The sequence below is a fragment of the Streptomyces sennicomposti genome (assembly GCF_019890635.1).
In the GTDB taxonomy this organism is placed as follows: Bacteria; Actinomycetota; Actinomycetes; order Streptomycetales; family Streptomycetaceae; genus Streptomyces; species Streptomyces sennicomposti.
In genome coordinates, this window is record NZ_JAIOAB010000004.1 from 166,716 (window position 1) to 222,022 (window position 55,307).

The following is a 55,307-nucleotide window of genomic DNA, read 5'->3' on the forward strand; positions in this document are numbered from 1 at the left end:
CGGCGGAACGGGAGTCGACCACGACGAACCCGGGGTCGCCGCCGGCCGCGAGGGCGGCGGCGACGTCCGACACGTCGGTGTGGAAGGCGAGGCTCGCCCGGAAGTGGGCGGCGGCCTCGGCCGGGGCCGCGGGGGCGACGCGCAGCACGGGGCTGACGGCGGCCGGGGAGGCCTCGGGGGTCGCCGACGGGGCCGGGGCGGCGGAGAGGGGCATCGGGGGTCCTTCCGTGGATCGTTTCGTCGCGGATCGTTCGACGGCCCGAAATCTACGGTCGGCGATCGCCGCCCTGAAGGGGCGATCCACGGCACACCTCTTGATCCGCCGGGGATTCTCCTGCTATTCCTCGCCCATGACCGCGTTTTCCCCGGACGCCACCGACTGGCGCATTCTCGACGTCCTCCAGCGGGAGGGCCGGGCCACTTTCGCCGAGCTGGCGCGGGCCGTGTCGATGTCGCCGAGCGCGGTGACCGAGCGGGTGCGCCGGCTGGAGGAGGCGGGCGTCATCCAGGGCTACGCCGCGGTGGTCGATCCGGACCGGCTGGGGCTGCCGATCCTCGCCTTCGTGCGGCTGCGGTATCCCAACGGCAACTACAAGCCGTTCCACGATCTGGTCGACGCCACGCCGGAGATCCTGGAGGCGCACCATGTGACGGGCGACGACTGCTTCGTCATCAAGGTCGCCGCGCGCTCCATGCGGCACCTGGAGGAGGTGTCGGGCAGGATCGGCGCGCTGGGGTCGGTGACGACGAGCGTCGTCTACTCCTCTCCCCTGCCCCGCCGTCCCCTCGGCCGCTGACGGCCCGGGGACGCCCTCGTCGTACGGCCTGCGTCCGTACGGCCTGCGTCGTACGGCCTGCGTCGTACGGCCGCCGTCGGTCAGGCCGGGCCCCGCTGCCGCACCGTGGAACCCGACCGCCCCTTCACGATCTCCAGTTGGGCGTGGACGCGCCGCCGCAGGTCGGCGACGTGGCTGACGATGCCCACGCTGCGGTCGCGTTCGCGCAGCGAGTCCAGCACGTCCAGGACCTCGTCGAGGGTCTGGTCGTCCAGGCTGCCGAAGCCCTCGTCGATGAAGAGGGTGTCCAGCCGGACCCCGCCGGCCTCGTCGGTGACCACGTCCGCGAGGCCGAGGGCGAGGGCGAGCGAGGCGAAGAACGTCTCGCCGCCGGACAGGGTCGCCGTGTCCCGTTCCCGGCCGGTCCAGGCGTCGACCACGTGCAGTCCGAGGCCGCTGCGGCCGCGGCCGGACCGGTCGTCGGAGTGGACGAGGGTGTAGCGGCCGGACGACATGCGCCGCAGCCGGGCGGTGGCGGCGGCCGCCACCTGTTCCAGGCGGGCCGCGAGGACGTAGGACTCCAGGCGCATCTTGCGCTCGTTGTCGGCGGAGGTGCCCGCGGCGAGGGTGGCCAGGCGGGCCACCCGGTCGTACTCCTCGCGCAGCGGCGCCAGGCGCCGTACGCCGGTGGCCGCGCGGGCGGAGAGCCGGTCGAGTTCCTCGCAGCGGCGGGCTGCGGCGTCCCGCGCGGAGGCGGCCTCGCGCAGCCGCCGGCCCGCGTCCGCGGCGGCGGCCTCCGCCGCGGCGACGTCGGCGGGGGGCCGCCGGGCGGCGGCGACGGTGTCGGCCTCGGCCAGCACCGCCCGCACGGCCGCCTCCTCCGCCTGCCAGGCGTCCAGGCGGCGTTGCAGCTCGCGGTGGGCGGTGTCGTCCAGGAGCGCGGCGGCCGCGTCCCGCGGGGTGTCGAAGCCGGCCCGGAAGGCGGCCTCGGCGAGCCGTCCGTCGGCGTCCTTGAGCCGCTCGGCGCTCTCCTCCACGGCGCGCGCCGCGTCGGCGGCGGCGGTGAGCAGGGCCGCCCGGCGCTCCAGCTGGGCGGCCCGGGCCGCGACGCTGGGGGCGGCGCCGCGGGCCTCGGCGATCTCCGCCTCCAGGGCGGTCCGCTCGCGCTCCAGGTTCTCGCGACGGGTCAGCCGGGAGGCCGCGCGCAGCTCGGCCCGCCTGCGGTCGGCGAGGCGGCGCTCGCGTTCCTGTTCGGCGGCGCGCAGCTCGACCTGGGCCGGGTGCAGCGCGGCGGCGTCCCGGCGGGCCTGCGCGAGCCGCCGGTCCAGTTCCTCGGCCTCGGCGGCGAGTCGTCCGGCGGGGGCGTCGCCCGCCTCGGCGGTGGCGGCGGACAGCTCCGCGCTCAGGGCGGCGAGGCGGCGCTCGTCCTCGGCGTGCCGCCTCTCGGCCGCCTGGTGGTCGGCGAGGGCGCGCTCCTCGGTCTCGCGGTCGACGTGTCCGGCGACCTTGCGGGCGGGCGCGGGGTGCGCGGTGGCGCCGCAGACGGCGCAGGGTTCGCCGTCGGCGAGGTTCGCGGCCAGTTCGGCGGCGATGCCGGTCAGCCGCTGCTCCTTGAGCCGGAGCCAGTGCTCCTTGAGCCTCAGGGACTCCTCGCCGGAGGCGAGGGCGCGGTGCCGGGCCCGTTCGGTCTCCTCGGTCAGCCGGTCGCGCTCGCGGGCGGCCCGGAGCCGCGCCTGGGCGGGTTCGCGCCGTACGGCGAGCTGTTCGGCCCGGCCGGCCGCCTCCTGTGCGGCCTCGACACGGCTCCGCAACGCCTCGCGGGTCGTCTCCCAGCCGGCGAGCCAGCTCTCGGCCTCCTGCAGCGCGTCCGCGTCGGCGCGCTCCTCCTGGTCCGCCTCGTCGCGTTCGGCGAGCAGGCCGGCCAGGCGGCGTTCGGCGCGGCGGGCCGACTCCAGCGAGCCGAGTTCCTCGGCGGCCCGGCGGGCGGCGGCGGCGAGTCCGGCCGCGCCGGCGTCGTGGAAGCGCTCGGGGAGCCGGGCGCGTGCGGAGGCGTCGGCGGCGGCCGCGCGCCGGTGTTCGGCGTCGGCGGCGTCCCTGAGTTCCAGTGCGGGCGCGACGGTCTCGGCCTTGCGGCCCCGTTCCATCCGCGCCCGGGTCTCCTCGTGGGCGCCGGCCCGCTGTGCGAGCCGTTCTGCACGGTCGCGTGCCTCCGCGAACCGCTGTTGCAGCCTGGCCAGTTCGCGTACGTCGTCCAGGGCGCGTCCGGCGGCGAGCCGGTCGGCCTCGGCGGCGGTGAGGCGGCAGTGGGCGGCGGTGAGCTGCTCGCGGGCGGTGCTGCGGGCGACGGCCGCCGCGGTGAGCACCGCTTCGGCCAGGCCAGGGTCGCCGGGGGCGAGGTCGGGCAGCTCCATGGCGTCGCCGGCCGCCTGCTGCATCCGGTGCGCGTCGGCGAGCAGCGCGGCGTCGCCCTCGCGCACCTGGGCCTCGGTGGCGCGCCGGCGTTCGGCGAGGCGGCGTTCGACCTCGGCGAAGCGACGGGTGTCGAACAGGCGGCCGAGCAGCTTGCCGCGGGCCTCGGCGTCGGCGCGCAGGAAGCGGGCGAAGTCGCCCTGGGGCAGCAGCACCACCTGGCAGAACTGCTCCCGGCTCATGCCGAGCAGCTGGGTGATCTCCTCGCCGATCTCCTGGTGGGAGCCGCTGAGGTCCTTCCAGGCGCCCGCTGTCGCGTCGTACTCGCGCAGCCAGGTCTGCGCCTTGTCCATGGTGGTGCCCTTGCCGCGCCGCTTGGGGCGCTCCCAGGGCGGCTGCCGGGTGATCTCCAGCCTGCGGCCGGCCACGGTCAGGTCGAGGGTGACCTCGGTGCGGGTGCCGGCGTCGGCGTGGTCGCTGCGCAGGGTGGCGCCCTGGCCGCTCTGCCGGGCGCCGGGCACGGAGCCGTACAGGGCGTAGCAGACGGCGTCCAGCACGGAGGTCTTGCCGGCGCCGGTCGGGCCGTGCAGCAGGAACAGCCCGGCGGCCGACAGCGCGTCGAAGTCGACGCACTGGCGGCTTCCGAAGGGCCCGAAGGCGGTGATCTCCAGCCGGTGCAGCCTCACTGCGCCTCTCCCTCGTGGTGCGTCCGCGCCGGGTGCGGCTGTGCGGCGCCGTCGCCGGCCGGGGCGTGCGGCCGTGCGCTCACCGCGTCACCTCGTGCTCCGGGTCGTCCAGGCGGACCGCGTCGAACGCCTCGCGCAGCACGGCCTGTTCGTCGGCGTCGGGTCCGGCGCCGCGCACATGGGCGACGAAGTCCTCGGCGATCTGCTGGTCGCTGCGGCCGGCGAGCCGGCGGGCGTAGGACACGTCGGGGTCGTCGGGGGCGCGCTCGGGATCGAAGACCAGGCTGAGGGTGTGCGGGAAGCGCTCGGTGAGGCGGGCCATCGGGTCGGCGGGGCGGACCGGGTCGGTGAGGGTGGCCTCGACCCAGGACTCCTCGTGGGGGGCGAGCGCGGGGTCGGCGAGCAGGTCCTCCAGCGGGCCGCGGAGCCGGGCCAGCGGGCGCGGCACCGGGCAGTCGACGCGTTCGGCGGTGACCGAGCCGTCGGCGTCCAGGTCGACGATCCACACGCTCTTGCGGTGCGCGGCCTCGGAGAAGGAGTACGGCAGCGGGGAGCCGGAGTAGCGCACGCGCCCGGTGATGGTCTGGCAGCCGTGCAGATGGCCGAGAGCGGCGTAGTCGACGCCGTCGAAGACGCCCGCGGGGACGGCGGCCACTCCTCCGACGGTGATGTCCCGCTCGCTGTCGCTGGCCTCGCCGCCGGTGACGAAGGCGTGGGCGAGGACGACCGAGCGGGTGCCGTGCGGGCGGGCGGCGAGGTCGGCGCGCACCCGGTCCATGGCGGCGGCGAGCACCGCCTCGTGGCCCGCCTTCTCGACCCCGAACGCGTCTTTCACCAGGGCGGGTTCGAGGTAGGGCAGCCCGTAGAAGGCGACGTCGCCGTGCGCGTCGGCCAGCACCACGGGAGTCGCGCAGGCCGCCGGTTCGGTGCGCAGGTGGATGCCCGCGCGGCCGATCAGCCCGGCGCCGACGCCGAGCCGGCGGGCGGAGTCGTGGTTGCCGGAGATCATCACGGTGGGCACGCCGAGGGCGGCGAGGCGGTGCAGGGCGTCGTCGAACAGTTCGACGGCGGCCAGCGGGGGCACGGCGCGGTCGTACACGTCTCCCGACACGACCACGGCCTCGACGCCCCGCTCCCGCACGGTCGCCACGAGGTGACCGATGAACGCGGCCTGAGCGTCGAGCATGCTCACCCGGTGGAACGACCGGCCCAGATGCCAGTCGGAAGTGTGCAGCAGCCTCATGATTTTCGAAGACTAACGGCCGGGTCCGACATCACGGGCGGTTGCTCGCGCATCCCCCGCCCCGAAGGGAGCGGATTACCCCGCTTGTTACGTTAATGTCCGTTCCGTCGCGTGAGTTTTCACGCGTCGCCGTACGCCTCGCCGCCCAGTTCGAGGACGGCGGTCCCGGCGGTGGCGTCCGCCAGCCAGGCGCGGAAGGCGTCGACGTCGGCGTCCGGCAGGGCGACCTCGATGGTGACGGCCTCGCCGTAGCGGACGTCGCGCACCTCCCGGCCGGTGGACCTGAGATCGTTCTGCACCTTGCCGGCCCGCTGGTGGTCGACGGTCACCGTGGCGAGGCGGAACCGGCGGCGGGTGCGGGCGCCGACCGCGTCCAGGGCCTCGCCGACCGCGCCGCCGTAGGCCCGGATGAGACCGCCCGCGCCGAGCTTGACCCCGCCGTAGTAGCGGGTGACGACGGCGACGACGTACCGCATGTCGCGGCGCAGCAGCATCTGGAGCATGGGCACGCCGGCGGTGCCGCCGGGTTCGCCGTCGTCGCTGGCCTTCTGGACGCCCGCGTCGGCGCCGATGACGTAGGCCCAGCAGTTGTGCGTGGCGTCGGCGTGCTCCTTGCGGACGGCCGCGATGAACTCCTGGGCCTCCTGCTCGGTGGCCGCCGGGGCGAGGGCGCACAGGAAGCGGGAACGGTTGATCTCGGTCTCGTGCACGCCCGCGCGGGCGACTGTGCGGTACTCGTCCTGCATCCGGCCAGCCTATGCGGAGGGCTCGGTGGCGTCGGCCGCAGGTGCGCGGGGAGGTGATCGGCCGTGCGGCGCGGGCCGTGCGAGCCGTGCGGGCCGGGGAATCGACCGGCCGGGGGCGCTGTTGATCAGGGGGTGAGGGCCGGGTGACGAGCCCGCCCGAGACGCGAGGAGAGACCTGTGGGGTACGGCGACGCGGCGACGGTCCGGAAGATCCTGACCGAACTCGGTGACACCTGGGCCGTGGTGGGCCTCTCGTCCAACCGGAACCGCGCCGCCTACGGCGTGGCCGAGGTGCTGCAGCGGTTCGGCAAGCGGATCGTGCCGGTGCACCCGAAGGCGGAGACGGTGCACGGCGAGCAGGGCTACGCCTCGCTCGCGGACATCCCGTTCGACGTGGACGTGGTGGACGTCTTCGTCAACAGCGAGCTGGCCGGAGCGGTCGCCGACGAGGCGGTCGCCAAGGGCGCCGGGGCGGTGTGGTTCCAGCTCGGCGTGATCGACGAGGCCGCCTACGAGCGGACCCGGGCGGCCGGGCTCGACATGGTCATGGACCGCTGCCCGGCCATCGAGATCCCCCGGCTGGGGTAGATCCCCCGGCCGAGGCAGATCCTCCGGCCGGGGCCGGTCCTCCGGCTGGGGGTAGATTCCCGGGCTCGGACAGATCCCCGGCTGAGGGTGGAACCCCGACTGGGGCGGACCCGCCCGCCGGCTGGTCCCCGCCGCCCTGCCGACCGCCCGGGATCAGACGCCGAGCCCGTCCACCACCACGGCACCCGGCAGTTCCGCGAACGCCTTGCCCGGGACCAGGAGCTTGCCGCGGCGCCGGCCGCTGCCGACCAGCACGTACGGCAGATCGACCACGGCGGAGTCCACCAGGACGGGCCAGCTCTCGGGCAGGCCGATCGGCGTGATGCCGCCGTACTCCATGCCGGTCTCCCCCGTGGCCACGTCCATCGGCGCGAACGAGGCCTTGCGGGCGTCGAGCCGGCGGCGGACCACGCCGTTGACGTCGACGCGGGTGGTGGAGAGCACCAGACAGGCGGCCAGCCGGGACTCGCCGCCGCGCTTGCCCGCCACCACCACGCAGTTCGCGGACTGCTCCAGCAGCTCACGGCCGTAGTGCTCGACGAAGGTCGCGGTATCCGCCCACTGCGGGTCGGTGTCGACGTAGACGATCTGCTCGGCGGGGACGCTGCCGCGCCAGTGGCGTACGGCCTCGGCGACCGGGCGGACCAGTTCGTCGAGGCAGTCGGGGGCGGCAACGGCCTGCGGGAAGTCTCCGATGGGTGCGCGCATGCGGGCACGCTAACAGCAGCGCGGCGGGCTCCGGCCGGGCGTCTCAGTGCACGGGCGGGACCGAGACCGCCATGATCATCTCCATCGGCGTCTTCCCCGTATTGGCGTAGGCGTGCGGGGCGTTGGCCTCGAAGGACGCGCTCGCGCCCTCGGGCACGCGGTAGTCGACGCCGTCGACCGTGAGCGTCAGCTCGCCCGCCGTGACGTGCACGAGTTCGACCGTGCCGCCCGGGTGCGGATCGGAGGGGCTGCCCTCGCCCGGCATCAGCCGCCACTCCCACATCTCCAGCGGGCCCGGCGCCTCGGCGCCCGCGAGGAGCCGGTTGTAGCTGCCCGCGTCGGTGTGCCAGAGCCGTACGGCCTGGTCGGCGGGGACGACCCGGACGCGCGGCCCCTGCTCGTAGTCGAGCAGGGTGGTGATGCTGACGCCGAGCGCGTCACCGATCTTGACCACGGTGCCGAGGCTGGGGTTGGTGCGGGCCTGCTCGATCTGGATGAGCATGCCGCGGCTGACTCCCGCGCGGGCGGCGAGCGTGTCGAGGGTGAAGCCGCGCTCGGTGCGCCAGCGTTTGACGTTGCGCGCCAGGGACTGGGTCAGCAGGTCGAGGTCCGACACATTCCGTCCAATATTCTGGATGACAGAGTTCACTTGGCTGAACTACGGTGGGTTGCACCCGATCGTTCACCGAACTGTACTGCGAGGCGTCCCGTGACAGCATTCTTCGCCCTGGCCACCAGCCTCCTGTGGGGCCTGGCCGACTTCGGCGGCGGACTGCTCACCCGGCGCAGCCCGGCCCTGACGGTGGTCGTGGTCTCGCAGTCGATCGCGGCGCTGGTGCTGGGCGTGATCGTGGTGGCCACGGGCGGCTGGAGCGAGGCCGGCCCGCAGCTGTGGTTCGCGGTCGCGGCGGGACTGGTCGGGCCGGTGGCGCTGCTCTCCTTCTACAAGGCGCTCGCGCTCGGCCCGATGGGAGTGGTGTCGCCGCTGGCCACGCTGAGCGTGGCGGTGCCGATCGGAGTCGGCCTGGTGCTCGGGGAACGGCCGGGACTGCTCCAGGTCGCGGGCATCGCGGTCGCCGTCGGCGGGGTCGTGCTCGCGGGCGGACCGCAGCTCGGGGGCGCCGCCGTGCAGCGGCGGACGATCGGGCTGACGCTCGTCGCCGCGCTCGGGTTCGGCACGGTGTTCGCGCTGATCGCCGAGGCGTCGACCACGGTCACGGGGCTCTTCCTCGCGCTGTTCGTGCAGCGGGTGACCAATGTGGCGGCGGGCGGGGCGGCGCTGTACGCGTCGGCGCGGCGGGGCGGCGCGGTGCTGCCGGCGGGCGGTTTCCCGTGGGCCGCGCTGCCGGCGCTGGCCTTCGTCGGCCTCGCCGATGTCGCGGCCAACGGCACGTACTCGGTCGCCGCCCAGCACGGTCCGGTCACCGTCGCCGCCGTGCTGGCCTCGCTCTACCCGGTGGTGACCGCGCTGGCCGCCCGCGGCTTCCTGCGCGAACGGCTCCGCGCGGTCCAGGCGGCCGGGGCGGGGCTGGCGCTGCTGGGGACGCTGCTGCTGGCTACCGGGTAGGCGACGGGCCGGGCCGATCCGAGCCGTCGCGGGCCGGTCGGGGACGACGGTCCGCGGCCGGGGTCAGGAGGCCGCCGACCGGGAGGCGTTCTCGTCGTCCAGGTCCGCCAGGCGGGCCACGGTCTCCTCGTCCAGCCCGGCCACCGCCACCAGCTGTTCCGACGTGACCCCGTCCGGTATCGGCACCGGGGCCGGGGTCCGCAGCGGCGGCTGCCAGCCCTCGGCGGGCGTCCAGCGGCGTACGACCCGGGCGGGCGCGCCCGCGACGACGGCGTGGTCGGGCACCTCGCCGCGCACCACCGCGCCGGCGGCGACCACGACGTTCCGCCCGATCCGCGCACCGGGCAGGATCACCGCACCGGTGCCGATCCAGCAGCCGGGTCCGATCTCCACCGGCTCCATCCGCGGCCACTGCCTGCCGATGGGCTGGTGCGGGTCGTCGTAGGAGTGGTTGGTGGAGGTGACGTAGACGTACGGCCCGAAGTAGCAGTCGCTGCCGATGGTGACCGACGTGTCGGCGATGACGTGGCTGCCGCGGCCGAGGACGACGCCGTCGCCGATGCGCAGGATGGGGTCCGGGCCGAGGTCCAGGTCGGGCATCAGACCGGCGGTCAGCGTGACCTGCTCGGCGATGATGCAGTACGCGCCGAGGTGGATCCACGGCTCGCCGAAGACGGTGCCGAGCGGGAAGGCGAGCCTGGTTCCCTCGCCGAGGGCGCCGAAGCGGAGCCGTCCGGGGCGCTCGGCCGTGACCGAGCCCGTGCGCTGCGCCCAGGCCCAAGCCGTGTGGACGGCGCGCTGCGCGAGGCGGCGCCGCCAGGACGAGAACGTGTTCTTGGGCTTGGGCACCCGCTCACGGTACTCAGCCTCGCCCGCGCCCGAGCGTGCGGACACCTGTGATCTTCACCCCACCGGATGACGTACGGTTCCCGGAGACCGCGGCCTTCGACGGCAGGGAAAGGCAGGACGAGCATGACGCACGAGGCGCTGATCGTGGGGATGGGCGGCCGGGAGCCGCAGGTGGACGAGGGGGCGTTCGTTGCGCCCGGGGCCACGGTGATCGGCGATGTGACGCTGGGTGCGGGCGCGAGCGTCTGGTACGGCGCGGTGGTGCGCGGTGACGTCGAGCGGATCTCGGTCGGCGCGGACAGCAACGTGCAGGACAACTGCACGCTGCACGCCGACCCCGGGTTCCCGGTCAGTGTGGGCGAGCGGGTCTCCATCGGGCACAACGCGGTGGTGCACGGCGCGACGGTCGAGGACGACTGCCTGATCGGGATGGGCGCGACGGTGCTGAACGGTGCGGTGATCGGCGCGGGGTCGCTGGTGGCGGCGCAGGCCCTGGTGCCGCAGGGGATGCGGGTGCCGCCGGGCTCGCTGGTGGCCGGGGTGCCGGCCAAGGTCCGGCGGGAGCTGACGGAGGAGGAGCGTCAGGGGGTCACGCTCAACGGCACGATGTACGCGGAGCTGGCGACGGCGCACCGCGAGGTGCACGAGAAGTAGGGGCCGGCACCGGCAGAGACCGGGGCGCCGCGGCGTCCCGGACCGAGTGGGCGCTGGAGGCCGGGGGGCCGCAGGAGGCCGGGGGGCCTGTTCCGCGCATCGGGAACGATCGTTCCCGGATCCGCCGGAAAGGCCCCCGGCGCTCGGTCACTCGCCCGCGGGCACCGGCTCCGGTTTTTCGGTCTCCTGGTGCGCGGCCTGCGCCTTCTTCGCCTTGCGCTTGATCACCAGCATCGAGACGAGGCCGATCAGCACGGCCGCGACCAGGCCGAGGTAGGAGAACTTCTTCAGCCAGGACTCGGCGACGACGCCGACGTAGTAGATGACGGCCGTGGTGCCGCCCGCCCAGCAGATGCCGCCGAGGACGTTGGCGGTCAGGAACTTCCAGTACGGCATGTGCAGCACGCCCGCGAGCGGCCCCGCGAAGATGCGCAGCAGGGCGACGAAGCGGCCGAAGAACACCGCCCACATGCCCCACTTCTCGAAGGACCGTTCGGCGGTGGCGACATGGCCCTCGCTGAAGTGCCTCGGGAACTTCTTCCCGAGCCAGGCGAGCAGCGGTCTGCCGCCCTTGCGTCCGATGGCGTAGCCGATCGAGTCGCCGACCACCGCGCCGACGACGGCGCAGGCGCCGAGGACGACGGGGTTGATCTCCGAGTTCTGGGAGGACATCAGCGCGGCGGAGACCAGGATGATCTCGCCGGGCAGCGGGATGCCCAGGCTCTCCAGGCCGATGACCAGGGCCACCACGCCGTAGACGGCGGCCGCGGGCACCGTGTCGAGCCACTCCTGGACGTGCACGCCGGTTCCTCCCCGTTTCGCGTCCGTGCGCTGCCGGGCGCGGAGGCGCCCTCCCGGGAAGCCTACCCGCTCCGGTCCCCCGGTCCGTCGGCCGCCGGACCGGCCTCCCGGGGCCCCGCGCCCACTGTCCGACGGCTCACGCCGGACCGTGACTCACCGCACGTCCACCGCCGCGGGACCGACCGCCGGACCGGACCGATCACCGGACGCGTGTCGCCGGACCGAGGCCCGTGCCGAGCCGCGGCTCACCGCCGTACCGAATCCCGGTCCGGACGGGCCGCACCGACGGGCGCGACGGACGACCCGGCGGAGGGTGCCGTGGACGGGAACGGGGTGGCGGACGGCGCGGACCGGGCTGGGGACGGCGTTCCCGCCCGGTCCAGGCCGACGCCGACGCCGCCGCCGCCACCGCCACCGCCACCGCCACCGCCACCGGGCACGCTCCAGGCCGCGCGGGAAACGGGCACGGACCGGTCCTCCGCGCACCCCCCGCCGCCCGGGACACCGGCGATCAGGACCAAGGACGCCAGCCCCGCGCCCACCGCGACGGCCGTCCGGTGCCTGCGCCACTGCTCAGCGGCTCCCTGCCTGTCAACCCCTTGACCGTCGGACTCGGCGCCTCCCTCGCGGCCGACGTCGCCGGTCGCACCGCCGTGGGAGCCAGGGCCGCCCGCCGTGCCGTCCGGGCCGGCGGCGTACGGACCGTCCCCGCCGCCGAGGGCGTTCCGCGCCGCCCGGGAGTCCAGATACCGGCGCGCACCCCAGCCGAGGACGGCCTCGGCGAGCAGGACGTCGAGGCCGCCCTCGAAGTGGCCGAGTTGTTCCGCCGCGTAGGCGCAGTGGCGGCACTCCCGCAGGTGCCGGCGCGCACCGGGCGGCGGCGGTCCGCTGCCGAACGCGGAGGCGTCGAGGAGGAGGGGGCCGAGGACACGGCATCGCGCGGTCGGCGCGAGTTCCCGGTGGACGCGCACGCAGCCCGCCCGGAATTGCTCGCGCGCGTGTGCGCGCAGGCCCGCCGCGGTTTCCGGAGTCATGGCCAGCAGACCGGCCGGTACGGTTATGGGTTCGGCCTCGACCTCGGTGTGCCACAACAGGCATCGGAGGGCGTCGGGAAGATCGTGGAACGCCCGCTCGGCCAGCCGTCGCTTTTCGGGTGTGAAGGAGCGCACGGCGCGCAGTCCGCGGCCACCGGACGGCCTGCGCAGTTCCGGCAGTACGGCGCAGGCGGTCTCGTCGGCGGCCCACTGCCGTACGGTCTCCCGCGCGGCGACGAGGAGCCGCGGGCGCAGAGCGCGGCCGCCCGGACCGTCGGCCGGGCCGCCGGCCGGCCGGCGCAGCACCCGGCGGAAGGCGGCCGTGGCCACCGCCGCGGCCGAGTCGCCCGGCGCGGCCAGGCAGACGACGGCGTAGTCGTAGGTGGCCCGCCAGTGCCGGGCGAGCAGGAGCGCGACGGCGTGGTGCCCGCCGTCGGGGTCGCGCAGCCGGGCGATGAGCCGGTCGTCGGACTCGGCGGGCGGGCCGCCGGGCCGGGGCGGATACGGAGGGGGTGGGGGGTGAGGTGATCGCACAGGAGCATTTCCTTCCAGGCCGCAGGACGGCGCTCGGAATGCGTCCTCGGGAAAGCGGTGCCGCGAGGAGCGCGCACCCGGCCGGGAAAGGGAGGCCGGCCGTCGCCTCTCCCGCGGGGTGGCTCACTTTCGCACACGTTACTCAGCGGAAACAAGGAGTTCGAAAAGCTCGTACGTCAATGCGGGGAATCGGTCCGGGAGTTACCGCGAGTATCCACACCCGATTCCGGAGAACCCCGTCACGCGGCGCCCAACTCGTGTGCGCGGAAAGGGTGTAGGCCGCACGGGAAGGGCGCGGACCGCACGGAATCCGCCGGTTTCCCGCACACAGCGCGCTCCCATCTCCCTCCGGGCTCGCTCTCATCCCCGTGGGCCAGCATGACCGCATGATCGACTCCGCGCCCGCCGCCACCCCGAGTCCCGCGTCCACCTCGCACCCGGCCTCCGCACCGGCCCGTACAGCCCGTACGGCCCGCACCGCCGGCCCCGTCCGCAAGGCGGTGGTCCCGGCGGCCGGGCTCGGCACCCGGTTCCTGCCCGCGACGAAGGCGACGCCGAAGGAGATGCTGCCGGTGGTCGACAAACCGGCCATCCAGTACGTCGTCGAGGAGGCGGCGGCGGCCGGGCTCGACGACATCCTGATGGTCACCGGGCGGCACAAGCGGGCCATCGAGGACCACTTCGACCAGGCCTTCGAACTGGAACAGGCGCTGGCGGCGAAGGGCGACAGCGTGCGGCTGGACGCCGTGCGCGATCCCGCGCGCCTCGCCGCGATCCACCACATCCGCCAGCGCGATCCGCTCGGCCTCGGCCACGCCGTCCGGTGCGCCCGCCACCATGTGGGCGACGAGCCGTTCGCGGTGCTGCTCGGCGACGACCTCATCGATCCGCGCGAGAGTCTGCTGAGCCGCATGCTGGAGGTCCGCGAGCGCTGCGCGGGCAGTGTCGTCGCCCTGATGGAGGTCGACCCGGCGCAGATCCATCTCTACGGCTGCGCGGCCGTCCGGCCGGCCGGCGAGGAAGGGCTCGTACGCGTCACCGGCCTGGTGGAGAAGCCGGCGCCCGAGGAGGCGCCGAGCGCGTACGCCGTGATCGGCCGTTACGTCCTCGACCCCGAGGTGTTCGGCGTCCTGGAGCGCACGCCGCCGGGCCGGGGCGGCGAGATCCAGCTGACCGACGCCCTCCAGGAACTCGCCGCGGGCGGCACGGTGCACGGCGTCGTCTTCGACGGCCTGCGCTACGACACCGGCGACAAGGCGGACTACCTCCGCACGGTCGTCCGCCTGGCCTGCGCCCGCCCGGACCTGGGACCCGAATTCCTGTCCTGGCTCAAGGAGTTCGTCGCGACGGCGGAGACCGCCGGGCGGGGTCCGGACCGGCGCGCCGCCGCCTGACATCGCCCGCCGGGCGGGCGGGCGCCCCGGTGCACGACAGCCGGGGCCGCCGCCCTGAGGGGCCGCCCCGGCTCAGTGGTCCGCGGCCCTCAGCCGTTGGGCCGCAGCGTCCACACCACCGTCATCTCGCTCGTCACCGCGCCGTCCCCGCGCTGGATGCTCACGGTGACCGGGAACTCGGGGCGGCGGCCCTCGTCGAGTTCGGCGACGACCTCGGCGATGGGGCGGTCGAGGGTCGCGGTGGCCTTGACCGGACCGAGGGCGACCTTCTTGAAGGCGATCCGGGCGTCCACCGGCAGCGGCACCGCCCGCGAGAGCTGGTCGCCGAAGGCGGCGAGGACGACCGCACCGCTGGCCGACTCGCCGAGCGTGAACATCGCCCCGGCGTGCGGCCCGCCCACGTGGTTGCGGTACTCCTCCTGGTCCGGCAGGGACAGCACCGCCCGCTCCGGAGTGGTCTCCAGGTACTCCAGCTTCAGGGTGCGGACCATGGGCACCGTGGCGGCGAGCATCTCGCCGATCGACATCTGTTCTGCGCTCATGGCCAGATGTTACTCACGAGTAGATCGAGCTGGCCAGAGAGGTCCCCGTACCGGCGCCACCTTTCTGGTACGTCCCTGACAAGGACCGGTGACCGAATCGTGCCCCCGCGCCACTAGGGTTACTGCCCATGTGGCCAGGACAGCAGCCGCCCGGGGGCGAGCAGAACCCGCAGAACAACCCGTACCAGCAGCCGGGATACCAACAGCCGAATCCCTATCAGCAGCCCGGCTACCAGCAGCAGCCCGGCCCCTACGGCCAGCAGCCGCCCACACCGCAGTGGGGCACCCCGGCGCCCGTGGGCGCACCGCAGCCGCCGGCCGGCGGCGGGGGCGGGGCCGGAGGCGGCGGCAAGAACCGGACGAAGCTCGTCGCGATCGTCGCCGCGGCGGCCGTGGTCGTGGCCGCGGGCGTGACCGGATTCCTGGTGCTCGGCGGCAAGAAGGACGACAAGGCCGACGACGGCAAGAACGACCCGGCGGTGAGCCAGTCCGCCACGGCGTCGGCGTCGGCCTCCGACAGCCCGACCCCGACCTCCTCCGCGTCGGAGGACAACCCGCGCGGCAACGAGACCGAGAAGCCGACGGTCCCCGGCTGGAAGGTGGTCGTCAATCCCAAGCACGGCACGGCGTTCGACGTGCCGGCCGACTGGGAGGTGGCCTCCCCCGGCTGGTCCACGTTCTTCGAGGACAAGAAGACCGGCGACCCGTACATCGGCTTCTCCGCGCCGGCCTATCTGCAGAAGAACTGGTGCACGTCGGACGACGACAAGGACGGGCGGGTGGACTCCACGTCGCTGGCGGCCACGGGCACCAAGGGCGAGAACGGCGGCAAGGACACCGCGAGCATCGCGCGCGGGGACGCCGCCGCCTTCGCCTTCGGCGGATACACCGACCAGACCGACGCGTCGAAGAAGTACCTGACGGTCGGCAAGGCCCAGCCGTTCACCACCAAGTCCGGGGTGCAGGGCAGCGTCGCGACCTCCTACACGACCGGTGTGCCGAAGAAGCACAAGTGCGACAGCGACGGCAAGGCGACCACCTTCGCCTTCAAGAACTCGAAGGGCGACTTCGTCTCCTGGACCCTCTTCGCGGCGAAGGGTGTCAAGAACGAGATCCCCGCGGCGACCATCATGAAGATCCTCAGCACGGTCCGGGTGCACGGCGACCCGACCAGCTGACGGTCCCGCGCCGGGCCGAGGCCGACGCCGGGGCGGACGGGGTCAGCCGATCCCGAACGCCCCGCCCGGCGGCTCCGGCGACGCCACCGCGTCCGCGTCCCGCACCGGGGCGGCGGCGCCGGTGAACTCCCGGAGCGCGGCGCCGTGTTCGACGCGGGCGGGGAAGGCGTCGGCGGCGGTGAGCCGGGCCAGCGCGGCCGTGTCGACGGGCCGGTGCGCGGCGATCAGCACCGCGTTGCCGAACCGGCGCCCGCGCAGCACGCCCGGCTCCGCGATCAGCGCCAGCTCGCCGAAGACCTCGGCGAACGTGGCGAGTTGGGAGCGCAGGAAGGCGAAGGGCGCGGCGTCGGCGAGGTTGGCGAGGTAGACGCCGTCGGGGCGCAGCACGCGCTCCGCCGCGCGGGCGTAGGCCAGGGTCGTCAGATGGGCCGGGATGCGGGAGCCGCCGAACACGTCGGCGATCAGTACGTCCGCCGAGTCGGCCGGGGCCGCCTCCAGCCAGGCGCGGGCGTCGGCGGTGTGCAGCGCGATGTCCGGGCCGTCCGGCAGCGGGAGGTGTTCCGCGACCAGATCGAGCAGGCCCCGGTCGGCCTCGACGACGTCCTGGTGCGAGCCGGGGCGGGTCGCGGCGACGTACCGGGGCAGCGTGAGCGCGCCGCCGCCCAGGTGCAGCACGTCCAGCGCGCGGCCGGGGTCGGCGAGCGTGTCCAGGACGTGCCCGAGCCGGCGTGTGTACTCGAACTCCAGGTGGGTGGGCGCGTCCAGGTCGACGTAGGACTGGGGCGCGCCGTCCACCGTGAGCAGCCAGGCCCGGGCGCGGTCGACGTCCGGCATCAGCTTGGCCGTCCCGTGGTCGACGGCGCGGGTCACGGGTATCGGCTCGGAGTCGGTCACCCCTCCATTGTGCCGGTCCGGCCACGGGGGCCGTCGCGCCGGTCCGCCTCCGACAACCGTGGCCCCGGTCCGGCTCCCACAACCGTGGCCCCGGTCCGGCTCCCACAACCGTGGTTGCGGTCCGGCTCCGGGGAGCGCCGGGGCGGTCTGCGGCTCCGGGGCCGCCGTGCCGGCTACGGGCCGGGACCGTCGCGGCCGGCCCGGCGCTCCCCGGCGGGACTCCCCGGCGGGCGGGCGCGCCCGCTCGTCGCGGCCGGAGCGGGCGGACGGGGACCGCGTCGTTCCGCGGTCCCCGTCGCCCACAGCGGTCACCGTCCCTCACGGCGGTCGCCGTCACTGACGGCGGCGCCCGCCGCTCACGGGGGCTCCCCGGTCACTCCACCGTCGTCACCGTCCCCGCGCCCACGGTCCGGCCGCCCTCGCGGACGGCGAAGCCGAGGCCCGGCTCCAGGGGCACGTCGCGGCCGAGTTCCACCGTCATGGTGACGGTGTCCCCGGGCCGCGCGACGGCCGTCTCGCCGAGGTCGACGTCGCCGACCACGTCGGCGGTGCGGATGTAGAACTGCGGCCGGTACCCGGTGGCCACCGGCGTCGTACGGCCGCCCTCGCGCGCCGACAGCACGTACACCCGGGCGGTGAAGCGCCGCCGGGGCGCCACGCTGCCGGGCGCCGCGACCACGTGACCGCGACGGACCGCGTCGCGCGGCACGCCGCGCAGCAGCAGCGCCACGTTGTCCCCGGCCTGGGCCTGCTCCATGGGCTTGCCGAAGGTCTCCAGGCCCGTGACGACGGTCTCCACCCCGGCGCCGAGCACCTCGACCCGGTCGCCGACGCGTACGGTCCCGCGCTCGACGGCGCCGGTGACGACGGTGCCGCGGCCGGTGATGGTGAGGACGTTCTCCACCGGGAGCAGGAACGGCGCGTCCAGGTACCGCTCGGGCAGCGGGACGTACGTGTCCACCGTGTCGAGCAGCGCCTCGATCGACGCCGTCCAGCGCGGGTCGCCCGCCAGCGCCTTCAGCCCGGAGACCCGGACGACCGGCACCGCGTCGCCGGGGTACCCCTGCCGGGTGAGCAGGTCGCGGACCTCCAACTCGACGAGGTCGGTCAGCTCCTCGTCGCCCGCGTCGGCCTTGTTGAGGGCGACGACGATGTGGTCGACGCCCACCTGCCGGGCGAGCAGCACGTGTTCGGCGGTCTGCGGCATGATCCCGTCGAGCGCGGAGACCACGAGGATCGCCCCGTCGAGCTGCGCGGCGCCGGTGACCATGTTCTTCACGTAGTCGGCGTGACCGGGCATGTCCACGTGGGCGTAGTGCCGGGTGTCGGTCTCGTACTCGACGTGCGCGATGTTGATGGTGATGCCGCGCGCGGCCTCCTCCGGGGCGCGGTCGATGCGGTCGAACGGCACGAACGTGCCGGTGCCGCGCTCGGCGAGGACCTTGGTGATGGCGGCGGTCAGGGTGGTCTTGCCGTGGTCGACATGGCCCATCGTGCCGATGTTCAGATGCGGTTTGGTGCGGACGTACGCCGTCTTGGGCATGGCTGTACCTCGAAGCGTCGAAGGTGGTGCGGGGACCCCGAGGGACGGCCGACCCTCCCCCTGCGGGGTCCGCCGGACGATCCGGGGAGGGTCAGCTTCGGGCGCCGTCGGCTGCGGCCGGGAAGACGAGGACGGCAGCCTTCGGAGCACCCGCTGCCGCGGATGCTGCGAGGACGAAGGCGTGCCGGAACATGGGCCGATCATCGCCGACCGCGTGCCGCGCGTCGAATGGTTTTCGGCGGGCGGGAACTGACGTGTCACCAGGCACGACGGCCCCTCCTGTGACAGTGCTGAGACGAACCGTACGGCGATCAGACATATCCGTCGGTTAGTGTCACAAGATGCTCGATGCCACCACCCGCTCTGGGGGCACCGCCACGGCCTCTCCCCGGGCCGCCGCCACGGAGCCCGGCGCCGCCGTCCCCACGGCCGCCGTCCCGGTTCCGCTCACCCCGTCCGGCCCCGCCGGTCCCGTCGCGTTCGCCGGGGCCGCGGGCCTGGCCGCCCGTTGCGCGAGAGTCCTGCTCTCCCCCTGGTCGCGGCTGTCCCTGCTGCTCGTCCTGCTCGCCGCGGCCGGCACGTCCGTGCTGCTGTTCCAGCCGCAGCGGCTGCTCACACACGGCTGGCCGCCCCAACTCGGCGGCGCCGCCGCGGTGGTGGCCTTCGCCGTGGCCTACGGCGTGGGCACGGTGGCGTTCCTGCCGCGACCGCTGCTCAACCTCGCCGCGGGCGCGCTGTTCGGCTCGCAGTTCGGGCTGGCCGCCGCGCTGGCCGGTACGGTGCTGGGCGCCGGCGTGGCCTTCGGCCTGGGCCGGATGCTGGGTCAGGACGCGCTGCGTCCGCTGCTGCGCGGCCGGCTGCTGAAGGCGGCGGACGGGCAGCTCAGCCGGCACGGCTTCCGGTCGATGCTCGCGGCCCGGCTGTTCCCGGGCGTGCCGTTCTGGGCGGCGAACTACTGCGCCGCCGTCTCCCGGATGGGCTGGCCGGCGTTCCTGCTGGCGACGGCGCTCGGCTCGGTGCCGAACACGGCCGCCTACGTCGTCGCCGGGGCGCGTGCCGCCGCGCCGACCTCGCCGGCGTTCCTGATCGCGATGGCCTGCATCGCCGTGCCGGCGGTGGCCGGCGCGGCGGTGGCCTGGCGCAAACGCCACCACCTGCGCGCCCGTTGAGGACGGCGCGGGGCGATGCTTTTCGCCACGTGATCGCGTGCGGATCCGGACACCGCCGGTCCCCGCCGCTCCCCGCCCGCGCGCCGTCGCGCACCGCTCCGCACCCTCGGCCCGGTGGCGCACGGCGTCCGAGGTCTCGTCATCGGTGCTGGTCACGGCCGACGGCCCGGCAGCCGGGCGGGCGGCGTCGCGGCCGACGGCCCGCCCGTGCGCGGGCCGGCCACCGCGCCGCCCGGCCGCCGGACCGGCAGCCGCCGCGACCGGAACCGGTCGCACGGGTGACCGAGTCCATGCGGTGTGTGTAGCCGTCCGGTAGCGCAGCGTCAGGGCTTGCCCCTAGGCTGTGGCCATGTCCCCCGATTCCATGGCCCTTGGTTCCGTGCGGTCTGCCGCCGAACTGAACGAGCAGATCCGCGCGCTCTGGCTGCGCTCGGGCGGGTCCCTGACGGCCCAGGAGCGCGAGGAGTACGAGCTGCTGGTGGTCAAGTGGGCCGCCGCCATCCGCCGCGGGGTGATCGAGGCGGCGTGAGGGGCGGCGCCCCGCGCCGGCCCCCCACCACCGGACGGCCGGCCCCCGGCTGCCCGGAGGCGCCCCGCGTCAGCGCCCGCCGGACACCCTCAGCACCGCGCCCGAGGCGTAGGAGGCGTCCGGGGACATCAGCCAGGCCACGGCCGCGGCGATCTCCTCGGCGCGGCCGGGGCGGCCCAGCGGGATCGTCCCGGCGGCGCGCCGGGCCCGTTCCGGATCGCCCATCTCCTCGTGCATCTCGGTGTCGATCATGCCGGGCGCGACCGCGTTGACGCGGATGCCGTCGGGCCCGAGTTCCTTGGCGAGCCCCAGGGTCAGGGTGTCCACGGCCGCCTTCGTCGCCGCGTAGTGGACGAAGTCGCCGGGGCTGCCGAGGGTGGCGGCCACGGACGAGATGTTCACGATGACGCCGCTGCCCCGGGGCGCCATGAGCTGCGCGGCGCGGCGCGCGCACAGCAGCGTGCCGAGCAGGTTGACCTCCACGACCCGGCGCAGATCGGCGGTGTCCGTGTCGGCGAGGCGGCCCAGCGGTCCGGTGACGCCGGCGTTGTTCACGAGGCCCGTCACCGGGCCGAGGCGTTCCTCGGCGGTGGCGAAGAGCCGTTCGACGTCGGCCTCCGACGAGGTGTCCATCCGGACGGTGACGCTGCGCGCCCCGGCCTCCAGCACCTCGTCGGCGACGGCCTCGGCGGCCCGGGTGTCGTGGACGTATCCGATCACGACGTCGTGCCCGTCGGCCGCCAGCCGCCGGCAGATCGCGGCGCCGATGCCCCGGCCGCCGCCGGTGACGACGGTGACAAGACGTTTCATGCGGACCTCCGCTGCACTCTCGGCGCCACCCGTCCGCAGCGCCGGGCGAGACCCCCGCTGTGATCAGCCTAGGCCCTGTCGTCACATTCCCGCCGTCCGCCCGGAGGGCGGGCCCCGCGGCGTCAGGTGCGTGCTCTCGGTATGCCGGGCCTGGCCCTCGTACTGGGCGTACTCGGGTCGGGGTCCGGTGCGGCGAGAGTGCGTGCATGGCGTCGCGGGGCAGGCGGGAATGTGGCGACAGGGCCTTAGGCCCGCAGATGCGCGAGCACCTCGTCGGCGACGGGGTAGGGCCGCTCCTTCGGCAGCAGGGCGGTGGCCCGCTCCAGCTCACCCGTTCGGACCAGCGCGTGGATCTCGGCCGCGAGCGGGGTGACGTCCTCGATGCCGGTGATCCACTCGTCCGCGTACCGGGCCGCGGCCGGTCCGGCGAGGCCGAGCTGGAGGGAGCGGTACGGCAGCGGAGTGTGGTGCAGGTCCCGCTCCGGGTCCCACTGCACCCGCGCGGGCGCCTCCCGCAACCGCCGCCGCCAGGACGCCTGGTCGCCGTGCAGGGCCGGCACATGGTGGGACAGGCAGGCGTTGCGGAGCGCCCATTCGAACCCGTCCCGGCGGATCTCGACGGCGAGCACCGTCTCCTGCCCCTCCTTGGTTCCCCAGCCGCAGCGGTACATCATCCACAGGAACGACGGCTTGATCCACGTCATCCGGTCGCGCTTCCAGTCGGCCGGGAAGCGGCCGGTGCGGGCGGCGGGGCCGCCGATCTGCGGGCGGTAGGCCTGGTAGACGGTGACCGTGGTGTCGGTGTGGCGGGCGCGGATGCGGAATCGGGGCTCTGCTTCTGCGTGGTGATCGTTCACCCGGCCACCCTCGTTCCCGGCGTCCGTCCGGTGCCACCGAATATCCACTTCGCCCGCCGGGCGCGCACACTGGAGCCGTCCGCGGGGTAGGCCGGGTCGAGCACGGGTAGGAGGGCGCGCATATGAACATCTATGGCCGCTGGCTCGTCTCCCCGTGGCGCCGTTCGGTGCTCGCCGTTCTCGCGGGCGCGCTGCCCGTGTTCGCGTTTCCCGCGCCGTCGCTGTGGTGGTTCGCGTACGTCGCCCTGGTGCCGTGGCTCCTGCTCGTCCGTACGGCCCCGACCGGGCGGCGCGCCGCCTACGACGGCTGGTGCGGCGGGCTCGGTTTCATGCTGGCCGTGCACCACTGGCTGCTGCCGAGCCTGCACGTGTTCACGGTGGTGCTCGCGGCGCTGCTCGGCGCGTTGTGGGCGCCGTGGGGGTGGCTGGTGCGGCGGTTCCTCGGCGGGACGCCCCAAGCGGGGCGGGCGGCCGCCGCGCTCCTCGTGCTGCCGTCGGGCTGGCTGGCCGTCGAGTTGGTCCGGTCCTGGCAGGGGCTGGGCGGTCCCTGGGGGATGCTCGGCGCCACCCAGTGGCAGGTGGCGCCGGCGCTGCGGCTGGCGTCGGTCGGCGGCGTGTGGCTGCTGAGCCTGCTGCTGGTGGCGGTGAACGTCGCCGTCGCCCTGCTCGTCGCCGTCCGGGCGGCGCGGCTGCCCGCCGTGGCCGGACTGCTCGCCACGGCGGCGGCGACCTCGGCGGTCTGGGTGTGGGCGCCGCGCCCGGACGTGGACGGCCGGGTCCGGATAGCCGTCGTCCAGCCGGGGATCGTCGACGGGCCCGACAGCGGGCAGCGGCGGTTCGGCCTGGAGGAGCGGCTGACCCGGACCCTGGCCGGACAGCGGGTGGATCTCGTCGTGTGGGGCGAGAGCAGCGTCGGCTTCGACCTGGCCGACCGGCCGGACATCGCCGCGCGGACAGCGGCCCTGTCCCGCACGGTCGGCGCCGATGTGCTGGTCAACGTGGACGCCCGGCGCTCGGACCGGCCCGGCATCTACAAGAGTTCCGTGCTGGTCGGCCCGTCCGGCCCGACCGGCGCCCGCTACGACAAGATGCGGCTCGTCCCGTTCGGCGAGTACGTCCCGGCCCGCTCGCTGCTCGGCTGGGCGACCTCCGTCGGGAAGGCCGCCGGCGAGGACCGGATGCGGGGCACGGCGCAGACGGTGATGGACGTCGGCCACGGTCTGCGCGTCGGCCCGCTGATCTGCTTCGAGTCGGCGTTCCCCGACATGAGCCGGCATCTGGCCGCGGACGGCGCGGACGTGCTCCTCGCGCAGTCCTCCACCTCCACCTTCCAGCACAGCTGGGCGCCCGAGCAGCACGCCTCGCTCGCCGCGCTGCGCGCCGCCGAGACCGGCCGCCCCATGGTGCACGCCACCTTGACCGGGGTGTCCGCCGTCTACGGCCCGGACGGGCGGCGCGTGGGCTCCTGGCTCGGCACCGACGCGAGCACCGCACGGGTGTACGACATGCCGACCGCGCACGGGGTCACCCCGTACGTCCGCTTCGGCGACTGGCCGGTGCACGCGGCCCTGCTGGTGCTGGCCGCGGTGTGCGTGGCGGAGGGCGTACGGGTGTTCAGGCCGCGCCGGAGTGCTCCAGCACCGTCCGCACCACCCGCTCACACAGTTCGTGAGTCTCCAGCGCGTCCCGGGCGCTGAGCACCTTCCCGGCGCGCACGGCGTCCAGGAAGGACAGCACGGCCTGCTCGATGCCGCGCTGCCGGGCGACCGGCACCCAGTCACCGCGCCGCCGCACGGTCGGCTGCCCCTTGTGGTCGATGGTCTCGGCGAGGTTGACGACCTGGCGCTTGGTGTCCTGGCCGGAGACCTCGAGGATCTCCTCGGTGGAGCCGCTGAGCCGGTTCATCACGCCGAGCGCGGTGAACCCGTCGCCGCCGAGCTGGAGCACGACGTGGTGCAGCAGCCCGTCGCGCAGCCGGCCGCGCACGGTGACGTCGTCGACGGGGCCGGGGGCCAGGAACCGCAGGGTGTCCACGACGTGGATGAAGTCGTCGAGGATCATCTGCCGGGGTTCCTCGGGCAGCCCGACGCGGTTCTTCTGCATCAGGATCAGCTCGCGCGGGTGCTCCACGCACTGCGCGTAGCCGGGCGCGTGGCGCCGGTTGAAGCCGACCGCGAGCGAGACGCCCCGCTCCTCCGCGAGCGCCACCAGGCGTGCGGAGTCGGCGAGTTCGTAGGCGAGCGGCTTGTCGACGTAGGCCGGCACACCCGCCTGGAGGAGCCGGGTGACGATCTCGGGGTGGACGGCGGTGGGCGCGTGCACGAAGGCGGCGTCGAGGCCCGCGCCGAGCAGGGAGTCCAGGTCCGCGTGGCGCTGCGCGGCGGGCAGGTGGAGGCTGTCGGCGACCCGCCGCAGCGTCGCGGGCGTGCGGGTCTGCACGTGCAGTTCCACTTCGGGCTGCGTGCCGAGGACCGGCAGATAGGCCTTCTGCGCGATGTCGCCGAGTCCGATGCAGCCGACCTTCACGTGCTCTCCCTCACCGCTGGTCCGTGTCCGTCCGCACGGCAGCATACGGCGGCTGCGGGGGCCGCCAGTCGGCGATGCCGTCGAAGCCGCGCAGCAGGAGTCCGGGCCGCAGGCGGGAGGCCGTGGCGATCAGGGTGTCCCGCAGGACGATCCCGGCGCGGTTGCCCGTCATATTGACCCGCGCGACCCGGGCCGCCCGGCGGGCGATGGCGGTGGTGCGGGGCAGCCGGGCGGCGGTGTAGGCGGCGAGGTCGTCGGCGTGGTGGGCGAGGACGACGGCGTCCTCGACGGCCTGGTTGCCGCCCTGTCCGAGGGTGGGCACCATGGCGTGGGCGGCGTCGCCGAGGAGGGCGACCCGGCCGCGGTGGTAGGCGGGCAGCGGCTCGGCGATGTGGTGGACGTCGTGCCGGAGGACGTCCTCGGGGCGGGCGGCGGCCAGCACCTCGGGGACCGGGCTGTGCCAGTGGCCGAAGCGGCGCAGGAGTTCGGCCCGTTCGTCGTCGGCGGCGTGCTGTCCGGCGGGGGTCATGGCGGCGGCGTACGCGTACACCCGGCCGTCCTTGAGCGGGTGCGTGCCCCACAGGCGGCCCCGGCCCCAGGTCTCGTGGGAGGCGAAGCGGACGCCGGGCACGGGGATGACGACCCGCCAGGTGGTGAACCCGGCGTAGACGGCGCCGGGGTGGGCGGGGAACAGGGTGTGGCGGGTGGTGGAGCGGACGCCGTCGGCGCCGACCACCAGAGCGGCCTCCAGGTCGCCGTCGGGGGTGCTGACCCTGGCCGGGCGGCGCTCGTCGCCGGGGTCGGCGAGGCGTGCCTCGGCGGTGGTGCGGACGGTGCCGGGCGGCAGGAGACCGGCCAGGGTGTCGATCAGGACGGCGCGGTGGAGCAGGACGAGGGGGCCGCCGAACCGTTCGGCCGCCGCGGCGGCGTCGGTGCGGGAGATCCAGCGGCCGCCCGGGGCGCGCAGCCCGCCGTCGCCCTGCCAGGCGGCGAGGTCGCGGACGCGGTCGCCGACGCCGAGGACGTCCAGGGCGCGCAGGGCGTTCGGGGAGAGCGAGATCGCCGCGCCGACGGGCGTCAGGGAGGGGGCCCGTTCCAGCACGGTGACCGGCCGGCCGGCCAGGTGCAGGGCCGCCGCCGCGGCGAGACCTCCGATGCCGCCGCCGATGACGACGGCGGACGAGGACGGGGACATGGCTCCTCCTAGGACGCTTCCCGCACCACCGGGACTACGGATGTAGTGAATGAACGGCTCGACCATACTACGGCTGTAGTGAGCGGCGTACCACGGCCCCGGCCGGCCGGTAGGTTGATCTCCATGTCCGCCGAGTCCCCGCCTCCCGCGCATCCCTCCCGCGCCGACCGCGTCGCCGACGCCGCCCTCGCCCTGCTCGCCGAGCGCGGCATGCGAGGACTGACGCACCGCGCGGTGGACGAGGCGGCCGGGCTGCCGCAGGGCTCCACGTCGAACGTCGCCCGGACCCGGCAGGCCCTGCTGGACCTCGCGGTACGGCGACTGGCCGACCGGGAGGCGCGGGTGCTGGCCCTGCACGAGCTGCCGGACCCCGCCGGCGGCCCGGACGCCCTGGTGGACGGGCTGGCGCTGGCCACGCACCGCGCCCTGACCCGCCATCGCGAACTGACCCTCGCCCGCTACGAACTGGCCCTGGAGGCGACCCGCCGGCCCGAACTGCGCAAGCACTTCGACGCCGCCGGCGCCCGGTTCCGCGAGCAGCTCGGCGTGCTGCTCCGGGCGGCGGGGTCCACCGCACCGGACCGGCATGTGCTGTCCCTGGTCGCCTGGGCCGACGGGCTGATGTTCTCCTGCGTGGCCGGCACCTTCCACGCCGAGGTCCCGGACCTGGACGAGGTCCGCGCCGGTCTGCGGGAACTGCTGGCGGGGATGGCCGGCGGGGGCGCGTTCGGCGCGGGAAAAGGTGTGGTGTGACGCGCCCGGTCAGGAAATGATCGGGGCATGACGACCGAGCGCAGTGAGCCCGCCCAGAACGCCGACGAACGCACCATGCTGGAGGGCTGGCTGGACTACCACCGGCAGACCCTGGCCTGGAAGTGCGAGGGCCTGACCGACGAGCAGTTGCGCACGGCCTCCCTCCCGCCGTCCGAGCTGTCCCTGCTGGGTCTGGTGCGGCACATGGCGGAGGTGGAGCGGGGCTGGTTCCGCAAGGTGCTGACGGGCGAGGACGCGAAGCCCCTCTACTTCAGCGACGCGGACCCCGACGGCGAGTTCCACCTCACCGAGGCCGACACCTGGGCCGACGCCCACGCCGCCTGGCAGGCCGAGATCGAGACCGCCCGCCGCAACGCCGCCGGCTTCGGCCTGGACGACCTGTCCGCCGGCCGGGGCAGGACCACCGGCGAGCCGTTCAACCTGCGCTGGATCTACACCCACATGATCGAGGAGTACGCCCGCCACAACGGCCACGCGGACCTCCTGCGCGAGCGGATCGACGGGGCGACGGGCGACTGAGGCCTCCGCCCGCACCCCGGCCCGAGACCCCCGAAGACGCCGGAAGGCCCGGCGGTCCTATGAGGTGTACGGCGTCACCTCCGCGCCGCCGCACGCACTCGGTACGGTGCGGGAGGTCACCCGTGCGGGGCATCATCCGCCCGTCGGGCGCCCACGGGCGGCGCGGACCCAGCAGAGTGGCGCGGGTGCATCGAACGACCACCGCAACGCTTCTGGTGACCGTGGCGGTCTCGGCCCTCACCGGCTGCGTCACGGTCCAGCGATCCCCCGCCACCGGCACCGCCGGGGCCCCCGCCGGGCATCCGGCCCCGCATCCGGAGGGCGGCACCGGACGAGGAGCCGTACAGGCTCCGGCCCGTGAGGCCCTGGGACGCGTCGGACCGTCCCCCACCCGGTCCCCGGCCCGGCCCTCGGCCCCGGCGGATTCGTCCACGGAATCGCGCCGGACCCCGCCACCGTCCTCCCCGAGCCACCATCTGCGCCTGGAGGTGCCCCGGTACGAGCACAAGCCGTACGTGCCGAGCGCGCCGCGCGCGGAGATCCCCGACATCGGCCACTCGGTGCCGGGAAACGCCGGCGTCTGCGACCTCGGCAGGGAGTACGGCCACTGGTCGGCGGACAGCCCCCAGTCGAGGATCTGCGGACAGGCCTACCACTGACCGCCGGGGAGCGGGAAGCCTGGCGGGGCCACCGGCGGACACTCCTCCGCCCGGCATGACCACCGGGGACGCTCCTCCGGCCGGCATGACCAACGGCGGACGCTCCTCCGCCCGGCATGACCAACGGCGGACGCTCCTCCGCCCGGCATGACCAACGGCGGACACTCCTCCGGCCGGCATGACCACCGGCCGACGCTCCTCCGCCCGGCATGACCACCGGCGGACACTCCTCCGGCCGGCATGACCACCGGCCGACGCTCCTCCGGCCGGCATGACCTCCGGGGACACTGATCCGGCTTGCGGGACCGCCGGGGGACGCCGATCCGGCCGGTATGACCGCCGGGGGCGCTACTCCGGCCGGCGGGGCGGTCCCGGCTCGCCCGGGGTGCCGGGCCCGGACTCCCCCAGCCGCAGCGCCAGCCGGTGGATCGCCGCGCGGACGCCGTCGCCGTAGCTGTCTTCGGCCAGGGCGACGGCCGCGCCGCGGGCCTGGTGGAGATGGGCGCGGGCGGCCTCCGAGCGGCCGAGCCGGGCGTAGTCGGCGGCCAGGTTGAGCTGGAGGGACGGGTAGAGGGCGCGGACCGCCGCCGCGGCCTCGGGACCGGCGGGCCCGTCGTCGGTCAGTTCCCGGGCGGCCGAGAGCGCCCGCAGGTCCCAGGCCAGTTCGTCCATGGGGTCGTCCTGGGTGTCGGCCATGTAGTGGGCCAGCGTGCAGCGCTGCAGCGGGTCGCCGTCCTCGCCGATCTCGTGCCACAGGTCGAGGAAGCGTGTCCGGGCCTCTTCCCGGTCCCCCGCGTGATGCAGCATCACGCCCTGCCCGATCCGTGTCATCACGACGTCCGACACCGTCCGCTCCTGCCGTTCGGCCACCGCGTCCTCCAGCCCTGTCCCCGACCCGTCCCCACCGACGCTAGAGCCTGGCCGCCGGATCCCGGCGCAGACGCGTACGAAGGCCACTCCGCCGCCCGCCGACCGGGCCCCCGGCGGGCCGTTACCGCCCCGCCACGCCCTCGGCGGGCCGTTCCGGCCCGGTCCCGTTCCCCCGGACCGGGCCGACGGCCCCGCTCGGGCGGACCGGGCGCCCCGGGCACGTCAGGCGAGGGGGCGAGCCGACACCGGCACTCCGGTGCCATCGACCCGGCCCGCCGCGTGGCGCACCCCCGAGTCGGCCCCGCACCGTGGCCGCCCCCTGCGCGAGGTCCGGCCCGCACCCCGGACCGGACCACGCCCCCAGACCGGACCGCCGCCCAGCCGGACCACGTCCCTCGGACCCACCCCGCCGCCCAGCCGGCCCGCCCTCCGAACGAAGCGCCGCCCAGCCGGCCCGAGCCCCCGGGCGAACTGCCGCTCAGGCGGCGTCCCGCGCATCCCGGCAGGGCACCCCCGATTCGCCCCCGCACTCGGCTTCCCCGAGATCGGGTCCCGCCCGGGATCGGACCCCGCCCCGGGACCGAGTTCCGCCCCGGAGGCCGGACTCCACCAGAGACCGCCGCGCTCCGCCGCCGACGGAGTTCCGCTCCCGCCGAGGGTCGGCCCCGCGCCCGGGACCCCACGGACCCGGTTCCGCCGCCGTCGAATCAACCCCGTACCCGGAATCCCGGGAACCGGCGTCCCCGCCGTGGAACCGACCCCGCACCCGGGGTCCCGGGAACCGGCGTTCCGCCGCGGAACCCGCCCTCCGCGGAGCGGTCCCGTCTCAGCCCAGGTTCGGGATCCGCCAGTCGATCGGCTCGTGGCCCTGGCGGGCGACCGCCTCGTTGATCTGCGTGAACGGGCGCGAGCCGAAGAACTTCTTCGCCGACAGCGGCGAGGGGTGCGCCCCCTTCACCACCACGTGCCGGCTCTCGTCGATCAGGGGCAGCTTCTTCTGCGCGTAGTTGCCCCACAGCACGAAGACCGCCGGGTCGGGGCGGCTCGCCACCGCGCGGATCACCGCGTCGGTGAACTTCTCCCAGCCCCGCCCCTTGTGGGAGTTGGCCTCACCGGCGCGGACCGTCAGCACCGCGTTCAGCAGCAGCACGCCCTGCTCGGCCCACGGCATGAGGTAGCCGTTGTCCGGAACGGGCGTGCCCAGCTCCTCGTGCATCTCCTTGTAGATGTTGCGCAGCGACGGCGGGATCCGCACCCCGGGCCGCACCGAGAAGCACAGTCCGTGCCCCTGGCCCTCCCCGTGGTAGGGGTCCTGCCCGAGGACGAGCACCTTCACCTTGTCGTACGGCGTGGCGTCCAGCGCGGCGAAGACCTCCTCGCGCGGCGGATACACCGGCCCCTTCGCCCGCTCCTCCTCGACGAACTCGGTCAGCTCCTTGAAGTAGGGCTGCTGCAGCTCGTCGCCCAGAACCCCGCGCCAGGACTCGGGCAGCATGGCGATGTCGGTCACGTCAACGTCCTCACGATGTACGGTCACTTCCAGGTCACCGAACCTACAGGCGACCACTGACAACGCCACCGCGCCCCCGGGAACTGCCCGCCTACCAGCTGGTCTTGCGGTACAGCTCCCACATGGTCATGATCGACGAGGGGTCGAGCGCCCGCTCACCGCCCGAGATGTCCTCGCTGGCGGCCACGTACTGCCGGCCCTGCCACAGCGGCAGCAGCCGCGCGTCGTCCACCAGGATCTGCTGCGCCTGCTCGAACTCCTTCACCACGGCCGCGCGGTCGCTCTCGCGCCGCGACTCGGGCAGCAGCACCCTGGTGATCTCGGGCGCCGGATAGGGCGTGCCGAGCGCGTTCTGCTGGCCGACGAACGGGGCGATGAAGTTGTCCGGGTCGGGGAAGTCCGGGGACCAGCCGCGCCCGAACACCGGGTACTCGCCCTTCTGGTAGCCCACGACGTACGTCTTCCAGGGCCGGCTGCGCAGGGTGATCGTGAAGAGGCCGGAGGCGTCGAGCTGCCGCTTGAGTTCCTCGAACTCCTTCGCGGTCTCGGAGCCGTAGCGGTCGGTGGTGTACCAGAAGGTGAGCGGCACCTTCTCCTTGATGCCCGCGGAGGCGAGGATCTGGCGGGCCTTGCTGACGCTGGGGTCGCCGAAGTCGTCGAAGAAGCCGGTGGTGTGGCCGGTCAGGCCCTTGGGGACCATGGAGTACAGCGGGTCGACGGTGTCCTTGTAGACCTCGTGCGCGATGGCCGCCCGGTCCACGATCTGGGCGACGGCCCTACGCACGGCCGGTTTCGCGGCCCACGGGTCCTTGGGGTTGAACACCAGGTAGCTGATGTCGGCGCCGGAGCCCTCCACGAGCTGGAGGTTCTGGTCGCCGTTGCCCTGGAGGGTGACGACGTCGTCGGCGGCGAGGCCGCGGTAGGTCACGTCGATCCCGCCGTTGCGCAGCTCCTTGACCATCGTCGCGGAGTCCTGGAAGTAACGGATCGTGACAGCATCGTTTCTGCGCTGGGCGTACCCCGTGTAGTGGGTGTTCTTGACCAGCTCGGCCCGCTTGCCCTCCTCGTAGGACTTCAGGGTGTACGGGCCGGAGCCGAACACCTGGCCGTCCTTGCGCAGCGAGTGGGCGGAGTAGTCGTCGGGGTCGACGATCGACATCGCGGGGGCGGCGAGCACGAACGGGAAGGTGGCGTCGGGCTTGTTGAGCCGGAAGACGACGTCCCGGCTGTCCACCGCCTGCACCTGGTCCAGGCTGCCGAGCAGCCCGGCCGGGCCGCCGGGCACGTTGATGCTCCTGATGCGGTCGATGGAGAACTTGACGGCCTGGGCGTCGAGGGTGTCCCCGTCGGCGAACTTCATGCCCGCGCGCAGCCGGCAGCGGTAGACGCGGTTGCCGGTGTCGGTGAACTCGCAGCTCTCCGCGGCGTCGGGCTGGGGCGTCGTGGCGCCGTTCGGGTAGGCCAGCAGGGTCTGGTAGATGTTGCGGAACAGCTCCCAGGAGCCGTCCCAGGAAGCCGCCGGGTCCAGCGTGGTGGGGGCGCTGGTGGTGCCCACCACGATCGCCTTGCTGGTGTCCGGGCCGCTGTCGGAAAAGACGCCGCACCCGGCCACCAGGCTTATGGACGCGATCGCCGCCGCCGGTTGCAGGCATCGGTTCCGGTTGAACACGCGCACGCTCCTCGATCCGCCGTACCACAAGAGGGTCGGCAGACCATACCGCGGGTCGTCGCCCGGTGAACCCGCTTGCGCACGGTCTTGATCAGCGCGTGACTGACTACGTTGTCATCCCCTCGCGGGGCGGCCCGCGGCGGCCCTCACGACGACGCCGGGGCCGTTTCCGTCAAGGGCGGCGGGGAAATCCTCACCGAACGGAAACGGCCCCGGCGGCCGGTCAGCGCGCCTGTGTCACGACCCGTCAGCCGACGCCGGCGTTGAGGAAGATGCCGCCGTCGACCACGAGCGTCTGACCGGTGATCCAGTCGGACTGCTCGGAGGTGAGGAAGGCCGCCGCGCCGCCGATGTCGGAGGGGACGCCGAGCCGGCCGAGCGGGTAGGACGCCGCCGCCTCCTCCTCGCGGCCCTCGTACAGCGCCTGCGCGAACTTGGTCTTCACCACGGCCGGGGCGATCGCGTTGACCCGCACCCGGGGCGCGAACTCGTGGGCGAGCTGCTGGGTGAGGTTGATCATCGCGGCCTTGCTGACGCCGTAGGCGCCGATGAACGGCGAGGGCGCGAGGCCCGCGACCGAGGCGATGTTGACGATCGCCCCGCCGTTCTCCTTCTGCCAGGCGTGCCAGGTGCGCTGCGCGAAGCCGAGCGCGGAGATCACGTTGGTCTCGAAGACCTTGCGCGCCACGTTCAGGTCGAGGTCGGCGATCGGGCCGAACACCGGGTTGGTGCCCGCGTTGTTGACCAGGTAGTCGACGCGGCCGAACGCCTCCATGACGCGCTCGACGGCCTCGGCCTGGTGCGCCTCGTCGTGCGCCTTGCCCGCGACGCCGATGACCCGGTCGGCGCCGAGCCTGTCGACGGCCTCCTTGAGGGCGTCCTCGTTGCGGCCGGTGATGCACACCCGGTCGCCGCGGGCGACCAGGGCCTCGGCGACGCCGTAGCCGATGCCGCGGCTGGCGCCGGTGACGAGGGCGACCTTGCCGGAGAGTTCCACGGAAGTCATGTGTCGGATCCCTTAGTCGAGCGGCCCGCCGGCCACGTACAGCACCTGCCCGGAGACGAAGCCCGCCGCGTCGCCGGTGAAGAAGGCGATGGCGTTGGCGATGTCCTCGGGCTCGCCGACGCGCTGCACCGGGATCTGGGTGGCGGCGGCGGCCTTGAAGTCCTCGAAGCCCATGCCGACGCGGTCGGCGGTGGCCTTGGTCATCTCGGTGGCGATGAAGCCGGGGGCGACGGAGTTGGCGGTGATGCCGAACTTGCCCAGTTCCTTGGCGAGGGTCTTGGTGAAGCCCTGCAGACCGGCCTTGGCGGCGGAGTAGTTGACCTGGCCGCGGTTGCCGAGCGCCGAGGACGAGGACAGGTTGACGATCCGGCCGAAGCCCGCGTCCACCATGTGCTTCTGGACGGCCTTGGTCATCAGGAACGAGCCGCGCAGGTGCACGTTCATGACGGTGTCCCAGTCGGAGACGCTCATCTTGAACAGCAGGTTGTCGCGGAGCACGCCCGCGTTGTTGACGAGGATGGTCGGCGCGCCGAGCTCCTCGACGATCCGCGCGACCGCCGCCTCCACCTGCGCCTCGTCGGACACGTCGGCGCCGACCGCGACGGCCCGGCCGCCGGCCGCGGTGATCTTCTCCACGGTGTCCTTGCAGGCGGCCTCGTCGAGGTCGATCACGGCGACGGCACGGCCCTCGGCGGCCAGACGTACGGCGGTGGCGGCGCCGATGCCGCGCGCGGCACCGGTGACGACGGCTACCCGCTGGTCAGTGGTGGACATGTTCTGCTTCTCCTCGCCCTTGAGAGAACCCGGTCGCCCTGGAGAGAACCCGACCTGCGGTGAGCGACCGCTTAGTACCTTCGGTAGACGTGACGCTAGAAGCCTTGGCACCCGGTGTCAACGGGACACCGGGCGGGTGTGATCCATTACCTCACCAGGAGGTCCAGCAGGCGCTCCGTCTCGGCCGCCGGATCGGCGGTGAGACCGGTGTGGACGGGGCCGGGCTGGACGATCGTGGAGCGGGGGGCGACCAGCCAGCGGAACCGCCGGCCGGCGTCGTCGCCCGCCGCCTGCCCGGCGGCCGTCCCGCCGGCGCACACGTGCTCCACGGCGCCGAGCGCGGCGCGCACCCCGGCCACGTCCGCGGCCGGGTCGAGGGCGAGCAGCCGGGCCTCGTCCAGATGGGTGCGGGCGCCGACGTAGCCCTGGGCGCGGCAGTAGACGAGCACGCCGGCGTTGACGCACTCGCCGCGCTCGATGCGCGGGACGACCCGCAGCAGCGCGTACTCGAACACGTCGCGGTCGCCGCCCTGGCCCGCCCTGGTGATGTGCCGGCCGCCCGCCTGACGGCCGCCGAGGATGTGGTGGTCGCTCACTTCGCCCCCTGAAGGCCGTCGACGCGTTCGTGGATGACGGCGGCGCGGGCCAGCAGCGGCCGCGCGTAGGCCCGGCGCAGGTCGTCGGGCGTGTCGAAGCCGGGCTCGCCGGCCAGCCAGACGTCCGGGATCTCGGCGGTCACCTCGGCGAGCAGGTCCTCGGTGACCAGGGGCGCCAGCTCGGCCGCCGCGGCCGCCACGTCGGGCCGGAAGGGGGCGAGGGCGTGGTCGGAGGCGTCGTAGGGGCGGGCGGCGGAGGTCTCGGCGCCGGGCCAGTTGTGGTGCCAGATCATGGTCGCGCCGTGGTCGATGAGCCACAGCTCGCCGCGCCAGCGCAGCAGGTTGGGGTTGCGCCAGGACCGGTCCACGTTGTTGACCAGCGCGTCGAACCAGACGATCCGTCCGGCCTCGCGCGCGTCCACCGGGAAGGCGAGCGGGTCGAAGCCGAGCGCGCCGGAGAGGAAGTCCATGCCGAGGTTGGCGCCGCCGCTGGACCTCAGCAGCTCCTGCACCTGCTCCTCGGGTTCGCCGAGGCCCAGCACCGGGTCCAGGCTGATCGTCACCAGCCGGGGCACCCTCAGTCCCAGCCGGCGGGCGAGTTCACCGCAGACCACCTCGGCGACGAGCGTCTTGCGGCCCTGCCCGGCGGCGGCGAACTTCAGGACGTACGTCCCGAAGTCGTCGGCCTCCACCAGGCCGGGCAGCGAACCGCCCTCACGCAGGGGCGTGATGAACCGCGTCGCATTGACTTCCTTGAGCATCGCCCCAGGTTACTTGGGGTCCTTTCCCGCGACGACGCCATCCGGACACCGGCCCCGCGGCTCGTGTGAACGCCGGGCTGCCGCGGGCCGTACCCCTGTGCGGATCACGAGGTCCGTCCACGCAGTCCGCAGGAAGGGAACGTCGGCATGACCAGCGAATCGCTTCAGCCCCAGGGGGCGCCCGCCCGCCGTACGGTCGTGGCGGCGGTGGGCGCGACCGGGCTCGCCCTCGGGCTCGGCGCGTGCGGCTCGGACGAGCAGCCGTCCTCCGGTGCGGGTACGGGTACGGCGGACGACGGAGACTCGGGCGGCGGCGGGGCCGGTTCCGGCGGGGTGCTCGCGCGGACCGCCGACATCCCCGAGGGCGGCGGCAGGGTGTTCGCCGCGCAGGGAGTGGTGGTGACCCAGCCGGTCAAGGGCCGGTTCGAGGCGTTCTCCTCGACCTGCACCCACCAGGGCTGCGCGGTGAACCGGGTGGCGGACGGCGTGATCAGCTGCCCCTGCCACCGCAGCGAGTTCTCGGCGACGGACGGCAGCGTACGGAAGGGACCCGCGACCCGGCCGCTGCCCGCCAAGAAGATCTCCGTCGCCGGGGAGGAGATCAGGCTGGCGTGACGGCCGGTCCGGCCGCCGGATGCGGTGCGCCGAAGAGCCGTTGCGTGCGGAGGCGGGGGGCCTCATCCTCGGAGGACGTCTCCCGCCGGGGAGCCCCGGCCCTGGCGCATCCGCCGGGGACGAGGGAGACGAGAGGACAAGAGGGGGGCCGTATGACCGTCGGGCAGCGCCGGGGCCGGAAGATCATGATGACGCCGGGCGAGCTGGACGAGTTCCTCGCCACCGAGCGCACCTGCCGGGTCGCGACCGTCTCGGCCGGCGGCGCACCGCACGTCAGCGCCCTGTGGTTCGTGTGGGACGGCGCCTCGCTGTGGCTGTACTCGGTGGTGCGCAGCAGGCGCTGGGCCGATCTGCGCCGCGATCCGCGGGTGGCGGTCGTCGTCGACACGGGCGAGGAGTACGACCGGCTGCGCGGCGCGGAGCTGTCCGGCGCGGTGGACTTCGTGGGCGAGGCGCCGCGCACCGGTGAGCTGCGCGCCGAACTCGACCTGCCGGAGACGCTGTTCGCCCGCAAGTACTTCGGCCTGGAGGAGATGCCGCACGACGGCCGGCACGCGTGGCTGCGGCTGACCCCGCAGAAGACCGTCTCCTGGGACTTCCGGAAGCTGGGGGCCGTCTAACGCCTGCCCCTCCCCTGAGGGCCGGGCGTTCCCGTCCTCAGGCGATCCGCTCCCCCGCCGCCCGCAGGGCGTCCACCGCCGCGCGGATCGAGGGGCGGCGGTCGGCGTCGGCGCGCCACACGGCGTAGACGTGCCGCCGCACCGTCTGCCGAACGGGGACCGTCCGTACCCCGGCGGGCAGCGGCCCCCGCCCGAGCCGCGGCGCGACGCACACGCCGAGGCCCGCCGCGACCAGGGCGAGCTGGGTGGCGTGCTCCTGCGCGCGGTGGGCGATGCGCGGCTCCACGCCCTTGGAGCGCAGGGTGTCCAGCAGCCACTCGTGGCAGAACTCGGCCTCGGCCCAGGTGATCCAGTCGTCGTCGGCGAAGTCCTCCAGGCCGACTTCGGCACGGTCGGCGCAGGGGTGCGTGGCGGGCAGGGCCACGTCGGCGGGGTCGTCGAGGATCGGCGCGCGGGAGAGGCCCTCGGGCACGGGCAGCGGTTTGTTGTACCAGTCGAGGACGAGGGCCAGGTCGACGTCGCCGCGCTGCACGGCGCGCAGGGCGGGCGCCGGCTCCATCTCGGTGGTGGTGACGGCGAGGCCCGGGTGCCGGGTGCGCAGCTCGCACAGCGCCAGCGGGAACAGGCCGCGCGCCGCGGTGGGGAACGCGCCGAGGCGCAGTTCGCCGACGACCTGTCCGCGCCGGGCCTCCAGGTCGGACTGGGCGAGCCGGACCTGGGACAGGATGCGCGCCGCGTGCTCGGCGAGCAGGCGGCCCGCGTCGGTGAGGCGGACGCCCCGGCCGTTCCTGGCCAGGAGCTGCTGGCCGACCTCGCGTTCCAGCTTGGCCATCTGCTGGGAGACGGCCGAGGTCGTCACGTGCAGCCCGTCGGCGGCGCCGCTGACCGAGCCGTGCCGGGCGAGGGCGTCGAGGGTGCGCAGGCGCTCCAGGTTCAACATGTAAGCGATGCTACGAGATACCGGGCGCGAATTCTCGATTGTGCTACGACTCGGTGCCGTGCATCGTACGACCATGAGCACCACGACCGCCTCCTCGTCGCCCTCACCGTCCGCCCCGGCCGAACCGGCGGAACCGGCTGGCCCCCGCCTGCACTGGCGGGTCCGGTTCGCGTTCCTGGCGCTGGTGTGGGGCTTCAGCTTCCTGTTCATGAAGGTGGGCACGCGCGGTTTCGCCCCCTTCCAGGTGACGCTGGGACGGCTGGTGTTCGGGACCGCGGTGCTGGCGGTGGCGATGGCGGTGCGGCGGGAGCGGCTGCCGCGCGGCGCCCGCACCTGGGGGCATCTGGCGGTCGCGGGGTTCCTGCTCAACGCGCTGCCGTTCTCCCTGTTCGCGTACTCGGAGCTGACGATCCCGTCCACGCTCGCCGGCATCTGCAACGCGACCTCGCCGCTGTGGGGCATGGCGCTCTCGCTCGTCGCGCTCTCGGAGGACCGCCCGACCCGGGTGCGGGTGGCGGGGCTGGGCCTCGGCTTCCTCGGGGTGCTGACGGTGCTGGGCGCCTGGCAGGGCTTCCACGGCCTGGACGCGGGCGGCACCGCGATGGCCCTGCTGGCCTCGCTGAGCTACCCGGTCGGCTGGATCTACGTCCGCCGCACCCTGGCCGGCTCCGCCGAGTCCCATCTGTCCCTCACGGGCGGGCAGTTGCTGCTGGCCACGGTCCAGCTGGCGGTCGTCACACCGCTGTTCACCAGCGTGCCGAGCCGTCTGGAGGCGGGCCCGCTCCTCGCGATCGCCGCGCTGGGCGCGCTGGGCACCGGGGTCGCGATGCTCGTCCAGTACGGCCTGGTCGCCGAGGTCGGGCCGACCACGGCGCAGATGGTCACCTACTTCGTCCCGATCATCGCCGCCACGGCGGGCGTCGCGGTGCTCGGCGAACACCTGGGCTGGTCCACTCCGGTCGGCGCGGTCGTCGTCCTGGCGGGCGCGGCGCTGACCCAGGTCCGGCGGCCCGGCGGGGGCGGCCGACCGGCCCGTACGCGCCTGGGGAAGGGCGCCGCCCGCGCCCCGCGGGAGGACTCCGCCCGGACCGCGCCGATGGCGGCCCCGGCCATGGCGGAGGCCGCTCCCCAGCCGGCGCCCCCGGCGCCGTGCCGCCCCGCGTAGGGGACCCGCACAGGCCGCCGCTCCCCGGCCGGCCCGCCGGAACCCTCGCGCATACCGCCGGTCCGCCGACCCCCGCACAGGCCGCCGCTCAGCCGCGCCGCCGGACGACCCCCGCCGCGACGGTGGGCCTGGGCCCCTCGCCGTCGCGGCGGCCGGTCGTCGTTCCTGCGTCGGCACGACGTGACCGCAAGACGTGACCGCAGGACATGACCGATGGACGCGGCCGGCGGACGTACGCACCCGGCAGCCGCGCCCGCTACACGTACCCCCGCGCGGGCGCGGGTCCCAGTGCCGCGGCCACCACGTCCGCCAGCCGCTTGGTCTCGTCGTCCCGCAGCGTGGAGACGGTGATCCGGATTCCCGGGGGCGCGCTCAGCCGGAAGCGGGCGCCGGGGGCCACGGCCCAGCCGGCGTGCAGCAGCCGGGCGACGGCCCCGGTCTCGTCCGGCACGGGCACCCACACGTTCATCCCGCTGCGCCCGTGGGCGGCGACCCCGCGCTCGGCCAGCGCGCCGATCAGCGCCTCGCGCCGTCTGTCGTACTCCGCCGGCACCCCGCGCGCGGCCGGCACGCCGTCCGCCCACAGGCGCACGACGGCCCGCTGGAGCAGCAGGCTCACCCAGCCCGCGGCCAGCCGCTGTCTGCCGCGGACCCGGTCGACGGTGACCGCGTCCCCGGTGAGGACGGCGAGGCGCAGGTCGGGGCCGTAGGCCTTGGCGACCGACCGGACGAAGGCCCAGTGACGGGTGACCCCGGCGAGCGGGCGCAGGGGGACGTCGACGATGCCGTGGCCGTGGTCGTCCTCGATGAGCAGCGTCCGAGGATGCTCGCGCAGCACGGCCCGCAGGGCACGCGCGCGCGTGGCGCTCACCGCGGCGCCGGTCGGGTTCTGCGCCCGGTCCGTGACGATCAGCGCGCGTGCGCCGCCCTCGAGGGCACGACGCACCTCCTCGGGCAGCGGCCCCTCGTCGTCGACCGCGACGGGCACCGTGCGCAGCCCCAGCGCCGGCACCAGATCGAGCGTCCGTCCCCAGCCGGGGTCCTCCACGGCGACCGTGTCGCCCTGCTTGAGATGGGCCGTGAGGACCCGCTCGATCGCGTCCAGCGAGCCGGACAGCACGGCCAGCGGCCCGTCCGGCACTCCGTCGGCGTCGAGTTCGGCACGGGCGGCGCGCTGCAGCTCCGGGTCCACGGGCGTGTCCCCGTACAGGACCGGTTCGCGGTCGGCGCGGGCCGCCGCCTCGGCGAACGCCGGTCCCAGCGGCGGCAGCAGCGCCGGGTCCGGATTGCCCGCCGACACGTCCCGCACGCCCTCCGGCACGTCCACGCGGATGTGGTCCCGTCCGGTGGTGGCGGGCGCGGGCCGCACCCGGCTGCCCCGGCGCCCGGCGGTCTCGATGACCCCGCGCTCGCGCAGCACCCGGTACGCGGCGGCGACGGTGTTCGGATTGACCCCGAGCTGTGTCGCCAACTCCCGCATGGGCGGCAGCAGTTGCCCCGGCTCCAGGTCTCCGCTGCCCACCGCGCGTTCGACGCTCGCGGCGATATCCGCCGCACGCCGCCCCTCGATCCGATATCCTCCTAGCACAAAGCAGATTATGCACTAGTGCAATGGAGACCGCAATGCAGGGCACCCCGCAGCCGACATCGCCGCCCGCCGCCTACACCCCGACCGACCGCACCGTGCCCACCCGCTCCGCCCAGCGCGCGTCCTACGACAAGGAGCTGGTGCACGCGATACTCGACGAGGGCTACGTCTGCCATCTCGGTTTCGTCCGCGACGGCGCGCCCGTGGTCCTCCCGACGCTGTACGGCCGGGTCGGCGAGCGGCTCTATGTGCACGGCTCGACGGGCTCGCGCCCCCTGCGCATGGCCGGCCAGGCCGATCCGGGGCTGCCGGTGTGCCTGACGGTCACGCACGTCGACGGCCTGGTGCTGGCCCGCTCGGCCTTCCACCACTCGATCAACTACCGCTCCGTGGTGGTGCACGGCATCGCCCACCAGGTCACCGACCCGCAGGAGAAGCGGACCGCGCTGGACGTGCTGGTGGACCATGTGGTGCCGGGCCGGGCCGCCGACTCGCGTCCCGCCAACGCCAAGGAGCTGGCGGCGACCGCCGTGCTCCGCATCGACCTGGCCGAGGTCTCCGCCAAGCTGCGCACCGGCGGCGTCAACGACGAGCCCGAGGACCTGTCCCTCCCCCACTGGGCGGGCGTCGTCCCGGTCGACCGGGCGTACGGCGCTCCGCTGGCCGACGCGGACCTGGCGCCGGGCACGCAGCTGCCGGACTACCTCAGGGCGCTGTGATGCTCGTCCACCCCTGGGACGCGCCCCGCGAGGACGCCGAGTGGCAGCGCTGGCTGGCCGAGCACGACTTCGGCCAGCTCGCCGTGAACGGCCTGCCCGGCGAACCGCCGTGGGTCCAGCCGCTGCACTTCGCCTACGACGCCGGCCGGGGCGAGGCCGTCACCCACCTCGCCCGCCCAAACCCCCTGTGGCCCGCCGTCGCGGCGAACCCCGAGGTCCTGCTGAGCGTGGTCGACGACTACGTGTTCGTACCGGGCCCCTGGCAGGCGGAGCCGCACACCCCGCCGGACCACGGCGTGCCGACCAGCTTCTACGCCGCCGTCCAACTGCGCTGCACCGCCCATGTCGTGGACGACCCGGCCGAGAAGGCCGAGCTGCTGAACCGGCAGCTCGGCCACTTCCAGCCGGACGGCGGCTCGGCCCGCGCGGCGGTGGGCGAGGCCCCGTACGGCCGGCAGTTGTCCGGCATCCGCGGCCTGCGCCTGGAAGTGACCGCCGTACGCGCCAAGTTCAAGTACGGCGGCAAGCGCTCCGCCGAGGTGCGCGCCGGGATGGCGGACCGCCTGACCGAACGGAACGGCCCCCGGGACGCGGCGGCCCGGAACCATCTGCTCCGCAGGCAGGATGCCTGACGCGGGACGCGTCTCCCCCTGCCGCCCCGACCGCACCGGTACGGACCCGACCGGCGGACGGCAGGACCCGCGGGTGCGGGCCGGACCGGACCGACGGACAGCACGGACTTCCGCCGGGCCGCACCCCGCGACGGCGAGGTCCGCATCGCCTCACCACGGACCCGACCGGCGGAGACCAGAACCCGCCGGTACGGGCCGGACCGGCGGAGGCCAGAACCGCCGGTACGGGCCGGACCGGACCGGCGGACGGCACCGACCGGCGGTGCGGACCCCGCGGCGGCAAGGTCCGCACACCGCCTCACACGAGGACCGGCTCCGCCGGTACCGCCCGCGCCCCGCGGGCCTCCGCCACGGCGAGGCCCGCGACCGACCCCAGCATCAGCGCGGTGCCGGCCAGCGTCGCCGGCGTCAGCCGCTCGCCGAGCAGGGCGACCGCCAGCACGGCGGCGCTCACCGGCTCCAGCAGCATGATCACGGACACGGTGGCCGAGCGGACGACGGCCGCGCCCGCGAAGTAGAGGGCGTAGGCGAGAGCCGTCGGGATCGTGCCGATGTAGCCCAGCAGCCACAGCAGCCGGACGGGGTCGGCGCTGTGCGGCACCAGCCCCTCCACCAGCGCGAACGGCAGCAGGCAGGCACTGGCCACCGCGAACGCGCCGACAGTCGTGGCCGAGTTGTCCGTCCCGCCGTCCCGTCCCCACCAGCGGGTCAGCAGCGTCATGACGCTGTAGCCGACCGCCGACGTCAGGGCCAGCAGCACGCCCCACGGGCGCACGGTCGCGCCGCCGCCGCCGAGCACCAGCACGGCCAGCCCGGCGAGCGCGCCGACGACGGCGGTCAGCCCGGCCCGGCCCAGCCGCTCGCCCAGGGCGACGCGCGCACCGAGGGCGATCAGCACGGGTCCGGCGCCGAGGGTGACCACGGTCGCGACGGCGAGCCCGGTGGCCTGGACGGCGGCGAAGTAGGCGGTCTGGAAGACGGCGAGGCCGACCCCGGTGGCGCCGGCGCGCAGCAGCCGCCGGCGGGCCGGTACGGCCGCGGCGGTCCGGACGCGCGGTCGCAGCAGGCGGGCGGCGAGGAGGAGGACGACGCCGATCGCGCAGCGCCAGAAGGACAGGGCGGACGGGCCCATGTCACTGGCCCGGTAGACCAGGGAGGCGGCGGCGCCCGCGGTGCCCCAGGCGGCGCCGGCGACGATCAGATAGAGGAGGCCACGCCCGATGGGCAGGCCGGAGGAGGTGTGCGACACGAGTTCTCTCCGCAGAGGTGCAGAAGTTCGGGAACGGCCGGCCCCGGTCGTGCGGGGCGGCGGACTTCTTCTACGGGCAGCACGGCTCGGCCCGGCGGGACGCCGGGCAGGTCACCGAAGGGCCCGCCTCAGGCGGCCGGAGGCGGGAGAACGAGTGCGCGTGCGTGCATGATCGCCACTTTAGGCCGCCGTTCCGCGTGCCGACAACTGCTGCTCCGCCCGGTCGCCGCCGCTCGCCACGGGCTGAGCGGACCGTTCGGCGGGCGCCGAGGACTGGGCGATGAACGCGCCCAGCAGGACGACGGCGCCGCCGGCGATCTGCGGCGCGGACAGGTGCTCGCCGAGCAGGACCCAGGCCAGGACCGTAGCGATGACCGCTTCCAGGCATGCCACGACGCCCGCGACCTGCGGTGAAAGGCGGCGTACCGAGACCACTCCGGTGACGTAGGCGAGGACGGTGGCGACGAGCACGATCCACAGCAGCAGCACGACGGCCGGGACCGGGGTGCCGTTCATCCGCGCGGTGTGGGCGAGCACGGACCAGTGCATGCCCCAGGGGCGGGCCACCACGGTCAGGACAGCGGCGCCGACGAGGAGGCCGTAGGCGATGACGCCCAGCGGGTCCGGGGCCCGGTCGCCGGCGTCGCCGCCCTCATCCGACAGGACGAAGTAGCCGACCTGGCAGCAGGCGGCGCCGAGGGCGAGCAGCAGTCCGAGCGCGTCGAAGCTCAGCCCGGACCAGACCTCCACCACGCACGCGAGTCCGCCGGCCGCGAGGACCACGCCGAGCGCGGCGGCGCGGGTGACCGGCCGCCGCTGCACGAACCGGACCCAGCCGAGGACCAGGGCCGGCGCCAGGTACTCGACGAGGAGGGCGACGCCGACGGGGATACGGGAGAGCGCGGCGAAGTAGCAGGCCTGGACGCCCGCCACGGCGAGCAGGCCGAACCCGGCGAGCAGGGCGGGGCGGGTGCGCGGCAGCGCGCGGTGGCGCACGGCGAGCGGCAGCATGACGAGGGCGGCGCCGGTGACCCGCAGCCACACCACGTGCAGCGGGTCGAGGCCCGCCTCGATCAGCGGCTTGGCCGCGACGCCGGAACCACCGAAGGCGAGCGCGGACACGAGCGCGAGACCGAGTCCGACGCCCTTGCCGGAGTGGCCGTGACTGATCGCAGACGTACGCATCGGCACATGATGACAGGCGATGACATGACCGTCATCCCCCATGGCTGCTGTCTCACCGGCTGGAATCGGGGGGTGCCTCAGCAGGCGGTCCGGGCGTCCTCCGCGTGCCCGGCGGGAAGGTCTTCGGCATCGTTGTCGAGCCGTGCGGCCGCCTCGCGGGCGTCGATCCCGGCGCGGGCGAGCACCTCGACGGCGCGGGACTCCGGGTCGAGGAGGAGCCCGGCGAGCAGGTCGACTCCCCGGGCCGGTCCGCCGCCGCGCCGGGCGGCCCGCTCCCGGGCGTGCTCCAGCGCGGCCGAGGCCAGGGGCGAGCGGCGGTCGGGGGCGGCCGCACCGGCCGCCGCAGCGCGCGCCGAGACCGTCGCGTCCGCGTTCGTTACCGCGTCCGTCCTCGTCGCCGCGTCCGTCTTCGTCGCCGCGTCCGTCCTCGTCACCACGGGCAGAGCGCCGGAGTCCTCCACGGTGGACTGCCAGCGCAGGCCGTAGCCGATGCTGCGCTGGACGAGGTAGCCGAGCAGCCGGGCGATCCGCGGGCCGCCGCCGACGGCGGCGCGCACCTCGGGGTCGGACTCCAGGAGGGTGTGCAGCAGATGGGCGGTGTCGGTCTGCCGGTCCCCGTCCCGGACCGCCCGCCGCCGCGCGGCGGCGAGCACCGCCGCCAGCTCGTCGCTGAGTCCTGCGGTGTCGTCCGGAAGGCGGTCGTCCTGGTCGTGGGCCGACTGCCCGGGGATACGGTCGTGCACGTCTTCCACCCCATCAGTCGCTCGGGCTCCGGTCATCCCCGGCGGGAACCATTCGCGCCTCCCACGAGGAGTGGACCCGGCCGGGCCGAATCTCCTCCTCACGGAGGACATCAGACCGTTCCGCCCGGACACGCGCAGGGCGCCCCGGGGAAGGTTCCACGGGGCGCCCTGCGTCTGCCGTCCGCGTCGGCGGAGCGGATCAGTCCTCGTCGGCGAGGATCAGGTACAGCTTCTTGCGGGCCTCGTTGATGACGGCGAGCGCCTTGTCGCGCTGCTCCTTGGTGCCGGTCTTCCAGACCTGGCCGAAGGCCTCCATCAGACCGAAGCCGGCCTGGCGGATCTCGCCGAGGGCCTCCCAGTCGACTCCCCGCGAGGCCTCCTCCCAGGGGGCGTCCGGCCCCTCGTCGGCGGCGGCGCGGCCCGCCTCGGTGAGCGCGAACAGCTTCTTGCCGCCCTCGCTCTCACTGGCGATCAGCCCCTCGTCCTCCAGCAGTTGGAGGGTGGGGTAGACCGAGCCGGGGCTGGGCTTCCACGCGCCGCCGCTGCGCTCGGCGATCTCCTGGATCATCTCGTAGCCGTGCATGGGGCGGTCCTTGAGGAGCGCCAGGATCGACGCCCGTACGTCGCCGCGCCGCGCCCGGCCGCGCGGTCCGCCACGCCCTCGCCCGCCCCAGGGGCCCGGGAATCCCGGGCCGAATCCGGGGCCGCCGGGGCCGAAGCCCGGTCCGCCGCCGCGCCCTCCCGGGCCGCCGGGGCCGAAACCGGGGCCGCCCGGTCCGAAGGGCCCGAAGGCCGCGCGCCGTCCGTCGAAGCCGCCGAGAGGACCGAAGCCGCCCCGGTGCCCGCCGTGCTGGTGTCCGTGTTCATGTCCGTGGGAACGCATCGCAACCACTCCATTCCATCGTTGATCTGTCGCGATGCTTCAACGATATATCGGAATAACGCTTACGACAACCCCCCTCCGACCTGCGCCGTAGGCCGGTCCCCGCGGCAACCGGGCCGGAAAACAGATCAGCGGGCCGCCGGTCTCACGATCGGCGGCCCGCTGGACCCTGATGAACCCTCGCCCTCACCCTGTCCTCAGTCGAGGCAGAACTCGTTGCCCTCGACGTCCCGCATCACCAGGCACGACTCGTTCTCCTCGTCGGCCGGCAGCAGCCGCACCCTCGCCGCGCCGAGCGCGACGAGTCGCGCGCACTCCGCCTCGAGCGCGGCGACCCGCTCCTCCCCCACCAGCCCGGTGGCGACCCGTACGTCGAGATGGACCCGGTTCTTGACGACCTTGCCCTCGGGAACGCGCTGGAAGTACATCCGCGGGCCCACCCCGGAGGGGTCCGAGCAGGCGAACCACTCCCCCCGCCGCTCGGCCGGCAGCGAGCGCCGGTACGCGTCCCACGAGGCGAAGCCCTCGGGCGGCGGCGGCGCGACGTACCCCAGCACCTCGCACCAGAACCGGGCGACGCGTTCGGGGTCCGCGCAGTCGAAGGTGACCTGGAACTTCCTGATCGACGGCATCGGCTCACCGTAGCGGGCGCGTTCCCCGCCGACAGCCGAGTTTCCCGTCGCGACGGCCACGGCGCTTTCCAGGCCGCCGACCCGCGATTGGCCTTGGAACCGCGCTCCGCACGCCCCCTACCGTCAGGGCATGCGGATTCGAATCGTCGACGCCTTCACCGACCGTCCCTTCGCCGGCAATCCCGCCGGGGTGCTGCTCCTCGACGCCTTCCCCGAGGACGACTGGCTCCAGAACGTGGCGCTGGAGGTGAACCACGCCGAGACGGCCTTCGCCCACCGGCTGCCCGGGAGCGCGGAGGCCGACTGGGCGCTGCGCTGGTTCACGCCCGCCACCGAGGTGGCGATGTGCGGGCACGCCACCCTCGCCACCGCCCACATCCTGCACACCACCGGCACGCACACCGGCCCGGTGCGCTTCGCCACCCGCAGCGGCGTGCTCATCGCCACGCCCGCCGACGACGGCTCGATCACCCTGGACTTCCCGACCGCCCCGCTCACCGCGGTCGAGGTGCCCGACGGGGTCGCCGAGGCCCTGGGCGCCGAGCCGCTCACCGCCTTCGACACCGGCCCGAGCGTCGGCGACCTGGTGGTGGAGCTGGCCGACGAGAAGACCGTGCGCGGTCTGACGCCCGATCACAAGGCGCTGGCCGCCTACTCGACGCGGGGCCTCATCGCCACCGCCCGCGCCGAGGACCCGGCCCGCGGCTACGACTTCGTCTCGCGCTGCTTCTTCCCGAACGTGGGCATCGACGAGGACCCGGTCACCGGCAGCGCCCACACCGCGCTCGCCCCGTACTGGTCCGAGCGCCTGGGCCGCCCCGACCTCACCGGTCTCCAGGCCTCCCCGCGCTCCGGTCTGGTCCGCACCGGCCTGCGCGGCGAGCGCACCCTGCTCACCGGCCGCGCGGTCACCGTCATCGACGGCGAACTGCACGCCTGACGGGCATCGTCGGCGAGCCGCACGCCTGACGGCCCGCTCGTCACGCCGTCGGCAGCCAGCCCACCTTGCCGGCCAGCAGGGCGTAGCCCACGAACGCCCCGATGTCGAGCAGCGAATGGGCGACCACCAAGGGGCCGACCCGGCCCCACCGCCGGTACAGCCAGACGAAGACCACGCCCATCACCATGTTCCCGAGGAAACCGCCGACGCCCTGGTAGAGGTGGTACGAGCCGCGCAGTACGGAACTGGCCACCAGCGCCGTGCCCGCGGACCAGCCGAGCCGGTCCAGCCGGCGCAGCAGGTAGCCGACGACGATCACCTCTTCCAGGACCGCGTTCTGCACCGCGGACAGGATCAGCACCGGGTACTTCCACCACACCGGCGGCAGCGCCTCCGGCACCACCGTGAGGTTGAAGCCGAGGCCGCGGGCGGCGAGGTAGAAGGCGATCCCGGCGCTGCCGATCACCGCCGCGATCGCGGCCCCGCGGCCGAGGTCGGGCCGGGGGCGGGTGCGGTCGAAGCCGAGCACGCGCAGGCTCTGCCCCTCGCGCAGCAGGAGGTGCGCGACCAGGGCGACGGGCACGAGGGCGGTGGCGATCCCGAAGAGCTGCCAGGCGAGGTCGAGCCAGGGGCGGCCCGGCGCGGCGGACGCGTTGAGGGTGGCCGCCTGGTCCTTGAGCCCGCCGGGTTTGGTGACCGATCCGATGAAGCTGATCAGGGCGGACACTCCGCTCGCCCCGAGCGAGAGCGCCAGGACGAGCAGTGTCTCGTCGCGCAGGACCCTCCGCGACAGTTCCTCGCGCGGCAGGGCGCCGCCCCCGGGCCCCGCCTCCGTCTCCGCCTGCACACCGGCCTCCCGTACCACCGTCGTCGGAGGTCACAGCTTGCCCGATCAGCCCGGCGCGAGCACGGCCGACCCCGGGGTGCGCCCGTACGGCGCATTCCCGGGTCACCCCGGACGCACAGCGGGACCACAGGCAGCGGGCTCGGACGGACGGCAGCCGGACGGACGGCACACGGCATACGGCATACGAACGGACGGGACCGCCCGGCGGCACGCCGTACCCGCCTCCGGCCGCAGAATCAGCGGGCAGAGACCGGATCGAACACGACTCCGCAAGCGGAAGCCGACCCGAAGGCCGAAGCGGCCCCGCGAGCGAAAGCGGCCCGGAAGCCGAAGCGCCCCCGGAGGGGAAGCGCCCGCCGGGAGCAACGGCCCTCGGAAGCGAGCGTGAACTCCGCAAGCGCCCCGGAAGCGCAAGCAGCCCCCGCGAGCGGAAGCGTTCCCCGGAAGCCGAAGCGGCTCCGGACCCCGAAGCGGCTCCGGGAGCGGGACCGCGCCCGGAGCCCCGCCGGCGCAAACGCCCTCCCGGGGGGGCGGAACCAGCCCCCGAGCGCACAAGCCGTCCTCAGCCGAGCGGCACCGGCGCCGGCAACCCCGCCGGCCAGGTGTGCACCGGCTCGCCGAGCTGCATCAGCTCGCAGTAGCGGCGGGTCGTCGCGGCGAGGGCGGCCTCCCGGTCCATGCCCTTCTCCAGGGCGCGGTGGAAGGTCGCGGCCTGCCACTGCGCGCCGTTGGTGCGGCGGCGGCACCGCTCCTCGATCACGCCGAGGTACAGGTCGCGGTCGGCCCGCTCCACTCCCCAGGCGGTCAGGCCCGCCTCGGCCAGCGGCAGCAGCTCGTCGCGGACGAGGGTCACGGCGTCGACCTCGGCCGTACCGGAGTGGCGGCCGCGCCGGGGCCAGGTGAAGCGGGCGTCGATGCCGTGCCGGCAGGCGGCCTCGAAGTTGGCCGCCGCCGCCTCGAAGGGCAGCCGGGTCCACACGGGCCGCGGTTCCTCGGCGAGGGCGCGGACGAGGCCGTAGTAGAAGACGGCGTTGGCGACCACGTCGGTGACGGTCGGCCCGGCGGGCAGCACCCGGTTCTCGACCCGCAGATGGGGGACGCCGTCGGCGATGTCGTAGACCGGGCGGTTCCAGCGGTAGATCGTGCCGTTGTGCAGGACCAGCTCGGCGAGTTTCGGGACGCCGCCCTCGGCGAGCACGTCGAGGGGGTCCTCCTCGTCGCAGATCGGCAGCAGCGCCGGGAAGTAGCGCAGGTTCTCCTCGAAGAGGTCGTACGCCGAGGACACCCAGCGCTCGCCGAACCAGGTGCGCGGCCTGACGCCCTGCGCCTGCAGCTCCGGCGGGCGGGTGTCGGTGGACTGCTGGAAGAGCGGGGGCCGCGACTCGCGCCACAGCTCGCGCCCGAACAGGAAGGGCGAGTTGGCGCCGACGGCTATCTGCGCGGCGCTGGCCGCCTGAGCGGCGTTCCACACGTCCGCGAACCGGTCGGGGGTGACCTGGAGGTGCAGCTGCACGGAGGTGCAGGCGGCCTCGGGCACGATCGACTTCGACGTGCACACGAGGTGCTCCACCCCGTCGATGTCGAGCGCGAAGTCCTCGCCGCGGGCCGCGACGATCTGGTCGTTGAGCAGGGTGTAGCGGTCGACGTCGGAGAGGTTGGACGAGACCAGGTCGTCCCGGCCGAGGGTCGGCAGAATGCCGATCATCGCAATTCCCGCGTCCACCTCTCCCGCTTTTCGGTCGGCATATGCCAGTGACGTCCTCAGCTCCTCGGCCAGCCGGTCGAATACCCGGCCGCCGAGCCGGTGCGGGGCGATGTTGACTTCCAGGTTGAACATCGCGAGTTCGGTCTGGAAGTCACGGCTGGCGATGCGTTCCAGTACTTGCGCATTGAGCATTCGGGGCAGCCCGTCGGGGCCCACGAGATTCAATTCGATCTCCAGCCCCATCAGATTCTTCGGCCGGTCGAACCGCTTCTCCTGCAGCAGTCGCTCCAGTCCCGTCAGACACCGCCGGAGCTTGTCGCGGTAGCGGTTGCGATCGGACAGGTCGAACTGGCCTGCCACGACCTTCTCGCCCATGCAGCGTCCCTCCTTGCTCGGGCGGGCCGGAGATCGGGCCGCCGGGTCCCGGTCAGGTGGGATGATGCCCCGCCATCGCGATCGATAACGTCCCACGGCCGCCGGGCACCGACTACTCTGGATCCGTATGACCAGAGGCACATTCACGGGGCATGGGGCGCCCAGCAGTTTCGGGTACCCAGAGGCCCTCGTGAAAAACGCCGACGGCATCCGGCCGTCCGCCGTGCGGGCGCGGCCCGAGGTCACCGCGGTGCGGCCGTCGGGAAATCGGGATGATTACCGCGAATCTCCGGCCGAATAGAGACTTGCTGTTCACGTGGAAAACAGCTAGCCGAAACACCACCTGAACATTTGTCGTATAAACTCTGCACCACGGCAGAAGGTAGGCTCCCGCCGCCCCGGACCCTGCGGTCAGGGCCGAATGCGGCATGCCACGCTCCGCATCCCTCACTCGTCCACCCGGACCGGCTCCGCCCCCTCCTGCCCGAGAGCTGACAGCGCCGTCCGCCCCACGCCCCGCCCTCGCGCCACCGTGCCTGTCGAATGAGAGGCGACCCACCATGCCGCTGCACATCCCCCCGGCTCCCGCCGCCGCACTGCGCTCCGTCCTCACGGCGCTCGATTCCCCCACCGCGCTCCGTGAGGCCCCCACCCCCGCCCTGCGCGCCGCCCAGGGCCCCGCGACCCCCGAACTGCCGCTGCCCGTGCACGTCCTGGACCACATCGGCGACGACGGGGCGGCCGCGACCCGGCTGGCCGGGTGGCGCTTCCTGATCCGCAGCGGCGAGCACGCGGTGGCCGCGGCCGAGACCATGCTGACTCCGGACGGATGGGCCTTCTCGCACTTCTTCGAGGGGCCCTACGTCACCTCCACCGAGCGCGCGCTGCGCCAGGCGGAGACCATGAGCCAGCCCTATCAGCCGCGCCTGCTGTCGGTGCCCAGCCTGTACATGCTGACGCTGTGGCTGCACGGCGACATCGGCGGCGACGGCACCGGCGGGCACCCGGCCGCCACCGATCTGCTGGTCCCGCTGGCGCCGGCCCCGCCCGGCATACCGGCCCACGTGCCGCACCGGGTCGCGGATCTGCTGCCGGTCCTGACCCACCGGGCGGCCCCGGTACGGCTCCTGGGGTCGCCCGCCTGACCTCGACACCTCGACAGACACCCCGTGCCCCGTCGCCGGAATTGCCGGCGGCGGGGCACGTCGTCATCGCCGATCAGGAATAGCGGTCGCCGGAAGTGATCGGCAATGACGATCGGCGATGATCGAGGAAATTCGCTCATGCGAGCCGTAATTCACTCCTCTGAGCCGAACAGGGGTCGAATAACCGGGCGAACCCGGCCGGACCGCCCGCCGCCCCGACCGGACTAGTCACCTTCGGTCACCTCGAACCACCCGAAGTGACAGTGCAGTTGAGGTGAACCGCTCGCGCGGGTGACGCGTCTTGAACCTTTGAGAAGCGGTGCCGCGAAATGCCTGCGGAATCACGTCCGCGGGGCAACACTGGTTCCAGTCCGACTTATCAAACGGGGGGCGGCCATGCAGAATGCCAGCAGCCGCGGGACGGACGCGACGACCATCCCGGACCACACAGCAGAGCGAGAGATCCCACCCATGTGCCAGCACCAGCCACCGTGCCCGTCAGCCGACTCCGCCGACCGGGAATCCGCCCGTCTCGTGGCGCACCACCCGGAGCAGGGCTGGAGCCTGCTGTGCAACGGCGTCCTGCTCTTCGAGGACACCGGTGAGCTCCTGCCGGACGGCCGCGTCATCGCCCCGCACCGACCGCTGGGCGCCGACCGCGTGGTGACCGCGGCCTGAGCACGACGGGACGGTCCGCCCCGGCGCACCGTCCCGGAACCAACGAGGGGCCGGCCCGCACACACCGTGCGAACCGGCCCCGACGCATGTCCGCGGCCGCCCACTCTCCGCACTCGCCTGATGACCGAAGCCCGATGACCGAGAGCCGCAGGCGGCCGGCGGACGGGTCGCGCGGAAGGACGGCCGCGCGGGTGCGGGGCGGCAGGGACGCGGCCATGCTGGACGAAGGGTCCGCGGCGACTCTTAACGGAAGATTGACGTCCGCTCGGCCCGGTAACCGTGGGTCCGGGCGTCACTCTCTGCTTACGCTGGTGCCCCGTTCGCACGAAGGCCCGATCCCACCGAGCCGTACTTCAGGAGCAGGGCCCATGGCCACCACCGATCACCCTCCCAGTCGCCTGCGCGCATGGATGCTGGAGGGCCTGTCCGACATGGGCAAGGGCGTGCAGCAGGCGCCGCACGCCGCACCGGAGCCGCCGCACCAGGGCCAGCGCTGGTGGCGGGTGATGTGCCTGACCGGCGTCGACTACTTCTCCACCCTCGGCTACCAGCCGGGCATCGCCGCCCTCGCGGCCGGCCTGCTGTCGCCCGTCGCCACCCTCGTCCTGGTCCTCGTCACCCTCGCCGGCGCGCTGCCTGTCTACCGCAGGGTCGCCGAGGAGAGCCCGCACGGCCAGGGCTCCATCGCGATGCTGGAGCGCCTGCTGTCGTTCTGGCAGGGCAAGCTGTTCGTCCTGACCCTGCTCGGCTTCGCCGCCACCGACTTCCTGATCACCATCACCCTGTCGGCCGCCGACGCCTCCACCCACCTGGTGGAGAACCCCCATCTGACGAGCGCGCTGCACGACCACCAGATGCTGATCACCCTGATCCTGCTGGCGCTGCTCGGCGCGGTGTTCCTCAAGGGGTTCCTGGAGGCGATCGGCGTCGCGGTCGTACTGGTCGGCGTCTACCTCGCGCTGAACGTGGTGGTGGTGATCACCGGCCTGTGGCACGTCGCCACCGCCGGGCACCTGGTGACCGACTGGACCGGCGCCCTGACCGCCCAGCACGGCAATGTCTTCGCCATGGTCGGCGTGGCCCTGCTGGTCTTCCCGAAGCTCGCCCTGGGTCTGTCCGGCTTCGAGACCGGCGTCGCCGTCATGCCCCATGTGCAGGGCGACCCGGGCGACACCGAGGAACGGCCGGCCGGCCGGATCCGGGACACCAAGAAGCTGCTCACCACGGCCGCGCTGATCATGAGCTGCTTCCTGATCGCCACCAGCCTCATCACCACCCTGCTGATCCCGGAACACGAGTTCCAGCCCGGCGGGAAGGCGAACGGCCGGGCGCTGGCGTATCTCGCGCACGACTACCTCGGGAACGCCTTCGGCACGGTCTACGACGTCTCCACCATCGCCATCCTGTGGTTCGCGGGCGCCTCCGCGATGGCCGGGCTGCTCAACCTGATGCCGCGCTACCTGCCCCGCTACGGCATGGCCCCGCACTGGGCCGGAGCGGTGCGGCCGATGGTGCTCGTCTTCACCCTGATCGGCTTCCTGGTCACCTGGATCTTCGACGCCGACGTCGACAAGCAGGGCGGCGCGTACGCCACGGGCGTGCTGGTGCTGATCAGTTCCGCCGCGATCGCGGTGACCATCGCCGCCCGCAAGGCCGGGCAGCGGCACTGGACCGTCGCGTTCGCGGTGATCTCCGCGGTGTTCCTCTACACGACCGTCGCCAACGTCGTCGAGCGTCCGGACGGCGTGAAGATCGGCGCCTGCTTCATCGTCGGCATCATCGTGGTGTCCCTGCTGTCCCGCCTGGCCCGCGCCTTCGAACTGCGGGTGACCAGCGTGACGATGGATGCGATGGCCGAGCGATTCGTCCGCGACATCGCCAGCCGCCGTATCCGCTTCATCGCCAACAAGCCCGGCCGCCGCGACACGGCCGAGTACCACGACAAGATCGAGCAGATCCGCGCCGACAACGAGATCCCCGACACGGAGGACTTCGTCTTCGTCGAGGTGACGGTCACCGACCCCTCGGAGTTCGAGGCCGATCTGAAGGTGCGCGGCGAGGTGCTGCACGACCGCTACCGCGTGCTCTCCCTGGAGTCGTCCTCGGTGCCGAACGCGCTGGCCGCGCTGCTGCTGGAGGTCCGCAGGACCACGGGCCGCATCCCGCACATCTACTTCGAGTGGACCGAGGGCAACCCGTTCCGCAACTTCCTGCGCTTCTTCCTCTTCGGCCAGGGCGAGGTCGCCCCGGTCACCCGCGAGGTGCTGCGCGAGGCGGAGCCGGACCGCGCTACGCGGCCCCGGGTGCACACCGGCTGAGCCGCCGCGGCGCGCCCGCCCGGACCCTGCGTCGAGGCCGTACGGTGATGGCCCTATCGTGACCGGCATGCAGTCCTACACGATCGGCCAGGCCGCCCGCCTGCTCGGCGTCAGCCCCGACACGGCGCGCCGGTGGGCGGACGCGGGCCGGGTGGCCACCCACCGCGACGAGAGCGGACGGCGGCTCGTCGACGGCCGGGACCTCGCCGCGTTCTCCGTGGAGCTGGCCGCCTCCGGCAGCGAGGAGGACCCCTCCTACACGTCGGTCCGCAACGCCTTCCCCGGGATCGTGACCGCCATCAAGCTCGGCGACGTGGCCGCGCAGGTGGAGATCCAGTCCGGTCCGCACCGCCTGGTCTCCCTGCTGACGCGGGAGGCCGTCGAGGAACTCGGGCTGGAGGTCGGCATGGAGGCCACCGCCCGCGTGAAGTCGACAAACGTACACATCGACCGGGCGTAGCCCGCCCGGCGGTCGCGTAGTCGCCCGGCGATCGCATAGCCGCCCGGCGATCGCATAGCTCGGCGCGGGACGGGGCGAGGCCCGTCCCGGGGGGCGAGGCCCGTCACGGAGGGCCGCAGGCCGTCGCGCCCGTACGCGCCTCAGGCCGCCGCGGCCACCCCGTACCCCCCGTCCACGCGGATCGCCCTGATGCCGCTGACGTACCGCGCCCCGCAGCGGTCCTGCGGCAGGACCAGCTGGGGGCCGGCCCCGTCGAGCGGGGCGCCGTCCATGGCCACGGCCAGGAGGACCGGGGCGGCGGCGAAGTCCGGGTCGATCTCCGCCCAGGAGAGCAGCGTGCGGTGCCCGTCGGCGCCCGCGACCGCGATCAGGAAGCGCAGCCGGTCCTTGCGCCGTGCCGCGTCGAAGGCGGGCCGGGCGTCGGCCAGCACGTCGTACAGCCGCGGACCGGCGAAGCGGTGGCGGCGCACCCCGCTGGTGGCGCACTCGAAGCTGACCCCCGCCCGGTGCTGCGGCCAGCTCAGCAGATCGGGCACGGTCAGGCGCGCGGGCCGGGCGAGGTCACCGGTCAGCACGAGCTCCGCGAGCGGCACGGCCACCACCTCCGGGAGGTCCGTCCCCGCAGGGAGCGCCGTATAAACGCACATGCGACCCTGACGTCACAGAACAGCAGCTCATGCGAAGCGACAGGTGACTTACCCCTCGCATCTGCGGCAGTATCATCGCCGCACGGCCCCGCACGGCCGTGCCCCTAGGGCACGACAGCCTTTCTCGTGCACGACCAGAGGAGTACATCCGTGATGACCCGTTCAGTGCGCCGGACCCGGACCCTGCAGGTGGCCGGTGCGGGAGCCGCGGCACTGCTGGCCCTCAGCGCCTGCTCCTCCTCCGACGACTCCTCCGACGGCTCCTCCTCGCCGTCCGCCGGCGCCTCGGGCGCCTCGAAGCTGTCCGGCACGGTGACCGTCTTCGCTGCGGCCTCCCTCAAGGAGAGCTTCACGACGCTGGGCAAGGAGTTCGAGCAACAGCACCCGGGCACCAAGGTGTCCTTCAACTTCGGCGGCAGCGACACCCTCGCCGCCAGCATCACCAGCGGCGCGCCCGCCGACGTGTTCGCCGCCGCCAGCACCAAGACGATGAAGATCGTCACGGACAAGGGCGACGCGGCCGGCACGCCCGCCACGTTCGTCCGCAACCAGCTGGAGATCGCCACCCTGCCCGGCAACCCGGACAAGATCTCCTCGCTCAAGGACCTCACCAAGTCCGGTCTGAAGGTCGTCCTGTGCGACAAGACGGTGCCCTGCGGCGCCGCCGCCCAGAAGGCCCTGGACGCGAGCGGCCTCAAGCTGACCCCCGTCTCCTACGAGCAGGACGTCAAGAGCGCCCTGACCAAGGTGGAGCTGAAGGAGGCCGACGCGGCCGTCGTCTACAAGACCGACGTGCACGCCGCGGGTGACAAGGTGGAGGGCGTGGAGTTCCCCGAGTCGGCCAAGGCCGT

At 74.1% G+C, this 55,307-nt stretch carries 56 protein-coding genes (2 of these 56 cut by a window edge); 23 read left to right on the top strand and 33 right to left on the bottom strand.

The annotated features are described in order from the left end of the window. On the bottom strand, window positions 1-214 hold the 5' portion of the coding sequence (locus tag K7787_RS04025) for a rhodanese-like domain-containing protein (RefSeq protein ID WP_019981482.1). 305 nt of this gene lie to the left of the window's left edge; the window shows 214 of its 519 coding nt (coding positions 1-214); its start codon is at window positions 212-214; its stop codon lies off the left edge, out of view. Between the two features lie 136 nt (window positions 215-350). Here K7787_RS04025 and K7787_RS04030 point away from each other — a divergent pair, with 136 nt between their 5' ends. Continuing rightward, entirely contained in the window at window positions 351-797 is a 447-nt protein-coding gene (locus tag K7787_RS04030) for an Lrp/AsnC family transcriptional regulator (RefSeq protein ID WP_019981481.1), read from the top strand. An 80-nt stretch (window positions 798-877) separates the two neighbouring features. Here the strand turns inward: K7787_RS04030 and K7787_RS04035 are convergent, their stop codons facing one another. From K7787_RS04035 to K7787_RS04045, 3 genes are all read right to left on the bottom strand, one after another. Further along, window positions 878-3,871, bottom strand: coding sequence for an AAA family ATPase (locus tag K7787_RS04035; protein ID WP_223000511.1), 2,994 nt, complete (start codon window positions 3,869-3,871; stop codon window positions 878-880). Between the two features lie 79 nt (window positions 3,872-3,950). Further along, window positions 3,951-5,114 carry an exonuclease SbcCD subunit D gene (locus K7787_RS04040; RefSeq protein ID WP_223000512.1) on the bottom strand — a complete coding sequence of 388 codons (1,164 nt, stop codon included), beginning with the start codon at window positions 5,112-5,114 and terminating at the stop codon, window positions 3,951-3,953. A gap of 119 nt (window positions 5,115-5,233) precedes the next feature. Continuing rightward, window positions 5,234-5,860: a YigZ family protein gene (locus tag K7787_RS04045; RefSeq protein WP_223000513.1), complete on the bottom strand. Its 627-nt coding sequence runs from the start codon at window positions 5,858-5,860 to the stop codon at window positions 5,234-5,236. Between the two features lie 177 nt (window positions 5,861-6,037). On the opposite strand from K7787_RS04045, the gene K7787_RS04050 reads away from it, so the two are divergent. Beyond that, on the top strand, window positions 6,038-6,448 hold the full coding sequence (locus K7787_RS04050) for a CoA-binding protein (RefSeq protein ID WP_009187451.1): 411 nt from the start codon (window positions 6,038-6,040) through the stop codon (window positions 6,446-6,448). Window positions 6,449-6,601: 153 nt separating this feature from the next. Here K7787_RS04050 and K7787_RS04055 read toward each other — a convergent pair whose 3' ends face one another. Beyond that, window positions 6,602-7,156, bottom strand: a complete 555-nt coding sequence (locus K7787_RS04055) for a YbaK/EbsC family protein (RefSeq protein ID WP_164387497.1) — start codon at window positions 7,154-7,156, stop codon at window positions 6,602-6,604. 43 nt (window positions 7,157-7,199) lie between these two features. Next, the gene (locus tag K7787_RS04060; RefSeq protein WP_223000514.1) at window positions 7,200-7,772 is read right to left on the bottom strand and encodes a helix-turn-helix domain-containing protein; all 573 of its coding nucleotides are present in this window, start codon (window positions 7,770-7,772) and stop codon (window positions 7,200-7,202) included. A gap of 93 nt (window positions 7,773-7,865) precedes the next feature. On the opposite strand from K7787_RS04060, the gene K7787_RS04065 reads away from it, so the two are divergent. Then, the gene (locus K7787_RS04065) at window positions 7,866-8,723 is read left to right on the top strand and encodes an EamA family transporter (RefSeq protein WP_223000515.1); all 858 of its coding nucleotides are present in this window, start codon (window positions 7,866-7,868) and stop codon (window positions 8,721-8,723) included. Between the two features lie 63 nt (window positions 8,724-8,786). On the opposite strand, the gene K7787_RS04070 is transcribed toward K7787_RS04065, so the two are convergent. Further along, the gene (locus K7787_RS04070; protein ID WP_223000516.1) at window positions 8,787-9,572 is read right to left on the bottom strand and encodes an acyltransferase; all 786 of its coding nucleotides are present in this window, start codon (window positions 9,570-9,572) and stop codon (window positions 8,787-8,789) included. 123 nt (window positions 9,573-9,695) lie between these two features. Between K7787_RS04070 and K7787_RS04075 the strand changes: the two genes are divergently transcribed. Next, complete coding sequence (locus K7787_RS04075) at window positions 9,696-10,226, top strand: gamma carbonic anhydrase family protein (protein ID WP_164387894.1); 531 nt, start codon at window positions 9,696-9,698, stop codon at window positions 10,224-10,226. 147 nt (window positions 10,227-10,373) lie between these two features. Here the strand turns inward: K7787_RS04075 and K7787_RS04080 are convergent, their stop codons facing one another. Both K7787_RS04080 and K7787_RS04085 read right to left on the bottom strand, forming a co-directional pair. Further along, the gene (locus K7787_RS04080) at window positions 10,374-11,027 is read right to left on the bottom strand and encodes a DedA family protein (protein ID WP_164387895.1); all 654 of its coding nucleotides are present in this window, start codon (window positions 11,025-11,027) and stop codon (window positions 10,374-10,376) included. 245 nt (window positions 11,028-11,272) lie between these two features. Then, a complete protein-coding gene (locus K7787_RS04085; protein WP_223000517.1) occupies window positions 11,273-12,595 on the bottom strand; it encodes a hypothetical protein in 1,323 nt (440 codons plus the stop codon). A gap of 386 nt (window positions 12,596-12,981) precedes the next feature. Between K7787_RS04085 and galU the strand changes: the two genes are divergently transcribed. Then, entirely contained in the window at window positions 12,982-13,989 is a 1,008-nt protein-coding gene (gene galU, locus K7787_RS04090; protein ID WP_169435928.1) for a UTP--glucose-1-phosphate uridylyltransferase GalU, read from the top strand. An 89-nt stretch (window positions 13,990-14,078) separates the two neighbouring features. On the opposite strand, the gene K7787_RS04095 is transcribed toward galU, so the two are convergent. Then, window positions 14,079-14,516 (bottom strand): DUF4442 domain-containing protein, encoded by a 438-nt coding sequence (locus tag K7787_RS04095; protein WP_009187459.1) that lies wholly within the window; start codon window positions 14,514-14,516, stop codon window positions 14,079-14,081. A gap of 143 nt (window positions 14,517-14,659) precedes the next feature. Here K7787_RS04095 and K7787_RS04100 point away from each other — a divergent pair, with 143 nt between their 5' ends. Next, the gene (locus K7787_RS04100) at window positions 14,660-15,709 is read left to right on the top strand and encodes a DUF8017 domain-containing protein (protein WP_223000518.1); all 1,050 of its coding nucleotides are present in this window, start codon (window positions 14,660-14,662) and stop codon (window positions 15,707-15,709) included. Between the two features lie 42 nt (window positions 15,710-15,751). Here K7787_RS04100 and K7787_RS04105 read toward each other — a convergent pair whose 3' ends face one another. Beyond that, window positions 15,752-16,543: a spermidine synthase gene (locus K7787_RS04105; RefSeq protein ID WP_050790810.1), complete on the bottom strand. Its 792-nt coding sequence runs from the start codon at window positions 16,541-16,543 to the stop codon at window positions 15,752-15,754. Window positions 16,544-16,976: 433 nt separating this feature from the next. Next, on the bottom strand, window positions 16,977-18,146 hold the full coding sequence (tuf, locus tag K7787_RS04110; protein ID WP_009187461.1) for an elongation factor Tu: 1,170 nt from the start codon (window positions 18,144-18,146) through the stop codon (window positions 16,977-16,979). A 341-nt stretch (window positions 18,147-18,487) separates the two neighbouring features. On the opposite strand from tuf, the gene K7787_RS04115 reads away from it, so the two are divergent. Together K7787_RS04115 and K7787_RS04120 are read left to right on the top strand one after the other, a co-directional pair. Further along, window positions 18,488-19,315, top strand: coding sequence for a TVP38/TMEM64 family protein (locus K7787_RS04115; RefSeq protein WP_164387229.1), 828 nt, complete (start codon window positions 18,488-18,490; stop codon window positions 19,313-19,315). A 349-nt stretch (window positions 19,316-19,664) separates the two neighbouring features. Next, complete coding sequence (locus K7787_RS04120) at window positions 19,665-19,844, top strand: hypothetical protein (protein WP_009187463.1); 180 nt, start codon at window positions 19,665-19,667, stop codon at window positions 19,842-19,844. A 69-nt stretch (window positions 19,845-19,913) separates the two neighbouring features. On the opposite strand, the gene K7787_RS04125 is transcribed toward K7787_RS04120, so the two are convergent. Beyond that, on the bottom strand, window positions 19,914-20,654 hold the full coding sequence (locus tag K7787_RS04125; protein WP_164392792.1) for an SDR family NAD(P)-dependent oxidoreductase: 741 nt from the start codon (window positions 20,652-20,654) through the stop codon (window positions 19,914-19,916). Window positions 20,655-20,899: 245 nt separating this feature from the next. Further along, window positions 20,900-21,511, bottom strand: a complete 612-nt coding sequence (locus K7787_RS04130) for a DUF4291 domain-containing protein (protein ID WP_223000519.1) — start codon at window positions 21,509-21,511, stop codon at window positions 20,900-20,902. 122 nt (window positions 21,512-21,633) lie between these two features. On the opposite strand from K7787_RS04130, the gene lnt reads away from it, so the two are divergent. Beyond that, window positions 21,634-23,208 carry an apolipoprotein N-acyltransferase gene (gene lnt / locus K7787_RS04135; RefSeq protein ID WP_223000520.1) on the top strand — a complete coding sequence of 525 codons (1,575 nt, stop codon included), beginning with the start codon at window positions 21,634-21,636 and terminating at the stop codon, window positions 23,206-23,208. Here the strand turns inward: lnt and K7787_RS04140 are convergent. Further along, a complete protein-coding gene (locus K7787_RS04140; RefSeq protein WP_223000521.1) occupies window positions 23,126-24,037 on the bottom strand; it encodes a Gfo/Idh/MocA family protein in 912 nt (303 codons plus the stop codon). The genes lnt and K7787_RS04140 overlap by 83 nt on opposite strands. A 10-nt stretch (window positions 24,038-24,047) precedes the next feature. Next, window positions 24,048-25,232 (bottom strand): FAD-dependent monooxygenase, encoded by a 1,185-nt coding sequence (locus K7787_RS04145; RefSeq protein ID WP_223000522.1) that lies wholly within the window; start codon window positions 25,230-25,232, stop codon window positions 24,048-24,050. Window positions 25,233-25,355: 123 nt separating this feature from the next. On the opposite strand from K7787_RS04145, the gene K7787_RS04150 reads away from it, so the two are divergent. The 3 genes from K7787_RS04150 (at window position 25,356) to K7787_RS32230 (ending at window position 27,184) form a co-directional block, all read left to right on the top strand. Further along, the gene (locus K7787_RS04150) at window positions 25,356-25,985 is read left to right on the top strand and encodes a TetR/AcrR family transcriptional regulator (RefSeq protein WP_223000523.1); all 630 of its coding nucleotides are present in this window, start codon (window positions 25,356-25,358) and stop codon (window positions 25,983-25,985) included. A 27-nt stretch (window positions 25,986-26,012) separates the two neighbouring features. After that, a complete protein-coding gene (locus K7787_RS04155; RefSeq protein ID WP_223000524.1) occupies window positions 26,013-26,525 on the top strand; it encodes a DinB family protein in 513 nt (170 codons plus the stop codon). 488 nt (window positions 26,526-27,013) lie between these two features. After that, window positions 27,014-27,184 (top strand): hypothetical protein, encoded by a 171-nt coding sequence (locus tag K7787_RS32230; RefSeq protein WP_308036282.1) that lies wholly within the window; start codon window positions 27,014-27,016, stop codon window positions 27,182-27,184. Between the two features lie 348 nt (window positions 27,185-27,532). On the opposite strand, the gene K7787_RS04165 is transcribed toward K7787_RS32230, so the two are convergent. The 7 genes from K7787_RS04165 to K7787_RS04195 all read right to left on the bottom strand — a co-directional run bounded on the left by K7787_RS04165 (window position 27,533) and on the right by K7787_RS04195 (window position 34,370). Next, on the bottom strand, window positions 27,533-28,054 hold the full coding sequence (locus tag K7787_RS04165; RefSeq protein WP_223000525.1) for a hypothetical protein: 522 nt from the start codon (window positions 28,052-28,054) through the stop codon (window positions 27,533-27,535). 826 nt (window positions 28,055-28,880) lie between these two features. Beyond that, a complete protein-coding gene (gene ung, locus K7787_RS04170) occupies window positions 28,881-29,564 on the bottom strand; it encodes a uracil-DNA glycosylase (RefSeq protein WP_019981443.1) in 684 nt (227 codons plus the stop codon). 91 nt (window positions 29,565-29,655) lie between these two features. Further along, on the bottom strand, window positions 29,656-31,233 hold the full coding sequence (locus K7787_RS04175) for an ABC transporter substrate-binding protein (protein ID WP_169435919.1): 1,578 nt from the start codon (window positions 31,231-31,233) through the stop codon (window positions 29,656-29,658). Between the two features lie 247 nt (window positions 31,234-31,480). Next, window positions 31,481-32,239, bottom strand: coding sequence for an SDR family oxidoreductase (locus tag K7787_RS04180; RefSeq protein ID WP_223000526.1), 759 nt, complete (start codon window positions 32,237-32,239; stop codon window positions 31,481-31,483). Between the two features lie 12 nt (window positions 32,240-32,251). Next, window positions 32,252-33,013: a 3-oxoacyl-ACP reductase FabG gene (fabG, locus tag K7787_RS04185; protein ID WP_019981440.1), complete on the bottom strand. Its 762-nt coding sequence runs from the start codon at window positions 33,011-33,013 to the stop codon at window positions 32,252-32,254. A gap of 146 nt (window positions 33,014-33,159) precedes the next feature. Then, window positions 33,160-33,609, bottom strand: coding sequence for a DUF3037 domain-containing protein (locus tag K7787_RS04190; protein ID WP_223000527.1), 450 nt, complete (start codon window positions 33,607-33,609; stop codon window positions 33,160-33,162). Next, window positions 33,606-34,370 (bottom strand): HipA family kinase, encoded by a 765-nt coding sequence (locus K7787_RS04195; RefSeq protein WP_223000528.1) that lies wholly within the window; start codon window positions 34,368-34,370, stop codon window positions 33,606-33,608. The genes K7787_RS04190 and K7787_RS04195 overlap by 4 nt, the downstream gene beginning before the upstream one ends. Before the next feature lie 147 nt (window positions 34,371-34,517). Here K7787_RS04195 and K7787_RS04200 point away from each other — a divergent pair, with 147 nt between their 5' ends. Further along, window positions 34,518-34,985, top strand: a complete 468-nt coding sequence (locus tag K7787_RS04200) for a Rieske (2Fe-2S) protein (RefSeq protein WP_223000529.1) — start codon at window positions 34,518-34,520, stop codon at window positions 34,983-34,985. Between the two features lie 152 nt (window positions 34,986-35,137). Next, window positions 35,138-35,605, top strand: a complete 468-nt coding sequence (locus K7787_RS04205) for a pyridoxamine 5'-phosphate oxidase family protein (RefSeq protein ID WP_223000530.1) — start codon at window positions 35,138-35,140, stop codon at window positions 35,603-35,605. A gap of 37 nt (window positions 35,606-35,642) precedes the next feature. Here the strand turns inward: K7787_RS04205 and K7787_RS04210 are convergent, their stop codons facing one another. Further along, window positions 35,643-36,545, bottom strand: a complete 903-nt coding sequence (locus K7787_RS04210) for a LysR family transcriptional regulator (protein WP_223000531.1) — start codon at window positions 36,543-36,545, stop codon at window positions 35,643-35,645. A 73-nt stretch (window positions 36,546-36,618) separates the two neighbouring features. Between K7787_RS04210 and K7787_RS04215 the strand changes: the two genes are divergently transcribed. Continuing rightward, window positions 36,619-37,710, top strand: coding sequence for a DMT family transporter (locus tag K7787_RS04215; RefSeq protein WP_223000532.1), 1,092 nt, complete (start codon window positions 36,619-36,621; stop codon window positions 37,708-37,710). A gap of 256 nt (window positions 37,711-37,966) precedes the next feature. On the opposite strand, the gene K7787_RS04220 is transcribed toward K7787_RS04215, so the two are convergent. After that, window positions 37,967-39,298: an aminotransferase class I/II-fold pyridoxal phosphate-dependent enzyme gene (locus tag K7787_RS04220; RefSeq protein WP_223000533.1), complete on the bottom strand. Its 1,332-nt coding sequence runs from the start codon at window positions 39,296-39,298 to the stop codon at window positions 37,967-37,969. Between the two features lie 35 nt (window positions 39,299-39,333). On the opposite strand from K7787_RS04220, the gene K7787_RS04225 reads away from it, so the two are divergent. After that, complete coding sequence (locus K7787_RS04225; protein ID WP_223000553.1) at window positions 39,334-40,017, top strand: pyridoxamine 5'-phosphate oxidase family protein; 684 nt, start codon at window positions 39,334-39,336, stop codon at window positions 40,015-40,017. Continuing rightward, window positions 40,017-40,649, top strand: coding sequence for an FMN-binding negative transcriptional regulator (locus K7787_RS04230; protein WP_043260566.1), 633 nt, complete (start codon window positions 40,017-40,019; stop codon window positions 40,647-40,649). The genes K7787_RS04225 and K7787_RS04230 overlap by 1 nt, the downstream gene beginning before the upstream one ends. Window positions 40,650-40,947: 298 nt before the next feature. Here the strand turns inward: K7787_RS04230 and K7787_RS04235 are convergent, their stop codons facing one another. The 5 genes from K7787_RS04235 to K7787_RS04255 form a co-directional block, all read right to left on the bottom strand. Further along, the gene (locus K7787_RS04235) at window positions 40,948-41,898 is read right to left on the bottom strand and encodes a DMT family transporter (RefSeq protein WP_223000534.1); all 951 of its coding nucleotides are present in this window, start codon (window positions 41,896-41,898) and stop codon (window positions 40,948-40,950) included. A gap of 180 nt (window positions 41,899-42,078) precedes the next feature. Continuing rightward, window positions 42,079-43,083, bottom strand: a complete 1,005-nt coding sequence (locus K7787_RS04240; protein ID WP_009187492.1) for an EamA family transporter — start codon at window positions 43,081-43,083, stop codon at window positions 42,079-42,081. Window positions 43,084-43,160: 77 nt separating this feature from the next. Then, entirely contained in the window at window positions 43,161-43,826 is a 666-nt protein-coding gene (locus tag K7787_RS04245; protein WP_223000535.1) for a Clp protease N-terminal domain-containing protein, read from the bottom strand. Between the two features lie 199 nt (window positions 43,827-44,025). Continuing rightward, window positions 44,026-44,709 carry a PadR family transcriptional regulator gene (locus K7787_RS04250; protein WP_169435906.1) on the bottom strand — a complete coding sequence of 228 codons (684 nt, stop codon included), beginning with the start codon at window positions 44,707-44,709 and terminating at the stop codon, window positions 44,026-44,028. Between the two features lie 197 nt (window positions 44,710-44,906). Further along, window positions 44,907-45,341 (bottom strand): VOC family protein, encoded by a 435-nt coding sequence (locus tag K7787_RS04255; protein ID WP_223000536.1) that lies wholly within the window; start codon window positions 45,339-45,341, stop codon window positions 44,907-44,909. A 130-nt stretch (window positions 45,342-45,471) separates the two neighbouring features. Here K7787_RS04255 and K7787_RS04260 point away from each other — a divergent pair, with 130 nt between their 5' ends. Beyond that, window positions 45,472-46,281, top strand: a complete 810-nt coding sequence (locus tag K7787_RS04260; RefSeq protein WP_223000537.1) for a PhzF family phenazine biosynthesis protein — start codon at window positions 45,472-45,474, stop codon at window positions 46,279-46,281. A 40-nt stretch (window positions 46,282-46,321) separates the two neighbouring features. On the opposite strand, the gene K7787_RS04265 is transcribed toward K7787_RS04260, so the two are convergent. After that, entirely contained in the window at window positions 46,322-47,128 is an 807-nt protein-coding gene (locus tag K7787_RS04265) for a CPBP family intramembrane glutamic endopeptidase (RefSeq protein WP_223000538.1), read from the bottom strand. 562 nt (window positions 47,129-47,690) lie between these two features. Continuing rightward, window positions 47,691-49,208, bottom strand: coding sequence for a glutamate-cysteine ligase family protein (locus K7787_RS04270; RefSeq protein WP_169435902.1), 1,518 nt, complete (start codon window positions 49,206-49,208; stop codon window positions 47,691-47,693). A 560-nt stretch (window positions 49,209-49,768) separates the two neighbouring features. Between K7787_RS04270 and K7787_RS04275 the strand changes: the two genes are divergently transcribed. The 4 genes from K7787_RS04275 to K7787_RS04290 all read left to right on the top strand — a co-directional run bounded on the left by K7787_RS04275 (window position 49,769) and on the right by K7787_RS04290 (window position 53,809). Further along, a complete protein-coding gene (locus K7787_RS04275) occupies window positions 49,769-50,353 on the top strand; it encodes a hypothetical protein (protein ID WP_043260568.1) in 585 nt (194 codons plus the stop codon). A 471-nt stretch (window positions 50,354-50,824) separates the two neighbouring features. Beyond that, entirely contained in the window at window positions 50,825-51,031 is a 207-nt protein-coding gene (locus K7787_RS04280) for a DUF5999 family protein (RefSeq protein ID WP_009187500.1), read from the top strand. A 368-nt stretch (window positions 51,032-51,399) separates the two neighbouring features. Beyond that, a complete protein-coding gene (locus K7787_RS04285; RefSeq protein ID WP_164389757.1) occupies window positions 51,400-53,349 on the top strand; it encodes an APC family permease in 1,950 nt (649 codons plus the stop codon). 67 nt (window positions 53,350-53,416) lie between these two features. After that, the gene (locus K7787_RS04290; RefSeq protein ID WP_027757965.1) at window positions 53,417-53,809 is read left to right on the top strand and encodes a TOBE domain-containing protein; all 393 of its coding nucleotides are present in this window, start codon (window positions 53,417-53,419) and stop codon (window positions 53,807-53,809) included. 140 nt (window positions 53,810-53,949) lie between these two features. On the opposite strand, the gene K7787_RS04295 is transcribed toward K7787_RS04290, so the two are convergent. Continuing rightward, window positions 53,950-54,456 carry a molybdopterin-dependent oxidoreductase gene (locus K7787_RS04295; protein WP_009187503.1) on the bottom strand — a complete coding sequence of 169 codons (507 nt, stop codon included), beginning with the start codon at window positions 54,454-54,456 and terminating at the stop codon, window positions 53,950-53,952. Between the two features lie 153 nt (window positions 54,457-54,609). On the opposite strand from K7787_RS04295, the gene modA reads away from it, so the two are divergent. Further along, window positions 54,610-55,307: the 5' portion of a molybdate ABC transporter substrate-binding protein gene (modA, locus tag K7787_RS04300; RefSeq protein WP_027757964.1), read on the top strand. 127 nt of this gene lie beyond the right edge of the window; the window shows 698 of its 825 coding nt (coding positions 1-698); it begins with the start codon at window positions 54,610-54,612; its stop codon lies beyond the right edge, outside the window.

What these genes read in the sequence shown, in the direction of transcription:
- K7787_RS04205 (WP_223000530.1), top strand. Translation starts at nt 35,138, where the DNA reads ATGACCGTCGGGCAGCGCCGGGGCCGGAAGATCATGATGACGCCGGGC.
- K7787_RS04155 (WP_223000524.1), top strand. Translation starts at nt 26,013, where the DNA reads ATGACGACCGAGCGCAGTGAGCCCGCCCAGAACGCCGACGAACGCACC.
- K7787_RS04290 (WP_027757965.1), top strand. Translation starts at nt 53,417, where the DNA reads ATGCAGTCCTACACGATCGGCCAGGCCGCCCGCCTGCTCGGCGTCAGC.
- K7787_RS04115 (WP_164387229.1), top strand. Translation starts at nt 18,488, where the DNA reads ATGCTCGATGCCACCACCCGCTCTGGGGGCACCGCCACGGCCTCTCCC.
- K7787_RS04200 (WP_223000529.1), top strand. Translation starts at nt 34,518, where the DNA reads ATGACCAGCGAATCGCTTCAGCCCCAGGGGGCGCCCGCCCGCCGTACG.
- K7787_RS04225 (WP_223000553.1), top strand. Translation starts at nt 39,334, where the DNA reads ATGCAGGGCACCCCGCAGCCGACATCGCCGCCCGCCGCCTACACCCCG.
- K7787_RS04230 (WP_043260566.1), top strand. Translation starts at nt 40,017, where the DNA reads ATGCTCGTCCACCCCTGGGACGCGCCCCGCGAGGACGCCGAGTGGCAG.
- K7787_RS04210 (WP_223000531.1), bottom strand. Translation starts at nt 36,545, where the DNA reads ATGTTGAACCTGGAGCGCCTGCGCACCCTCGACGCCCTCGCCCGGCAC.
- lnt (WP_223000520.1), top strand. Translation starts at nt 21,634, where the DNA reads ATGAACATCTATGGCCGCTGGCTCGTCTCCCCGTGGCGCCGTTCGGTG.
- K7787_RS04145 (WP_223000522.1), bottom strand. Translation starts at nt 25,232, where the DNA reads ATGTCCCCGTCCTCGTCCGCCGTCGTCATCGGCGGCGGCATCGGAGGT.
- K7787_RS04270 (WP_169435902.1), bottom strand. Translation starts at nt 49,208, where the DNA reads ATGGGCGAGAAGGTCGTGGCAGGCCAGTTCGACCTGTCCGATCGCAAC.
- K7787_RS04280 (WP_009187500.1), top strand. Translation starts at nt 50,825, where the DNA reads ATGTGCCAGCACCAGCCACCGTGCCCGTCAGCCGACTCCGCCGACCGG.
- K7787_RS04240 (WP_009187492.1), bottom strand. Translation starts at nt 43,083, where the DNA reads ATGCGTACGTCTGCGATCAGTCACGGCCACTCCGGCAAGGGCGTCGGA.
- K7787_RS04180 (WP_223000526.1), bottom strand. Translation starts at nt 32,239, where the DNA reads ATGACTTCCGTGGAACTCTCCGGCAAGGTCGCCCTCGTCACCGGCGCC.
- K7787_RS04295 (WP_009187503.1), bottom strand. Translation starts at nt 54,456, where the DNA reads ATGTGCGTTTATACGGCGCTCCCTGCGGGGACGGACCTCCCGGAGGTG.
- K7787_RS04045 (WP_223000513.1), bottom strand. Translation starts at nt 5,860, where the DNA reads ATGCAGGACGAGTACCGCACAGTCGCCCGCGCGGGCGTGCACGAGACC.
- K7787_RS04040 (WP_223000512.1), bottom strand. Translation starts at nt 5,114, where the DNA reads ATGAGGCTGCTGCACACTTCCGACTGGCATCTGGGCCGGTCGTTCCAC.
- K7787_RS04255 (WP_223000536.1), bottom strand. Translation starts at nt 45,341, where the DNA reads ATGCCGTCGATCAGGAAGTTCCAGGTCACCTTCGACTGCGCGGACCCC.
- K7787_RS04285 (WP_164389757.1), top strand. Translation starts at nt 51,400, where the DNA reads ATGGCCACCACCGATCACCCTCCCAGTCGCCTGCGCGCATGGATGCTG.
- fabG (WP_019981440.1), bottom strand. Translation starts at nt 33,013, where the DNA reads ATGTCCACCACTGACCAGCGGGTAGCCGTCGTCACCGGTGCCGCGCGC.
- K7787_RS04075 (WP_164387894.1), top strand. Translation starts at nt 9,696, where the DNA reads ATGACGCACGAGGCGCTGATCGTGGGGATGGGCGGCCGGGAGCCGCAG.
- K7787_RS04030 (WP_019981481.1), top strand. Translation starts at nt 351, where the DNA reads ATGACCGCGTTTTCCCCGGACGCCACCGACTGGCGCATTCTCGACGTC.
- K7787_RS04125 (WP_164392792.1), bottom strand. Translation starts at nt 20,654, where the DNA reads ATGAAACGTCTTGTCACCGTCGTCACCGGCGGCGGCCGGGGCATCGGC.
- K7787_RS04100 (WP_223000518.1), top strand. Translation starts at nt 14,660, where the DNA reads ATGTGGCCAGGACAGCAGCCGCCCGGGGGCGAGCAGAACCCGCAGAAC.
- K7787_RS04105 (WP_050790810.1), bottom strand. Translation starts at nt 16,543, where the DNA reads ATGCCGGACGTCGACCGCGCCCGGGCCTGGCTGCTCACGGTGGACGGC.
- K7787_RS04095 (WP_009187459.1), bottom strand. Translation starts at nt 14,516, where the DNA reads ATGTCGATCGGCGAGATGCTCGCCGCCACGGTGCCCATGGTCCGCACC.
- K7787_RS04260 (WP_223000537.1), top strand. Translation starts at nt 45,472, where the DNA reads ATGCGGATTCGAATCGTCGACGCCTTCACCGACCGTCCCTTCGCCGGC.
- K7787_RS04150 (WP_223000523.1), top strand. Translation starts at nt 25,356, where the DNA reads ATGTCCGCCGAGTCCCCGCCTCCCGCGCATCCCTCCCGCGCCGACCGC.
- K7787_RS04250 (WP_169435906.1), bottom strand. Translation starts at nt 44,709, where the DNA reads ATGCGTTCCCACGGACATGAACACGGACACCAGCACGGCGGGCACCGG.
- tuf (WP_009187461.1), bottom strand. Translation starts at nt 18,146, where the DNA reads ATGCCCAAGACGGCGTACGTCCGCACCAAACCGCATCTGAACATCGGC.
- K7787_RS04120 (WP_009187463.1), top strand. Translation starts at nt 19,665, where the DNA reads ATGTCCCCCGATTCCATGGCCCTTGGTTCCGTGCGGTCTGCCGCCGAA.
- K7787_RS04215 (WP_223000532.1), top strand. Translation starts at nt 36,619, where the DNA reads ATGAGCACCACGACCGCCTCCTCGTCGCCCTCACCGTCCGCCCCGGCC.
- K7787_RS04055 (WP_164387497.1), bottom strand. Translation starts at nt 7,156, where the DNA reads ATGCGCGCACCCATCGGAGACTTCCCGCAGGCCGTTGCCGCCCCCGAC.
- K7787_RS04195 (WP_223000528.1), bottom strand. Translation starts at nt 34,370, where the DNA reads ATGCTCAAGGAAGTCAATGCGACGCGGTTCATCACGCCCCTGCGTGAG.
- K7787_RS04275 (WP_043260568.1), top strand. Translation starts at nt 49,769, where the DNA reads ATGCCGCTGCACATCCCCCCGGCTCCCGCCGCCGCACTGCGCTCCGTC.
- galU (WP_169435928.1), top strand. Translation starts at nt 12,982, where the DNA reads ATGATCGACTCCGCGCCCGCCGCCACCCCGAGTCCCGCGTCCACCTCG.